The 57,671-nt window shown below is 34.0% G+C and carries 47 protein-coding genes and 1 rRNA gene (1 of these 48 running past the window's edge); 23 read left to right on the top strand and 25 right to left on the bottom strand.

The genetic code is table 11. The features are described 5' to 3' along the window. The 8 genes from murB to ACHRWY_RS24820 form a co-directional block, all read left to right on the top strand. On the top strand, positions 1-133 hold the end of the coding sequence (murB, locus tag ACHRWY_RS24855) for a UDP-N-acetylmuramate dehydrogenase (RefSeq protein WP_395358227.1). Its footprint begins 881 nt before the window's first position; only the last 133 of its 1,014 coding nucleotides appear in the window; its start codon lies off the left edge, out of view; it ends in the stop codon at positions 131-133. Positions 134-174: 41 nt separating this feature from the next. Next, a complete protein-coding gene (locus ACHRWY_RS24850; RefSeq protein WP_395358225.1) occupies positions 175-633 on the top strand; it encodes a GNAT family N-acetyltransferase in 459 nt (152 codons plus the stop codon). A gap of 11 nt (positions 634-644) precedes the next feature. Continuing rightward, positions 645-1,259: an FMN-binding negative transcriptional regulator gene (locus tag ACHRWY_RS24845; RefSeq protein WP_395358223.1), complete on the top strand. Its 615-nt coding sequence runs from the start codon at positions 645-647 to the stop codon at positions 1,257-1,259. An 82-nt stretch (positions 1,260-1,341) separates the two neighbouring features. Further along, positions 1,342-2,448 (top strand): glycosyltransferase, encoded by a 1,107-nt coding sequence (locus ACHRWY_RS24840; RefSeq protein ID WP_395358221.1) that lies wholly within the window; start codon positions 1,342-1,344, stop codon positions 2,446-2,448. Beyond that, positions 2,439-2,990, top strand: coding sequence for an RNA polymerase sigma factor (locus tag ACHRWY_RS24835; protein ID WP_395358219.1), 552 nt, complete (start codon positions 2,439-2,441; stop codon positions 2,988-2,990). The genes ACHRWY_RS24840 and ACHRWY_RS24835 overlap by 10 nt, the downstream gene beginning before the upstream one ends. A 156-nt stretch (positions 2,991-3,146) precedes the next feature. After that, positions 3,147-3,974, top strand: coding sequence for an energy transducer TonB (locus ACHRWY_RS24830; RefSeq protein WP_395358217.1), 828 nt, complete (start codon positions 3,147-3,149; stop codon positions 3,972-3,974). Positions 3,975-4,078: 104 nt separating this feature from the next. After that, the gene (locus ACHRWY_RS24825; protein WP_395358215.1) at positions 4,079-4,816 is read left to right on the top strand and encodes a DUF4184 family protein; all 738 of its coding nucleotides are present in this window, start codon (positions 4,079-4,081) and stop codon (positions 4,814-4,816) included. Positions 4,817-4,880: 64 nt separating this feature from the next. Further along, positions 4,881-5,261, top strand: a complete 381-nt coding sequence (locus ACHRWY_RS24820; protein WP_026727729.1) for a PH domain-containing protein — start codon at positions 4,881-4,883, stop codon at positions 5,259-5,261. Positions 5,262-5,322: 61 nt separating this feature from the next. On the opposite strand, the gene ACHRWY_RS24815 is transcribed toward ACHRWY_RS24820, so the two are convergent. Further along, positions 5,323-6,201, bottom strand: a complete 879-nt coding sequence (locus ACHRWY_RS24815) for a M48 family metalloprotease (RefSeq protein WP_395358213.1) — start codon at positions 6,199-6,201, stop codon at positions 5,323-5,325. Between the two features lie 330 nt (positions 6,202-6,531). On the opposite strand from ACHRWY_RS24815, the gene lipA reads away from it, so the two are divergent. From lipA to ACHRWY_RS24800, 3 genes are all read left to right on the top strand, one after another. Next, entirely contained in the window at positions 6,532-7,398 is an 867-nt protein-coding gene (gene lipA / locus ACHRWY_RS24810) for a lipoyl synthase (protein ID WP_395358211.1), read from the top strand. Positions 7,399-7,490: 92 nt separating this feature from the next. Further along, positions 7,491-8,489 carry a type I glyceraldehyde-3-phosphate dehydrogenase gene (gene gap, locus ACHRWY_RS24805; protein WP_395358209.1) on the top strand — a complete coding sequence of 333 codons (999 nt, stop codon included), beginning with the start codon at positions 7,491-7,493 and terminating at the stop codon, positions 8,487-8,489. 26 nt (positions 8,490-8,515) lie between these two features. Further along, complete coding sequence (locus ACHRWY_RS24800) at positions 8,516-10,687, top strand: ATP-binding protein (RefSeq protein WP_395358207.1); 2,172 nt, start codon at positions 8,516-8,518, stop codon at positions 10,685-10,687. A gap of 25 nt (positions 10,688-10,712) precedes the next feature. Here ACHRWY_RS24800 and lpxK read toward each other — a convergent pair whose 3' ends face one another. After that, complete coding sequence (gene lpxK / locus ACHRWY_RS24795; protein WP_395358205.1) at positions 10,713-11,735, bottom strand: tetraacyldisaccharide 4'-kinase; 1,023 nt, start codon at positions 11,733-11,735, stop codon at positions 10,713-10,715. Positions 11,736-12,100: 365 nt separating this feature from the next. Between lpxK and ACHRWY_RS24790 the strand changes: the two genes are divergently transcribed. The 3 genes from ACHRWY_RS24790 (at position 12,101) to ACHRWY_RS24780 (ending at position 15,015) form a co-directional block, all read left to right on the top strand. Beyond that, on the top strand, positions 12,101-13,195 hold the full coding sequence (locus ACHRWY_RS24790; protein WP_395358203.1) for a Nif3-like dinuclear metal center hexameric protein: 1,095 nt from the start codon (positions 12,101-12,103) through the stop codon (positions 13,193-13,195). A 3-nt stretch (positions 13,196-13,198) separates the two neighbouring features. Then, positions 13,199-13,978 carry a zinc ribbon domain-containing protein gene (locus ACHRWY_RS24785; RefSeq protein WP_055093298.1) on the top strand — a complete coding sequence of 260 codons (780 nt, stop codon included), beginning with the start codon at positions 13,199-13,201 and terminating at the stop codon, positions 13,976-13,978. A gap of 185 nt (positions 13,979-14,163) precedes the next feature. Next, positions 14,164-15,015: an alpha/beta fold hydrolase gene (locus ACHRWY_RS24780; RefSeq protein ID WP_395358201.1), complete on the top strand. Its 852-nt coding sequence runs from the start codon at positions 14,164-14,166 to the stop codon at positions 15,013-15,015. A gap of 74 nt (positions 15,016-15,089) precedes the next feature. On the opposite strand, the gene ACHRWY_RS24775 is transcribed toward ACHRWY_RS24780, so the two are convergent. After that, a complete protein-coding gene (locus tag ACHRWY_RS24775; RefSeq protein WP_395358198.1) occupies positions 15,090-15,770 on the bottom strand; it encodes an ArsR/SmtB family transcription factor in 681 nt (226 codons plus the stop codon). A gap of 74 nt (positions 15,771-15,844) precedes the next feature. Between ACHRWY_RS24775 and ACHRWY_RS24770 the strand changes: the two genes are divergently transcribed. The 3 genes from ACHRWY_RS24770 to rluF all read left to right on the top strand — a co-directional run bounded on the left by ACHRWY_RS24770 (position 15,845) and on the right by rluF (position 18,359). Further along, positions 15,845-16,990, top strand: coding sequence for a cytochrome P450 (locus ACHRWY_RS24770; protein WP_395358196.1), 1,146 nt, complete (start codon positions 15,845-15,847; stop codon positions 16,988-16,990). A gap of 10 nt (positions 16,991-17,000) precedes the next feature. After that, positions 17,001-17,345: an antibiotic biosynthesis monooxygenase family protein gene (locus ACHRWY_RS24765; RefSeq protein ID WP_395358194.1), complete on the top strand. Its 345-nt coding sequence runs from the start codon at positions 17,001-17,003 to the stop codon at positions 17,343-17,345. A 201-nt stretch (positions 17,346-17,546) separates the two neighbouring features. Beyond that, on the top strand, positions 17,547-18,359 hold the full coding sequence (rluF, locus tag ACHRWY_RS24760; protein WP_395358192.1) for a 23S rRNA pseudouridine(2604) synthase RluF: 813 nt from the start codon (positions 17,547-17,549) through the stop codon (positions 18,357-18,359). A 47-nt stretch (positions 18,360-18,406) separates the two neighbouring features. Here the strand turns inward: rluF and ACHRWY_RS24755 are convergent, their stop codons facing one another. From ACHRWY_RS24755 to ACHRWY_RS24705, 11 genes are all read right to left on the bottom strand, one after another. Beyond that, complete coding sequence (locus tag ACHRWY_RS24755) at positions 18,407-19,792, bottom strand: DUF4153 domain-containing protein (protein WP_395358190.1); 1,386 nt, start codon at positions 19,790-19,792, stop codon at positions 18,407-18,409. Between the two features lie 143 nt (positions 19,793-19,935). Continuing rightward, a complete protein-coding gene (locus ACHRWY_RS24750; RefSeq protein ID WP_395358188.1) occupies positions 19,936-20,226 on the bottom strand; it encodes a winged helix-turn-helix domain-containing protein in 291 nt (96 codons plus the stop codon). A gap of 8 nt (positions 20,227-20,234) precedes the next feature. Continuing rightward, entirely contained in the window at positions 20,235-20,849 is a 615-nt protein-coding gene (locus ACHRWY_RS24745; protein ID WP_395358186.1) for a hypothetical protein, read from the bottom strand. Positions 20,850-21,084: 235 nt separating this feature from the next. Next, positions 21,085-22,011, bottom strand: a complete 927-nt coding sequence (locus ACHRWY_RS24740; RefSeq protein WP_395358184.1) for a magnesium transporter CorA family protein — start codon at positions 22,009-22,011, stop codon at positions 21,085-21,087. A gap of 341 nt (positions 22,012-22,352) precedes the next feature. Then, a complete protein-coding gene (locus ACHRWY_RS24735) occupies positions 22,353-23,237 on the bottom strand; it encodes a bifunctional 5,10-methylenetetrahydrofolate dehydrogenase/5,10-methenyltetrahydrofolate cyclohydrolase (RefSeq protein WP_395358182.1) in 885 nt (294 codons plus the stop codon). Between the two features lie 128 nt (positions 23,238-23,365). Next, positions 23,366-24,718 carry a signal recognition particle protein gene (gene ffh / locus ACHRWY_RS24730; RefSeq protein WP_395358180.1) on the bottom strand — a complete coding sequence of 451 codons (1,353 nt, stop codon included), beginning with the start codon at positions 24,716-24,718 and terminating at the stop codon, positions 23,366-23,368. 343 nt (positions 24,719-25,061) lie between these two features. Further along, entirely contained in the window at positions 25,062-26,747 is a 1,686-nt protein-coding gene (locus ACHRWY_RS24725; protein ID WP_395358178.1) for an MBOAT family O-acyltransferase, read from the bottom strand. A 1-nt stretch (position 26,748) separates the two neighbouring features. Continuing rightward, complete coding sequence (locus ACHRWY_RS24720) at positions 26,749-28,170, bottom strand: GDSL-type esterase/lipase family protein (RefSeq protein WP_395358176.1); 1,422 nt, start codon at positions 28,168-28,170, stop codon at positions 26,749-26,751. Next, positions 28,163-29,647, bottom strand: coding sequence for an SGNH/GDSL hydrolase family protein (locus ACHRWY_RS24715; protein ID WP_395358174.1), 1,485 nt, complete (start codon positions 29,645-29,647; stop codon positions 28,163-28,165). The genes ACHRWY_RS24720 and ACHRWY_RS24715 overlap by 8 nt, the downstream gene beginning before the upstream one ends. A gap of 280 nt (positions 29,648-29,927) precedes the next feature. Next, positions 29,928-31,343 (bottom strand): HmuY family protein, encoded by a 1,416-nt coding sequence (locus ACHRWY_RS24710; RefSeq protein ID WP_395358172.1) that lies wholly within the window; start codon positions 31,341-31,343, stop codon positions 29,928-29,930. A 14-nt stretch (positions 31,344-31,357) separates the two neighbouring features. Beyond that, complete coding sequence (locus ACHRWY_RS24705) at positions 31,358-33,511, bottom strand: TonB-dependent receptor plug domain-containing protein (RefSeq protein ID WP_395358170.1); 2,154 nt, start codon at positions 33,509-33,511, stop codon at positions 31,358-31,360. Between the two features lie 104 nt (positions 33,512-33,615). Between ACHRWY_RS24705 and ACHRWY_RS24700 the strand changes: the two genes are divergently transcribed. Further along, the gene (locus tag ACHRWY_RS24700; RefSeq protein ID WP_395358168.1) at positions 33,616-34,518 is read left to right on the top strand and encodes a DUF6607 family protein; all 903 of its coding nucleotides are present in this window, start codon (positions 33,616-33,618) and stop codon (positions 34,516-34,518) included. 89 nt (positions 34,519-34,607) lie between these two features. On the opposite strand, the gene ACHRWY_RS24695 is transcribed toward ACHRWY_RS24700, so the two are convergent. From ACHRWY_RS24695 to argS, 4 genes are all read right to left on the bottom strand, one after another. Beyond that, on the bottom strand, positions 34,608-36,080 hold the full coding sequence (locus tag ACHRWY_RS24695) for a RagB/SusD family nutrient uptake outer membrane protein (protein ID WP_395358166.1): 1,473 nt from the start codon (positions 36,078-36,080) through the stop codon (positions 34,608-34,610). Between the two features lie 11 nt (positions 36,081-36,091). After that, complete coding sequence (locus tag ACHRWY_RS24690) at positions 36,092-39,265, bottom strand: SusC/RagA family TonB-linked outer membrane protein (protein WP_395358164.1); 3,174 nt, start codon at positions 39,263-39,265, stop codon at positions 36,092-36,094. A gap of 680 nt (positions 39,266-39,945) precedes the next feature. Next, a complete protein-coding gene (locus ACHRWY_RS24685) occupies positions 39,946-40,656 on the bottom strand; it encodes a hypothetical protein (protein WP_395358162.1) in 711 nt (236 codons plus the stop codon). A 364-nt stretch (positions 40,657-41,020) separates the two neighbouring features. Beyond that, on the bottom strand, positions 41,021-42,799 hold the full coding sequence (gene argS, locus ACHRWY_RS24680) for an arginine--tRNA ligase (RefSeq protein WP_395358160.1): 1,779 nt from the start codon (positions 42,797-42,799) through the stop codon (positions 41,021-41,023). A gap of 322 nt (positions 42,800-43,121) precedes the next feature. Here argS and ACHRWY_RS24675 point away from each other — a divergent pair, with 322 nt between their 5' ends. After that, positions 43,122-45,536 carry a TonB-dependent receptor domain-containing protein gene (locus ACHRWY_RS24675; protein WP_395358158.1) on the top strand — a complete coding sequence of 805 codons (2,415 nt, stop codon included), beginning with the start codon at positions 43,122-43,124 and terminating at the stop codon, positions 45,534-45,536. A 91-nt stretch (positions 45,537-45,627) separates the two neighbouring features. Here ACHRWY_RS24675 and ACHRWY_RS24670 read toward each other — a convergent pair whose 3' ends face one another. Next, positions 45,628-46,299, bottom strand: coding sequence for a copper homeostasis protein CutC (locus ACHRWY_RS24670; protein WP_395358156.1), 672 nt, complete (start codon positions 46,297-46,299; stop codon positions 45,628-45,630). Positions 46,300-46,543: 244 nt separating this feature from the next. Then, positions 46,544-47,551, bottom strand: coding sequence for a 3-oxoacyl-ACP synthase III family protein (locus ACHRWY_RS24665; RefSeq protein WP_395358154.1), 1,008 nt, complete (start codon positions 47,549-47,551; stop codon positions 46,544-46,546). A 264-nt stretch (positions 47,552-47,815) separates the two neighbouring features. Here ACHRWY_RS24665 and ACHRWY_RS24660 point away from each other — a divergent pair, with 264 nt between their 5' ends. Next, positions 47,816-50,227: a prolyl oligopeptidase family serine peptidase gene (locus ACHRWY_RS24660; protein WP_395358152.1), complete on the top strand. Its 2,412-nt coding sequence runs from the start codon at positions 47,816-47,818 to the stop codon at positions 50,225-50,227. Positions 50,228-50,298: 71 nt separating this feature from the next. Here the strand turns inward: ACHRWY_RS24660 and ACHRWY_RS24655 are convergent, their stop codons facing one another. From ACHRWY_RS24655 to ACHRWY_RS24645, 3 genes are all read right to left on the bottom strand, one after another. Then, positions 50,299-51,249: an ABC transporter ATP-binding protein gene (locus tag ACHRWY_RS24655; RefSeq protein ID WP_395358296.1), complete on the bottom strand. Its 951-nt coding sequence runs from the start codon at positions 51,247-51,249 to the stop codon at positions 50,299-50,301. A 105-nt stretch (positions 51,250-51,354) separates the two neighbouring features. Beyond that, positions 51,355-52,050 (bottom strand): OmpA family protein, encoded by a 696-nt coding sequence (locus tag ACHRWY_RS24650; RefSeq protein WP_395358150.1) that lies wholly within the window; start codon positions 52,048-52,050, stop codon positions 51,355-51,357. A gap of 18 nt (positions 52,051-52,068) precedes the next feature. Then, entirely contained in the window at positions 52,069-52,572 is a 504-nt protein-coding gene (locus ACHRWY_RS24645) for a hypothetical protein (protein ID WP_395358148.1), read from the bottom strand. Between the two features lie 203 nt (positions 52,573-52,775). Between ACHRWY_RS24645 and htpG the strand changes: the two genes are divergently transcribed. The 3 genes from htpG (at position 52,776) to ACHRWY_RS24630 (ending at position 56,451) form a co-directional block, all read left to right on the top strand. Next, positions 52,776-54,659, top strand: coding sequence for a molecular chaperone HtpG (gene htpG / locus ACHRWY_RS24640; RefSeq protein ID WP_395358146.1), 1,884 nt, complete (start codon positions 52,776-52,778; stop codon positions 54,657-54,659). A gap of 123 nt (positions 54,660-54,782) precedes the next feature. After that, on the top strand, positions 54,783-55,613 hold the full coding sequence (locus ACHRWY_RS24635; protein WP_395358144.1) for a hypothetical protein: 831 nt from the start codon (positions 54,783-54,785) through the stop codon (positions 55,611-55,613). A 121-nt stretch (positions 55,614-55,734) separates the two neighbouring features. After that, positions 55,735-56,451 carry a DUF4369 domain-containing protein gene (locus ACHRWY_RS24630; protein ID WP_395358142.1) on the top strand — a complete coding sequence of 239 codons (717 nt, stop codon included), beginning with the start codon at positions 55,735-55,737 and terminating at the stop codon, positions 56,449-56,451. A 133-nt stretch (positions 56,452-56,584) separates the two neighbouring features. Here ACHRWY_RS24630 and ACHRWY_RS24625 read toward each other — a convergent pair whose 3' ends face one another. After that, complete coding sequence (locus ACHRWY_RS24625; protein ID WP_395358140.1) at positions 56,585-57,040, bottom strand: hypothetical protein; 456 nt, start codon at positions 57,038-57,040, stop codon at positions 56,585-56,587. Between the two features lie 552 nt (positions 57,041-57,592). After that, positions 57,593-57,671 (bottom strand): 5S ribosomal RNA (gene rrf / locus ACHRWY_RS24620); the annotation flags it as partial.

The following is a 57,671-nucleotide window of genomic DNA, read 5'->3' as shown; positions in this document are numbered from 1 at the left end:
AAATCAGGCTTTAGTTTTAGTGAATTACGGAAATGCAACCGGACAGGAGATTTTAGCCGTTTCAAAAGCGGTTCAAAAAACTGTTTTTGAAACTTTCGGTATTCATATTGAAGCTGAAGTTAATGTGATTTAAAAAATATTTAGCCACAAAAAACAGCAATTATCTTCTCTTAAATGCAAGAAACTATTTCCATAAAAATTTCGAATCCTGATCATGAAAAAGCTGCATCAATCCTCGAAGAATTATCAAAAAATCTTTACATTCGTTTTGGGAGCGATGGCAAGAATTCTTTTCAGGACTGGCAAAACGAAAATGCTAAATATGTGTTTGTCATCGCCGAAATAAATACTGAAATTGTAGGTTGTGGCGCCATAAGACCTGTCAACGAGCATACTGGCGAAGTAAAACGAATGTATTCTAAATATCGTGGGAAAAAAATTGGGCAAACCCTTTTGGCTTTTTTAGAAGACAACGCAAGAACAATTGGCTATACAAATTTGGTTTTGGAAACACGGGTAAAAAACGAAAGTGCGATCCAATTTTACCAAAAACAAGAATATAATATCATTCCGAATTACGGGAAATACAGGGATCGACCGGAAGCAATTTGTCTGGGAAAATCTTTAAATTAAAACTCATAAAAATGTACACACCTGACTTATACAAGAACGAAGATCCGGAATCTATCAGAACTTTTTTGAAAGAAAACAGCTTTGGTATCCTGATCAATCAGACTCACGGAAAATTATGTGCTACACATATCCCTATTGAACTTGAAGTGAATGCCCATGGAAAAGAAATTCTGCAGGGACACCTTTCAAAATTAAATCCGCAAGCCGAAGGTTTTACCGAAAACGATCAGGTTCTGGCCGTTTTTACTGGTCCTCACAGCTATATTTCTTCTTCCTGGTACGATCACGAAAATGTACCAACATGGAATTACATAGCCGTACATGTTTATGGCCGAATAAAAATTGTTGATGAAGTCACTTCCATAGAACAACTTAAAAAACTGGTCGATAAATATGAAGTTAATTCAGAAAATCCGGTGCGTGTTGAAAATCTATCTGTAAAAACAATGCGCGAAGCCAGGGGAATTTTTGGTTTTGAGATTGAAATTGATGAAATTCAGGCGACCAAAAAACTCTCACAGAACAGGGATGACCACAATTATAAAAACATAATTTCGGAATTAGAAAAAACCGAAAACCCTCAGGCTATTGCTGTTGCAAAAGAAATGTCGAAATGCCGAAAGTAAATAGGCATTAGCCATTGAAATCTAGGAATTCATAAGTACATTTGCACTCGCAAGATTCAAAAATTAAAAGACATTAAAACAGATGCTTATAACTTTATTTTACTTCTTTATTGCTATTGTTTTTATCCAGGTTTTCTACTACTTAGGAATTTTTGGTAAGTTTGCTTTTGCCAAACCACAAGAGATTACATCAAAAAAACTTCCTGTCTCGGTGATTGTCTGCGCTAAAAACGAAGAAGAGAACGTAAAAAAATTCATTCCGTTATTGGCAGAGCAAGATTATCCGGATTTCGAGATTGTTCTAATTGATGATGCTTCAAGCGACGAAACTTTAGAAGCTTTTGAAGAATTTGAAAAACAATATGCCAACATACGTTTGGTTAAAGTACAGAACAATGAAGCTTTTTGGGGTAATAAAAAATATGCTTTAACATTAGGAATCAAAGCTTCAAAAAAAGACTATTTGCTGTTTACAGATGCAGATTGTTATCCCACTTCAAAAGAGTGGATTACTGCCATGACCTCACAATTCACCATGAATAAAACAATCGTTTTAGGGTATGGCGGTTACGAAAAAATAGAACGTTCTTTATTAAATAAAATTATTCGTTTCGAGACAGTCCTGACAGCTGTACAATATTTTTCATGGGCAAAATTAGGACTTCCATACATGGGTGTCGGACGAAATCTTGCTTATAAAAAAGAAGAATTTTTTAACGTAAACGGTTTTATTGACCATATTCAGGTTCGTTCAGGCGACGACGATTTGTTTATCAATCAGGCGGCAAACAAAAACAATACAACTATTTCGTATACTCCTGAAAGTTTCACTTATTCAAAACCAAAAGAAACGTACAGAGAATGGTTTACCCAAAAAAGAAGACATATTTCTACTGCACAATACTATAAGTCTTTCGACAAAATGCAGTTAGGTCTTTTTTTCGTTTCACAATTATTTTTCTTTATTTCAGTTACCATCTTATTAGCTTTCCAGTTTCAATGGATCTCGGTACTTGCTATTTTAGCAACACGCTATACTATCGTATGGACCGTTATTGGATTCTCGGCGGGTAAACTGAAAGAAAATGATCTTAAAGTTTGGTTTCCTGTAGTCGAAATCATGCTTATATTGACACAAATTAATATCTTTATAACTAATCTCTTTTCAAAACCTGTATATTGGAAATAAATTCTAAAATAGAAAAAGCAAAAAAGGGCGATCAGGTCGCCTTTACTTTTTTATTAGATTATTTCTGGAATGAAGTGTATGGCTTTATGTTAAAGCGTACTGAAAACGAAACTACTGCCGAAGATATTACCATCGAAACATTCTCAAAAGCTTTCGACAAAATTGCCAGTTACAATCCGGAATTTCAATTCAACACCTGGCTAATTGCAATTGCAAAAAACGTTTACATTGATTTATTACGCAAAAAGAAAACGAGTCTTTTTATAGAAATCACTGATACCGAAGATCAGCAGGCCTACAATATTGCTGACACTACTCCATCTGCAGAAGATGCATTAATTAAAGAGCAAAACCTTTCGCGCTTACTTCAATGCATCAAAGAATTAAAACCACATTACCAGGAAGTAATCCAGTTACGTTACTTTCAGGAAATGACATATCAGGAAATTGCCCTGAAAATAGACGAGCCATTAAGCAATGTTAAGGTAAAATTACTTCGTGCTAAAAAATTATTAGCAGAAATCATCGAACGTAACATATAATTTATTATCTTTAAGTAAAGAATAAGATATCTGTTTATTTATTCTTAAAAAAATAAATTATCCACACACTAAAACAACAACTCCTGCGTTGTTAGCTAAAACCAAAAACCCTGTCGCTTATGATTTAAAGTTACTTAACCTTAAAATCCAAAAATCATGTCTAAATCAAGTATCTACGAAGCAAGCTGGACCAATCTTGTTTTCGAAAACAAAAACAAAGAGTACGGTGCGTATCAATTACGCCAGGAGAATTCCAAAACAACTATTACCGCATTATTTGTAGGTTTGCTATTATTGGCGTCATTAGTAAGTGTATCTATACTAATTAATAAATTTAAGACACAGCCGGTTATAGGAACTGAACCTGTTCTTAGTTTGCCATTAACACCTGTAGATCTTACCCCTATTCCGGTACAACCAGAGCAGCCCGCACCGGTTATACCACAACAGCAAGCCGCAGCAACTCCGGCAACAGATTTGAGTCAATTATCGCATCCTGTTGTAGTAACCACTGAGCAGGCGGTAGACAACATTGCTACTAATGCACAAAACACTACTGTGATTGAAAGTGCTGTTCCGGGAAATGGGACTGGAGAAAATCCAATACCAGGAAATGGGACTAATACTACCGTAGTAACAGAAGTTACTGACCCGGGAATCACTGCTGTTCCAGTAAGTGCACTTGACAAATTACCGGAATTCCCAGGAGGAATGGCTAAATTCTATACGTATGTTGGAAACAATTTCAACAGACCGGAATTAGACGCTGAAAAAACATTAAGAGTATATGTTTCCTTTGTAATCGAAAAAGACGGTTCAATTACGGATGTTATGGTAAAAAACGATCCTGGTTACGGAATTGGAAAAGAAGCTATCAGAGTTTTAAAATCACTAAAAACAAAATGGATTCCGGGAGTATTAAACGGAAAAGCAGTTCGAACTGCCTATAACCTTCCAATAACAATAAAAACGGAAGCAGAATAATAAATAGAGAAAAGCAGAACTTAGGTTCTGCTTTTTTTATGAAATCATTTTAAACCAAAACTTTAAAATACTACTTTTAAGTTTATTCAATTAAAAAAACTTAAATGCCATTTACCTTTTCGCATCCTGCCATAATTCTGTCTTTTACATATTTACCCCGAAAATGGTTCTCGTTTACCGGTCTTATAATTGGCAGCTTAACTCCCGACTTCGAGTACTTTATTCGAATGAAAGTCCAAAGCAATTACAGTCATACTTTTTATGGAATATTTTGGTTTGATTTACCTTTAGCCATTGTAATTTCTTTTCTTTTTCACAACCTGGTTAAAAATGATTTATTTTTCAATTCACCAAACTTTATAAAATCCAGACTATCATCCTATATTTCATTTAGCTGGAATCATTATTTCAAAACACATTGGACCATTATACTTATTTCAATAATAACGGGAATAATTTCCCACCTTTTTTGGGATTGCTTCACTCATCAGCATGGCTATTTCACAGAACACATTTCTGTATTGAAAAACACTATTACTTTTTTTGGACATGAAATCCCGATTTGGAAAATATCCCAGCACATAAGTACTGTAACAGGTGCTATTATCATAATTTTATCATTTATGAAGCTACCGCAAAATTCAATTCAGCATCCAGCTATTAGTCAAAAATATTGGACTGCTGTTATCATTTTAACCTTGTCAATTTTAGTTTTAAGATTTTCAATTCATCTAAAGGAGCTAATTTTTGGAAATATTATTGTGACTGTAATTTCGGCTTTTTTAATTTCATTAGTCCTAAGTCCGGCTTTAATTAAATCGAAAGCAAGTTCGGAAATTTAACAAAATCAATTACTTTTACATCTCTTTAAAAGGAAATCAAATCAATCAAACTAAAAACTAAAAAATGGGAATATTTTCAGCCCTTATGGGGAATGCAGGAACTGTTAGTCAGGACGATTTACTAAAAAAATACGGCCAACTTTTAACAGACAACGAAGAAATCGAAATGGGGTTTAAATTAATCCGTGATACTTTTATCTTTACGAACAAAAGATTAATCTTAGTTGACGTACAAGGCATAACAGGAAGTAAAACAGAGTATAAATCAATTGCCTACAAAAGCATTACCCGTTTTAGCGTAGAAACGGCAGGAACTTTTGATCTTGATGCTGAATTAAAAATCTGGGTTTCAAGCGAACTAAACCCAAGTATTGTCAAACAATTCAATAAATCTGTAAACGTTTACGATGTGCAAAAAGTTTTAGCACATCATGTTTTAGGTTAATTATATAAATGCAAAAACGGCAGATTATTAAATCTGCCGTTTTTTATTTGAATAGAAATTACTATTTCTTTTTAGTAGTTGCTTTTTTGGTAGTGGCCGCTTTCTTAGTTGTCGCAGCTTTAGTTACCGGAGCAGTGTTTACAATCTTTTGTTGCACATAAGGCTTATACAAACCATCTTTCTCTGCTCTCTTTTTAGCATCTTCGGCTCTTTGTTTTGAATCCGGGTGCGAACTCATCATTTGATCAATAAAAGAAGATTCGGTTCCTTCACTCATTTTAGCCAGAATTCTAAAAGCAGATTCTTCAGCATTTACATTGTAACCGTTTTTCTTTAAGAAGTCATACGAGAACAAATCGGCTTCGGCTTCTTGTTTACGGCTAAATTTACTGTCGATGATAGCACTTCCAATTTTTCCCAATTGACTATCGGTAACACTGGCAATCGTAGCCGATTGTGATGCTGCACCTTCCAACAACGCTTCTTTCCTGTAAGCTGCTTTAATGGCATCCTGAGAATCATGGTTTGCAACGTGACCAATTTCATGACCAATAACAGCAAGTAATTCATTATCATCCATTATATCCATTAATCCGGAATAGACGCGTACACTTCCGTCAGCCGTTGCAAAAGCATTTACTTCTTTTAATTTATAAACTTTGTAGTTTAAAGTATATCCATCGCCAGCTGTATATTTCCCAAAAACCCTGTTCAAACGTAAAGTGTAAGGGTCTGTTGCCGCTGCCACTTCATGTTCAGCATCCATTTTATCAACTGCAGCTTTAGACAATGCCGCTGCATCAGCATTACTAAAGGTAAAACCACTAACTCCTTTTTGAACAGCTCCTAGTGCTTTTTCGCCAAAATTAATTTGCGCATTCATTCTAGTAAAACCGAAAGTGGCAAACAAAACTCCCAATACAATAAATTTCTTTTTCATGTTTTATATTATTACAATTTAATAACAAATGTACTACAATGCAAATACGTTTTATTTCATTTAAAGGTATTTTTTTAACATTTAAAGGTATAAATTTTAAATGGGTAAAAATCAACACACTATAACAAATTATTAACTACGCCTCAATTAATAAACAAAAATTAATCTTTTTAATTATACTACTGATTTAAAAACAACAATTTAACAGGAATACAATATCATCACTAAAAGGAATCGCTACAAAACTATGAGATATCAATGCCAAATTAAATGGCAAACAAATCATCAAATAAACTACATTCCGTATCTTTGTACTTTGAATTTTGATATATGGAAACAGTCATTGAAAACATACCAACCACAAAACCTAAATGGTTAAAGGTTAAACTTCCTATTGGACAAAAATATACTGAACTTCGCGGTTTAGTCGATAAATATAGCTTAAACACCATTTGCACCTCGGGAAGCTGCCCCAATATGGGAGAATGCTGGGGTGAAGGGACGGCAACTTTCATGATTTTAGGAAACGTTTGTACACGTTCCTGCGGATTTTGTGGTGTAAAAACCGGAAGACCGGAAACGGTAGATTGGGACGAGCCTGAAAAAGTAGCCCGTTCGATCAAAATCATGAACATCAAACATGCTGTAATTACAAGTGTGGACAGAGACGATTTGAAAGATGGCGGATCTATTATCTGGATCGAAACCGTTAAAGCAATTCGAAGAATGAACCCTAACACTACGCTTGAAACTTTAATTCCTGATTTTCAGGGAATCGAAAGAAACCTCGATCGTATCGTAGAAGCAAATCCTGAAGTAGTATCGCATAATGTCGAAACTGTTCGTCGCTTAACCCGTGAAGTCCGTATTCAGGCTAAATACGATCGTAGTTTAGAAGTTTTACGTTACCTTAAAGAAAAAGGAATTAACAGAACCAAATCCGGAATTATGTTAGGTCTTGGAGAAACTGAAGAAGAAGTTTTTCAAACCATGACTGATTTACGTAATGCAAACGTTGATGTTGTTACTATTGGTCAATACCTGCAGCCAAGTAAAAAACATTTACCTGTAAAAGAATTTATAACCCCTGATCAATTTGCGAAATATGAAAAATTTGGTCTTGAATTAGGTTTCCGTCACGTCGAGAGCGGACCATTAGTTCGTTCTTCATATAAAGCACAAAAACATATTTTATAAAAACGGTTATTCGTGTAATTGTTTCATCATTTCTGTTTAATAAACAATAAAATGATGAAACAACGAAACGATGAAACAAACAATCAAACAGCTTGAAAACTAGAATTGCTATAAATGGTTTTGGAAGAATTGGCAGAAATTTATTTCGTTTACTCCTAAACCATCCTGAAATTGAAGTCGTTGCCATCAATGACATCGCTGATAACAAAACTATGTCACATTTGATCAAATATGACAGTATTCACGGAGTTTTACCCTTTAAAGTAAGCTTCGATGAAAAAGGGATTATTGTTAATGATAATCATTATCTGTTTTTTCACGAAAAAAAAATTGCAAATTTAGACTGGAAAAGCCACAATATTGATTTTGTAATAGAATCAACTGGAAAATATAAAACGCACGAAGATTTACATGCTCATATTGAAGCCGGAGCAAAAAAAGTAATCCTTTCTGCCCCATCAGAAGTAGATACGATCAAAACAGTAGTTCTGGGAGTCAATGAAAATATCCTGGACGGAAACGAAGACATTGTTTCGAATGCAAGTTGCACTACAAATAATGCCGCTCCAATGATCAAAATCATTGATGAATTGTGCGGAATTGAGCAAGCTTACATTACCACCATACATTCTTACACAACTGACCAAAGTCTTCACGACCAGCCACATAAGGATTTACGCCGTGCAAGAGGCGCAAGTCAGTCAATTGTTCCAACAACTACAGGTGCAGCTAAGGCATTAACAAAAATTTTTCCTAAATTGCATGAAAAAATCGGTGGTTGCGGAATTCGTGTTCCTGTTCCCGATGGTTCATTGACAGATATTACGTTTAATGTAAAACGTGCTGTTACGATTGAAGAAATAAATAAAGCATTTCAAGAAGCCTCAAAAACAAATTTAAAAGGAATATTAGATTACACAGAAGATCCTATTGTTTCTGTTGATGTAATTGGCAACACCAATTCGTGTTTGTTTGACGCACAATTAACTTCCGTTATTGATAAAATGGTAAAAGTTGTGGGTTGGTATGACAATGAAATTGGCTATTCATCAAGATTAATCGATCTGATTCTGCTTGTGGGAAAAACGTAAGATTCATTGTAAAAGCATTGCCATACATGAAATACCACTTTATTATTGTTTTTTGTTTTCTTAATTCGTTTTTGTACTCTCAGACTAAAAAGAGTACGGATAGCATTTTCTATTACAACAAATTAGCAGACGCAAATCTTAATAATAAAAAATACAATCAGGCCCTGTTTTACACCCAAAAATCAATTGATTTTTGCCAAAGCAATAATAAACCTGAAAATTTAGCCAATCAGACTTTTAAGCTTGGAAAAATTCACTACAATCAAAAGAACTACGAAGAGGCGCTCAAAAATTTCCATAAAAGCGTTTCTTTATTTGATAAAGTGGCCCCAACCTGTACGAAAGTTTTAGCACTTCATTATATTGGCGTGACCAACACGGCAAGAGGCGATTACAAAACCGCTGATGTTTATTATAAAAAAGCCAAAAATCTTTTAGATGAGTTAAAGATTGTGGATCATGCCGAAGTTCTCAACTATCAAAAAGCAATGGCTTTTAAGGCAAACAAAAATCTACCACTGGCAGCAGAATTTTTTAGCCAAATAACCCAACAACCAGACAATCCTTCCCTCATAAAAACCAAAGCCGACTCGTATTACCAACTTGGCTTAATTGAAACACAGCTCAAAAGGAACGATTCAACCATGATTTATTTTGACAATGCCTTAGATTATAACGCTAAAAGCAATAATCTGATTCAAAAATCAAAAATCATTTTTGCGATAAGCCAATACTACAAAAAGAATAAAAATTTTGATCTTGCCTATTCTTATCTGGATGAACACTACCAATTAGAAAATTATATTCTAAAGTTAAGGAATGCGAAATTAGATCAGAATGAGTTCGCAAAATTCAAAAAAAATCAATCCTTAAACAATACGATTAAACGGGAGAATGAAGAAAAAATTCAGCTCAAAACTTATCGTTATTCCAAATTAGTCAGCATACTAGCCATTGCCCTTATTTCGATTTTATCCCTTTTGAGCCTGGCTTTGTATAAAAATAATATTATCCGAAATCAGAATAATTTACTTTTAAGAGAAAAAAACAAAGAGCTTATTCTGGCTAAAAACAAAGCTGAGAAAGCATCAAAAGCCAGATCTGAATTTTTATCTACCGTAAGCCATGAACTTCGGACCCCGTTAAATGCCATTAACGGAATTACGCATTTACTACTGGAGGACAATCCTAAAAAAACACAATTAAAATACTTAGAATCATTAAAATTTTCAGGAAACTACCTGACCACTTTTATCAATGAAATTCTTGAAATTAATAAAATAGACTCTACAAAAGTTGAAGTCGAAAACATTAGCTTCAATTTAAAAGAATTGCTATTCAATATTCAAAGCTCCCTGAAAGAGCTGGCTACTGCCAATAAAAATTATTTTAATCTTGAAATGGACGAAACCATTCCGGATAATTTAATTGGCGACCCTACGAAACTATCCCAAATCATCTTAAATTTAATCAATAACGCTTTAAAATTTACGCAAAACGGAAATGTAAACGTAATTGCAAAATTATACGCCGAAGAAGAAGATACTGCAACAGTTTATTTTGAAATTGTAGATACCGGAATTGGTATCCCGGAAGACAAATTGCAAACGGTTTTCGAAAGTTTCTCGCAAGGATCTATAGAGGTCAATCGAAAATATGGAGGAACCGGTTTAGGACTTACTATCGTTAAAAAGCTAATCGAGCTTTTAGGTGGCGAAATAAAACTAAAAAGTGAAGTAGGCAAAGGATCTACTTTTACCTTCAAATTAAATTTTAAGATTAACAAAGAACCTCTGGAAGTGGTAGAAGAGACAAAACCTTATAACGACAAGCAGTTAAAACACAAATCAATTTTATTGATTGAGGATAACAAAATCAACCAGATGATTACTCGTAAGATGCTTGAAAACAAAGCAATTACATGTGAGATCATCGATAATGGCGAAGATGCTGTAGAGCTTTTAAAAGTGAAAAGATTTGATATGATTTTAATGGATGTTCACTTACCCGGAATCAACGGAACAACTGCCACTAAATTGATTAGGGAATTTGACAAAACGACACCAATCATTGCTTTGACTGCCATTTCACTGGATGAAAACAGAGATATGCTTTTATCTTTTGGAATGAATGATGTTATTACAAAACCATTTGTTCCGGACGAATTCTATAGTATTATCGCTAAGTTTTTTGATTAGTTTTTTATATCCCCTAGTCCTGATACTAAGAAGCTGAATTTACTTTTATATACTCCAAAATCGTCGCGTCAAAATTTTGCTGATGCTTAATAAAAGTACTTTTTATCGGCAAATAATACAATGCCGTTACCCGCTCAGCATCTTTTAAACGTACATAGTCTTTCTCTGTTGTAATGATCTTCCTGTTCAGTGCTTTATTGTTTATGGTCTCTAAATCTGAATCAGAAAAATGGTGATGATCGGGAAAAGTCAGACACTCATCACTTTCATTTTTTAAATAATCGAAAAATGGCGTTGGCTTAGCAATTCCGGCTAAAAGTAATTTTGATTCTGATTTGATTTCATTTACCGCTATTTTTTCATTTTCACCATAAATAAAATCATCATAATCGATAAAAGTAAAATAGATTTGCTGCGAACAGCTGAGTTTTAATTTCAATCGGATTTGTTCTTGTTCCTTATCTGATAAATTTTTTGGACATTTTGTTACAATAACCATATTGGCCCTGTTGGCCCCGCCTCTGCTCTCGCGTAAATTTCCAGTTGGAAGCATAAAATCATCTGCGTACAAATCGCCATAAGAACTTAACAGAATATAAAATCCCGCTTTAACTTTTCGGTGTTGATAAGCATCATCCAGCAAAACAACTTCGGGTTTTTCATTTTGCGAAAGCAGCTGTATAATTCCATTTGTTCTGTCTGCATCGACTGCCACCTGAACATTGGGGAATTTTTGATAAAACTGGAAAGGTTCATCGCCTAAGATTTCGGCATTTGAACTTGTACCCGCCAAAACAAAACCTTCTGACTTTCGTTTATAGCCGCGGCTTAAAGTTGCGACCCTATAACGATCCGATAATAACCGAATTAAATATTCGATTTGAGGTGTTTTTCCCGTTCCGCCAACGCTTAAATTCCCAACTGCAATAACCGGAATATTAAATGAAGTGGATTTTAGAATTCCTTTATCAAAAAGAAAATTACGAATGCTGGTAATGAATCCATATAAAATGGCAAACGGAAAAAGTATTTTTCGAAGTAAGTTCATATATTATTTATCAGAATAAGGTTCCATTGCAGAAATTACAAATACAGTTACAACTTTAGCATCTACACGATAAATTAATCAATCCTTTTGATTAATGCCTCATGATTACCGAAACCCTCGTATGGGTTTCCGTAAGATCCGTTAAAATTTTAGCAATATCTGCTCGTCTATTTTTATTGTAGTCATCGCCTATGATTTAGAATTACAAATATACGAAATACATATCATTCGTTTAAATATTTTAAATGAGGCCCCTATTTCTTTAAATTAAATAAAGTATAATATTTTTCGTTAATTTGTTCCAACTTTAAAGTTTCAAATTACAATGTAAAAACCTGAAACTTGAAACCTGAAACAAAAGAATAATGAAAATCAAAGAAATACTATCGGTTCTCGAAGAAATGGCACCTTTGGCTTATGCTGAAGATTTTGACAATGTTGGCCTTTTAGTTGGCGATGCTGAAATTGAAAGCACGGGAGTTTTAGTTTGTCATGATGCCTTAGAAAATGTAATAGAAGAGGCTATTGCAAAAAACTGCAATTTAGTCGTTTGCTTTCACCCTATTTTATTTTCCGGAATCAAAAAAATTACCGGTAAAAATTATGTAGAACGTGTAATATTAAAAGCAATTAAAAACGACATTGCTATTTATGCGGTTCATACTGCGCTGGATAATCATTCTGCCGGCGTTAATAAAATATTTTGCGATGCTTTGGGATTAATAAATACTAAGGTTTTAATTCCGAAACAGAATTTCATTCAAAAATTAGTGACTTATACCACTCCTGATAATGCTGAAAAAGTTAGGAATGCGATGTTTCAGGCCGGAGCAGGAACTATTGGCAATTATGACAATTGCAGTTTTAATACCGAAGGTTTTTTTACTTTTCAGGGAAATGAAAACAGCAATCCCGTCATTGGAGAACGGGGAAAATTACATACCGGAACCGAAATCAAAATTGAGGTTGTTTTTGAAAAACACTTACAACCTAAAATTCTAAAGACACTTTTTGCCAGTCATATTTATGAAGAGGTGGCTTATGAAGTTTATGATTTGAAAAATTCCCATCAAAATATCGGTTTAGGAATGATTGGTGAATTGGAAACAGAAATGGAGGAAAAAGATTTTCTTCTTTTTGTAAAAGAGACCATGATTGCTGACGGAATTCGTCATTCGGCTTTTAGAGGAAGGAAAATAAAGAAAGTTGCCGTTTTGGGCGGGTCCGGAAGTTTTGCCATAAAAAATGCAATTCAGGCCGGAGCCGATGCTTTTTTGACAGCTGATTTAAAATACCATCAGTTTTACGAAGCCGAAAATCGACTTCTTTTGGCGGATATTGGTCATTTTGAGAGCGAACGGTATACAAAAAACTATATTGTTGATTATCTTCGAAAAAAAATCCTTAATTTTGCCATCATTTTATCAGAAGAAAATACAAATCCAGTTAAGTACTTATAGAATATGGCGAATACGAAAGAATTAAGTGTTGAGGACAAGTTAAGAGCAATATACGATTTACAGCTTATTGACTCTAGAATTGACGAAATCAGAAACGTGAGAGGCGAACTTCCTTTAGAAGTGGAAGATTTAGAAGATGAAGTTGCAGGTTTAAGCACGCGTTCAGAGAAACTGAAAAGTGAACTTGAGGTTATTGAAGATCTTATCAAATCGAAGAAAAATGCGATTGATGAGCACAAAGAGGTTATCAAAAAATACACAAAACAACAAGAATCAGTTCGTAATAACAGAGAATTTAATTCTTTGACTAAAGAGGTTGAATTTCAGGAATTAGAAATTCAATTGGCTGAAAAGCAAATCAAAGAAATGAAAGCTTCTATCGAACATAAAAAAGAAGTTATTTCTAATTTAAAAGAAAAACTTGACGCTAAAAGTTCGCATTTAAAACATAAAAAATCTGAATTAGACGCTATTATGGCTGAAACTCAAAAAGAAGAAATCTTCTTGTCTGAGAAATCAGCTGAGTTTTCAGGTCAGATTGAAGAAAGATTACTAGCTGCTTACACCAGAATCAGAACTAGTGTTCGTAACGGTTTAGCTGTTGTATCTATCGAAAGAGGAGCATCTGCAGGATCATTCTTCACTATCCCGCCACAAACTCAGGTAGAAATTGCTTCAAGAAAGAAAATCATCACTGATGAGCACTCTGGAAGAATTTTAGTTGACAGCGCACTGGCTGAAGAAGAAAAAGAAAAAATGGAACAATTGTTCTCAAAATTCTAAATAACGGTCCCGATTTAATCGGGACTTTTTTTTTGCATTTATTTTACCACAGATTAAAAATCAATCCGATACTTAGATAAAAATAATGCTTACAAATCTTTTATCCCGATAGCGATTGGGACTAACAACACATTTTTCAGTAAGTTTAAAATCTTATTTTTTATCTTTATAAAAAAATTTAAGTTTTGGGAATTAAAAAAGGAATCCGTTTTATTACATTAAAATCGGTTGGGTCGTATATCAATTTTCTGAGTTATATTCGCCCTCAAAAAGCTGTTGAACTTTCTTATGCCCTTTTTAGCCAACCCAGAATTGGGAGATTACAAAAAGAAAGCCTGCCCAAGATATTAAGGAATACAGAAACAGAAACTTTTCATCATAAGGAACATCATTTTCAAACCTACATCTGGAAAGGAAATGAAACCAAAATCCTCCTCGTTCACGGTTGGGAAAGCAATGCTTCCCGCTGGGAAAAAACACTGCCGCATCTTCAGGAATCAGGAAGCACTATTATTGCCATTGATGCGCCCGCTCACGGACAAAGCAGTGGTAAGGAATTCAATATTCCGCTTTATGCTGAATTTATAAATAAGGCTGTCGAAAAATACCAACCCAATATTATCATCGGTCACTCTATTGGTGGCGCAGCCTGCGTTTATCATCAATACCTGTTCCCGAATACCAGCATTAATAAAATGGTAATTCTTGGAGCGCCATCAGATTTAAAAACTTTGATTGATAATTATATTGCCATGCTGAGTTTGAATACTAAAATGTTTTCACTTTTAGAAAGTAAATTTATCAATCGTTTCAATTTTAAAATAGAAGATTTCTCCGGACAAAAATTCGCCTCAGAGTTCAATGTTTCAGCACTAATTGCACATGATACATCAGATACTATTGTTGCGTTTGAAGAAGGAAAAAAAATGGCCAGCAACTGGAAAAACAGTCAATTTATAGCAACCAAAGGTTTAGGTCACGGAATGCATGATGACGAATTGTATCAAAAGGTGATTGCGTTTTTGTTTTCTTCTTGAAAAAAGGTTCAAAGGTTTTTTTTCTGAGTTTCCTTAAAACGAAAAAATGCTTTTTTAGTTTTAATCTAAGAAGTCTAAATCACAATTTTAAAATTCTTCAATATTTCTTTTTCGCCTTTACCCGTTATTATTATTGCTCTTGAATCTTTGGTTCTTCTGATCCAGTCCTGCTCCAGCATTTTATTCAATAACAAAGTCCCTATTGAACCTGCAATATGATATCGTCTTTCACTCCAGTCCAGACAAGGCTTTAAGAATATTCGTTTTTGTTTTTGGGCTTCTTCTAAATTAATTCCCAAGTCAGAAAACCATTTTTCACCTTCGGGACTAATTTTAAAAGCATTATCAATTTCGATAATAATTTTCTGTTCTAATAAACTATCCGCTAAAGCTACTCCAATTTTCCCCGCCAAATGGTCGTAACAGGTTCTGCAATATTTTATGGGAGGATACTCTTTGATTTTCTTTTTTGAAGAAGTTTCTGTCTTCGGAATAAGATTTGCCATTGCTTCCACAACATACGCCACTTCTTTATTAGAAAATTTATAATATTTATGACGCCCTTGTTTTTCTACACAAAGCAAATTAGCTTCCAGAAGTTTAGCCAAATGCATACTCATATTTTGCGGTGATGTATGGACCGCAATTGAAAGTTCAGTAGCAGTAAAAGCTCTTCCGTCGAGTAAAGTCCACATAATTGCTGCGCGGGTAGCATCTCCAATCAATCCTGCCGCTTTTATAAACTGATCTTCCATTTAAGTATACATAGTTAAGTATAGAATGAAGTATTCCTTTGTAAAGTTAAATAACTTTGCTCAAAACAATCTATATGAACACTACTTTATTCCTGCAATCGAATGTTCCGGATCCCTATACCATATATAAATCCATGCTGGAAAAAAATCCGGTATTTTGGGATGAAAACAGTAAAACCTGGGCGGTTTACTCTTACGAATATTGCGTTGAAATCCTAAAAAACCCTCACGCCCTTATTCCGGCCATAAACCTGAATAACAAACAAAAACTGAATACATATGCTGTGACTATTTTGAATAATTTAGTGAGGTTGTCAAATGGAATCTCACATGAAATAAATCGGGAAATTGCCTGTTTTCTGTTTTCAAATATGACATCTGTAAACATTGACAGCATCATTAGTGAGTTAATCGAATATGATGTAATTGAAAATAAAATAGATTGGGTTGATTCTGTTTGTAAAAAACTGCCGGTTTTAGTTGTTTTAAAAAGCTTTGGCTTTAAGGAAACCGATTGTAATTTTATTTTAGAAAAAATGGAATCCCTGATCAAAATAATGCTTCCGAACAAAACGCAGGAACAAGTTAACACTATAAATAAAATCTCAGAAGACCTGTTTTCAATTGTCGAAAAACAACTCTTGCCATTAAAGTTCTACCATGATTTATTGCAGATAAAATCAGCAGTCCTCTCGGCCAACGAAATAAAAACAACAAGCATCAGTAATGTAATTGGATTATTAATTCAGAGTTATGACGCCGGAAGGGGAATTTTAAGCACTTCATTACTACAAATCCTTAATAACAAAAGCTTTTCAGATAAGGCTGAAATACAAAAATCAGTTATAGAAACCCTACGATTTGATCCGCCAATTCATAATACCCGAAGAATTGCTGAGGAGGATATTTATATGGGAGAAAGTTTAATCAGAAGAAATGATCCTATTTTAATTGTACTGGCATCCGCAAACCGTGATCCTCAAAAATTTGAAAATGCATTAGTTTTTGATATCGAAAGAAGGAATAATACTGAAAATTTAACTCTCGGAACCGGCGGTCATGCCTGCCTGGCAAAACATTTCTCTATTAGCCTGACTACGGAAGCTATATGGTTTTTATTGAATGCTTATAAAACCGTAGTACTTTTAGAAAATAATATCGAATACGAACCAATGATCAATGCGAGATTGCCCAAAAGAATCCCGATCTCATTAAAATAAAAAGAAAAATATGATAGCCGTAATTTTTGAAGTAATTCCAAACGAAGGAAAAAAAGAAGAATATCTGGATATCGCAGCAAGTTTGCGACCTGAATTGGATCTTATAGAAGGATTTATATCAATAGAACGTTTTCAGAGTTTTAGTAATCCTGAAAAAGTTTTGTCTTTGTCTTTCTGGAAAGATGAAGAAAGTATTCAGCAATGGAGAAATCTCGAAATGCATCGTCATGCTCAGGCAAAAAGGCGAAGTGAAGTTTTTAAAGATTATCATTTAAGAATTGCCGCCGTTGTTCGCGATTACGGAATGTTTGATCGGGAAGAAACACCAAAAGATAGTTCTTCTTATCATAAATGATTGAAGGTTCAAAGAGACAAAGGTTCAAAGGGGCAAAGTTTTTTTTAGATAAAGTAATCATGTTTGTACAAGATTCAGTAAAACCTGAAACCCAACAATCCAACAATCTAAATCTAAAGATCCAACAATCCAATAGTCCAACAATCTAAAGATCTAATAATCTAAAATCTAAGAAGTCTAAATTTTGCTTACTTTTGCAGTATGGAAGAGAATTTAAAACGTCTTAATAAATTTATTGGTGAAACCGGCTATTGTTCCCGTCGTGAAGCAGATAAACTTATCGAAGAAGGACGCGTAACAATAAATGGTGTTGTACCGGAAATGGGAACTAAAGTTTCGCCAAATGATGAAGTACGCATAGACGGAAAATTAATTGTAGAGAAACACGAAAAACTGGTTTATTTGGCTTTCAACAAGCCTGTTGGAATCGAATGCACAACGAATCTTGAAGTTCGAAATAATATTGTGGACTATATTAATTACCCAAAACGTATTTTTCCAATTGGAAGATTAGATAAAGCGAGCGAAGGTTTAATTTTCATGACCAACGACGGTGATATTGTAAACAAAATTTTACGTGCCCGAAATAACCACGAAAAAGAATATACTGTAACGGTTAACAAACCCATTACAGACCGTTTCATAGAACGCATGGGAAATGGTGTTCCTATCTTAGATACGGTTACGCGAAAATGTAAAGTAGAGCAAATTAGCCAATACACTTTTAAAATCATTTTAACGCAGGGTTTAAACCGTCAGATTCGTAGAATGACAGAATACCTGGGTTATGATGTAACAGCGCTTAAACGTATTCGAATTATCAATATATCGCTTGATATTCCGGTAGGCCGTTATCGGGATTTAACCGATGATGAAATTAAAGACTTAAATCACTTAATTGAGCCATCCAGTAAAACCGAAGAAGCAAGCTTGCCTAAAACGGAAGCTCCAAAAAGAAGAACAGAATTTATCTCAAAATACGATCCGCGCTTTAAGAAAAAAGGAGATTACTAAATATTAAAAATCCGATTCAGTCAATTGAATCGGATTTTTTAATACCCCTATTTGTTATTCAAAAACTCATAGTATAACGCTTTAGACAAAAAATTATTACTCTGGTACGTTTCAATCATTTCTTCACGAACAATTTCAGCATTTCCGCCATTGAGATTGTGCTTTAAAAAATACTCCCTTCGGGCATCATCATTAAAATTCAAATTGGTAAGAAAAACAGGTTCAACACATTTGTTCACAGCAATATTATAATTTGTAACCAGATTGCCCCAATTTACAAAACTGCACAACAAAACCGTCCCATAAAAATACCACACCATTTTGTTCAACAAATAAGCATTTGTTTTTTGTTTTGTAATTTTTATAAAAACAAAAACTAAACCTATAATTGCCAGGATCAAAAAAGCATAAACCCCTAATCGTTTATAGGTTAAACCGAAAACCGAAATGTATTCTGAATTTTTAAGCATGGCGCTTATGATTAATAGGCCATTTAAAACAATCCATATTTTAGCCAGTTTTTTAAGCCAGACTGCTTTTTTATCAAAATTGAATCCGCCCTTAAAATAAAACATGATAACACCTACCGCCATAACAATCGAAAAGATAACTGAGTTTACCCTTTCATGTGTGTCTGCACTTAAATTTGTTTTTTCGACTACCTCAAAAAACTGCTCATAATTGTATGTAGCGATAAATACTAAAAGCATAACATTAAGCAAAAACAAAGTAATTTCGCCACTCTTTCTTTCAAAGTCAAGGTCCAGAAACGAGAATGTATTTTGGGTTTTAATTTCGCTACTGTTCGTAAACTCATCATTTAGTTTTGGATTGAATTCGTAACACGCATCCGGAACCCAATAATTCCAAAAACTGAAAGAGATATAAAACCCAACCAGACTAATCAGTATTAACTCGACAATATCAATGTCCAAAGTATAATCTGTAAATAAGGAAGAAAAATGATTGCTTCCAAAAGAATAAACGATAAAAAACAGCCCTAAAAATACAATGGGAATAATGACAAACGCTACCAGCTTTTTCGCAAAATCATTATGGATTTTTCGTTCAGGAAGCCACTGACTAAAAATAAACACTCGTCCTAATGAAGTAAATATATTTAAAAACACAAGCGGAAATACCTGTATGACTTTAAGTTCCCCATCCTGCGTTTTAAATTGCAGAAAAAGAACCGACATTGCCAAAGCTAAAAAAGAGGCAAAATCGCCATACCACGCAAAAGCAAAACAAGACAACATTGAGGTTATTACCAAAATCAGGTGGGACCGGTCTACCATTCGGTCCTGAAAGAAGTAACTAATTAAAAGTGTTAGTATTACTGCAAAGATCGAGATGTTGATTCCAACTGATTCGTTGTAAAAAAGCAGGGTAAAGACCAAACTGCATGCTAAAATAATTTGATGTTTTTTCATAATTGTTGATTTTAAATTTTTATTGGTCAAATAGATATCTCTTTTTTTTAAATGGTGGTTTCACCTTTTTTAACGGCGATCCAATAACTTAATAACTAAAAGTACTTTGCATTTCAAAGTTATAAGGTAAAAAAATAGGGGTATTAAGATTTCATTAATTTTTCAAGATAAGAAAGATGTTCTTTGAATGCCGCACGCCCAAGAGGTGTTACCTGATACGATGTTTTTGGTTTTTTACCAACAAATTCCTTTTTTACTTCAATATATTGTGATTTTTCCAGTGCCGAAGAATGACTTGCCAAATTACCATCTGTAATATTCAAAAGCGTTTTCATCTCGGTAAAGTCTACCCATTCGTTGACCATCAGAATGGACATAATACCCAGTCTGACACGGCTTTCAAAATCTTTATTTAGTTTATCAATAATTCCCATTGGCTGGATTATTTATATTTTTTGAACATTATTAATCCGTACAGGATATGCAAAATACCAAATCCAATTATCCAAAAAATCAAACCATATCCAATATAAAAGAGCGCAATAAGTCCCAAAATCAATTCAGAAAAACCTAAATATTTTATATCTGTAAAAGTATATTTTTCTGCATTTATAACTGCTAAACCATAAAAGATCAAAGTGGCCGGTGCTACTAAACCATAATTTTGATGGAATATAAGCGCTAAACAGAATATGCCACCTGCAAAAAGAGGCACAGCTAAATGAAACAGCATTTTTTTTGTTGCTGATGTCCAAATCGGCAAATTGTATTTTTTGCTTTTTCTGATGGTAAAAGCAACACCAAAAATAAGCGCAAAAGCCATAATAATCAGGCCGGTAGCAAATAATTCTGATATAAGTTTAACCGGAATATAATTTGGCTTTCCATCAAAATAATCCATTCCGTTTACTTTAAACAACTGATAGACATACAGCCCGCCAATTAAAGCAGAAAGTCCGGCAAAAACTCCTGAGAGTCCGCTTAAGGATATAAATCTGGAAGAACGCTCCATCATGGAACGAATATGTGCTAAATCTTCTTGATGCTTCTGATTCATAAATAAAGTACTTTGTAGTGCAAAGTTATATTTTATTTTGAATTGACAAGCTAAAAATTAATTTTATTTTGCTTTCCTGACATTATTACCGGACTAAACGAGAGGTTTTGGTAACGCATAGTTGCGTGAGGGCTAGGAATAAGCTACCGAAGTAGCATGGATAGCCCGACCGTATTTACAAAAAAAAGCCCATTCAAATGAACAGGCTTGTATAAATATTGTTATTTATTTTTAATTAAAACCATCTTCTTCTTTTAAACAGGAATACTCCAAAAGCAGATAGTATTACCGAAACCAAAAGAAGAATCCAGATGCCGTATTTACTTTCTTCGAGGCCATTTGGAACGTTCATACCGTATAAACTGGCGATTAAGGTTGGAATCATTAAAATGATAGAAATGGATGTCATTTGCTTCATGATATTGTTCATATTGTTCGAAATTACCGAGGCATAAGCATCCATCATTCCGGTGAGGATATTGCTGTAAATATTGGCTGTGTCCTGCGCCTGACTTAATTCGATTTCGACATCTTCTAATAAATCCGGATCGTAATCTGCTTTATACGCTTTTAAGTTTTTAACGCGGTGAAACAAAACGTCGTTTGCTTTTAATGATGTGATAAAGAATACTAAACATTTTTCGATTTGAAGTAAGGCTTGTAATTCTTCATTTTTGATGGATTTCTCCAAATTATCTTCGGCAAGTTTTATTTTTTGATTGATTTGTTTTAGATATTTCAAATACCAGACGCTTGATGATAAAAGCAATCTTAAAACCCAGTCAGCATTATCTTTTACCTGAATGTTTTTGCGTTGTGAATACAGCATGAAATCGGATATAATTTCTGTTCTGTAAAAAGTGATGGTTACGCAAATATCTTCTTTAAAAATTACGCCAAGCGGAATGGTTTGAAAGGGAAGTTTTACATCGTCGCTTTTGATGGGAACGCGCATAATGATCAATGTCCAGCCGTCTTCGATTTCGATACGGGGTCTTTCGTCAATATCTTCAATATCGTTGTAAAATGCTTCGGGAATCTGAAGTTCTTCTAATAAGTATTTTTTTTCTGTTTCTGATGGATTTTCAATGCTGATCCAGCAGTTTGGAGTCCATTTTGAGATTTCAAGTAATCCGTTGTTGTTTGTGTAAAAGGCTTTCATTTCAAAAATACAGGGTGTTATCACAGCATTTTGAAATTTCAAAAGCTGCTTTTAATTTAATACTAACGAATAATAATCGTCCATTTGGAGAAGTGTTTTTAAGTGGTGCAAAAGTATCTTTTATTTTTTAGACCCAAAAGTTTAAACTATTAATTATATATTAAAATGGTACTTTGGGGAGTTTTTTTTAAACACATAGAAACATAGATGTTGTAACTATAAAAAGGCGTTTCACTTTTTTTAACAAACATAGTTAGAGTTTCTGTGTGTTAGATTTTTAGTTGTGAAATACAAAAAAGCCTGCTCAATTGAACAGGCTTTGTCTATTTTTTGAAAAGAAATTATTTTTTTGCGCTTCTCATTTTGCGTGCTAAAAGTGTGTTTTTTAATAACATTGCAATTGTCATTGGTCCTACTCCACCAGGAACCGGCGTTATGAATGATGCTTTTTTACTTACTTCGTCAAAATCAACATCGCCTTTTATCACATATCCTTTTGCATTTGATGCATCGTCTACACGAGTAATTCCAACGTCAATAATTACAACTCCGTCTTTTACCATATCGCCTTTTAAAAATTCAGGAACTCCTAAAGCTGTAATGATAATATCTGCATTTTTAGTATATTCTTCTAAGTTTTTAGTACGGCTGTGTGTTAGTGTAACGGTTGAGTCTCCGGGATTTCCTTTACGGCTCATTAAGATACTCATTGGTCGGCCTACGATATGGCTTCTTCCAATTACTACTGTATGTTTTCCAGATGTTTCTACTTTGTAACGCTCTAACAATTCCATAATTCCAAATGGTGTTGCCGGAATAAAACTTTCCATTTCAAGCGCCATTCTACCAAAGTTGGTTGGATGAAATCCGTCAACATCTTTATCGGGGTCAATTGCTAATAATATTTTTTGCTCGTCGATGTGTTTGGGTAACGGCAGCTGAACGATATATCCATCAAGATTATCATCTTCGTTTAATTCTTTTATTTTAGCTAATAAATCTGCTTCGGTAATATCTTCAGGCAAAGCTACTAAAGTGGAGTCAAAGCCAATTTGCTGGCAAGATTTCACTTTACTTCCTACGTAAGTTAAACTTGCCCCGTTTGTACCCACGATTACAGCTGCCAAATGAGGTACTTTTCCTCCGGCATCTTTTATCGATTGAACTTCGGCTGCAATTTCGTTTTTAATGTCTTCAGCTGTTTTTTTACCGTCTAGTAGTTGCATTGTTTTTGTTATTTTTTGTTTCAGGTTTAAAGTTTCAAGTTAAACGAAACTCATATTTATTATATTAAAAAAGTTTCAAATTTCTGTCTCAAAACCTGAAACCTGAAACTTGAAACTTTTATTTTTTTTTATCTCGGCATTCCGCCTGGCATTCCTTTCATGCCTCCCATCATTTTCATCAGGTTTTTTCCGCCCGGGCCCTGCATCATTTTCATCATCTTGCTCATTTGCTCGAATTGCTTCATTAACTGATTTACCTGCTCGACTTTGGTTCCGGAACCTTTAGCGATTCTGGCTTTCCTTTTTACGTCGATGATGGCCGGTTTGCTTCTTTCGATTGGTGTCATCGAGTGAATAATGGCTTCGATATGTTTAAAAGCATCATCTTCTATTTCTACATCTTTCATGGCTTTTGAAGCCCCAGGTATCATTCCAACCAGGTCTTTCATATTACCCATTTTCTTTACTTGCTGAATTTGAGTCAGGAAGTCATCAAAACCGAATTCGTTTTTAGCAATTTTCTTTTGCAGTTTTCTGGCTTCTTCCTCATCAAATTGTTCCTGCGCTCTTTCTACAAGAGACACCACGTCTCCCATACCTAAGATACGCTCAGCCATACGATCCGGATAGAAAACATCAATAGCTTCCATCTTCTCGCCTGTACCTACAAATTTGATTGGTTTATTTACAACAGATTTAATCGAAATTGCTGCTCCACCACGGGTATCACCATCTAATTTCGTTAGGATAACCCCATCAAAGTTTAAGATATCATTGAAGGCTTTTGCTGTATTTACAGCATCCTGCCCTGTCATTGCATCTACAACAAACAAAGTTTCCTGTGGCTGGATTGCTTTGTGAACACGTGCAATTTCATCCATCATTTCCTGATCTACTGCCAAACGACCTGCGGTATCGACAATAACAACATTGAAACCGTTTGCTTTGGCATGTTTGATTGCGTTTTGAGCAATTTCAACAGGGTTTTTATTTTCCGGCTCTGAGTAAACCTCAACACCTATCTGGTCTCCAACAACATGCAACTGATTGATCGCCGCAGGACGGTAGATATCACACGCTACAAGAAGTGGTTTTTTATTTTTCTTTGTCTTTAAAAAATTCGCAAGTTTTCCTGAGAAAGTCGTTTTACCAGAACCCTGAAGTCCTGACATTAAAATAATACTTGGATTACCAGAAAGATTGATTCCGGCAACATCTCCACCCATTAATTCAGTTAGTTCGTCTTTTACTAACTTCACCAATAATTGTCCTGGCTGAAGTGTGGTTAAAACGTCCTGACCTATTGCTTTTTCTTTTACTTTGGTTGTAAAATCTTTGGCAATTTTAAAGTTAACATCGGCATCTAATAAGGCACGACGAACTTCTTTTAAGGTATCGGCAACGTTTACTTCTGTAATTTTACCGTGCCCTTTTAATATATGGAAGGCTTTATCTAACTTATCACTTAAATTATCAAACATACTATTTTCTTTATTTGAAGTGCAAAGATAATCTAATTAGGTATTTCAGGCAATTTTTATTTAACTGTAATCTAGGTTTTGATTTAACCGCAAGGGGCGCTAAGTTTTACGCAAAGCTCGCTATGTTTTTTTGCCCGCAAAGTTATGAAGACGCAAAGTTTTATACTTGTTTTAACCGCAATGTACGCTAAGTTCGCTAGTTTTTTTTGCCACGAAGTCGCGAAGACGCAAAGAATATAAAAACTTTGCTACTTCGCGACTTCGTGAGATTATTCCTTTTGTGTTTATTTAAGCAAAAAAAAACTTTGCCACTTTGTACCCCTGAACCTTTGAACCTTTTTTTCTAAAACTGGAAATAAATAAAAGGCTGTGAACCTGCGACTGCTGTTGCGTAAACGATCCAATACACGAAGCCCAGAATTATTGCTTTTCCTATTAAAGGCGTTTTATCGAAAACGAATTTCATTTTTGAGGTGATTACTTCCGGTAAGAAATGCCAAACGTATCCAAAAAGCATCAATAAAAACACATTTTTATATCCTAGTACAATCGCCTGCCAATGATCCGGTTCGAATGTTAGCTGACCAATATTGTTGATAACCTGCAAAGCTGTTTCGAAATCTCGGGCACGGAAAAAGATCCAGCAGAAAACTACGAAATGGAATGTTATCACGATTGAGAAAAACGTCCATAAGAAATTGGAACCTTTGCCCTCTTTTTTGGAAGGAAAAAATTCCATGAAGATTTTATGCACAGCTAATGCTAATCCGTGTAGTGCTCCCCAAACAATAAATTGTGCTCCGGCCCCATGCCATAATCCGCCTAAAAGCATTGTGGTAAACAAGTTAAAGTTCGTTACCAAGGTTTGGTGCTTTTTCTTTGAAAGTAAAAATGTCAAAGAGAATAGTACGATGGCCCCAATAGCTATTGCTAACGGAATAAAACTCTCGTTTATATTTGAAATTCCCCAAAGCAATAATCCGAAGAAGAATAAACTTGGAAATAAAAATCCGGCAAATGTTCCTTCTCTGTTTCCTCCAATAGAAATATACAAGAAATCTTTTAACCAGGTTGATAACGAGATATGCCATCTTCTCCAGAAATCTGTAATCGATGTTGACTTGTATGGCGTTCTAAAGTTGGCAGGCAATTTAAATCCCAGCAACAAAGCGATTCCGATGGCCATATCTGAATAACCCGAAAAGTCGCAATAAATTTGAATGGCGTACCCATAAGATGCCATTAAATTTTCAAATGAGGTATAATTCATTGGAGTGTCAAAAACACGGTCAACAAAGTTTATGGAAATGTAATTGGAAATTACCGTTTTCTTAATTAACCCGCCAATGATCAAAAACAAAGCATTGTTTACGTCTTGCTTGGTAAGGTTTAATTTTTGATAAATCTGCGGAAGAAAATCTTTTGCCCTCACAATTGGCCCGGCCACTAATTGCGGGAAAAAGGAAACGAAAAATAAATATTCGATGTAATTTTTTGTAGGTTTAATTTCTTCACGATAAATCTCGATAATATAACTCATCGACTGGAACGTATAAAACGAAATTCCGACCGGAAGAAAAACATCATGAAGCTGATAATTACCATGAAACATATCGTTAAAGGTTACAATCATGAAGTTCATGTATTTAAAATACCCCAGTAATCCTAAATTCAGGATAACACTTATTACGAGGTAAATTTTCTTTCGGCTGTCTTTTGCTTCTCTGTAAATGATCTGGCTAAGGCCATAATCTACAACAGAGGACAACAAGAGCAACAAAAAGTAAATTCCGCTTGACTTATAATAAAAGAAAAGCGAGAACAGAATTACGTACGTTAATCTCAAATAAAATGTTTTGCGTAAAAAAGCATACACAAAATAAAAAACGAGAAACAATCCTAAAAATAAACCTGTATTAAACAAGAGTTTCTCTTCGGGATTATATATAAACCAACCTTTAGCCTGTTCTAAAGTAACGCTGCCAAAATTTTGAACAAACCAATTATTTATGCTATCTATTGTAATCAACTTAATTTCTTAATTTAAAATTATCGTATGCTTTTAAAAATGCCTCTGTAAACAAATTTCCTTGTTTTTCGTATCCGGTTTTAGAGTAGTGAACCCAATCCGGACCAATTAAACCGGATGCTTTTAGATTTCGGATTCCGTCCATTCCTCCAAATTCATCATATAAATCCCAAACTGCAAAACCATCTGTTTTTGCAATCTCAATAATACTTTTTGCATAATCATGAATATAAATATTTGGTCTTCTCGCTTTCAGTAAAGAAGGAGGCGGAGTGACAACCAATATGGCAACATTGCTATTTTGCTCTTTTACGTTTTTTATAAACTCACGCAATTCTTTTATATAAGCGGCAGCTTCCATGTGATCGTAACTTTCATTTGTCCCTAATGATAAAATCATCAAATCAGAATGCAACGCTTTTAATTGATCAAAAAACAAAGGATACTTATTATAATCGGAGAATTTCGCTCCGTTTACGCCAATACTGTTATAAATTACACCCGGCGCATCTTTCTCTAATACCAGGCCGTTAAGTTCATACTTAGTGGCATTTTTATTTGGAATCAGGAATATTTTATCCAGTGCTTTATCAGAATGATACGAATGAGAAAAAGAGTCTGATTCTAAATCTAAAGGAACAAATTCTGAACTTGTAATGTTTTTGGGCCTTGTTTCGTTCGTTAAGATTTTTAATGTCCTGCCGGCACGAATGTTATTTGATTTTAAGCGGTTTTCTCTTTTTATATCGGCAATTGAGATATGGTATTTATCGGCAATTGTCGAAATGGCTTCTCCCTTTTTAATCTTATGTGTTATTATTTTACGTTCTGTAGACTGAATAGTTTTGGTTTGGGATGCTGTCGACAAATTAAACATATTCTGATTTTGCGGCGTAATAATATAAATAGAATTAAACTTATAAGCCGCATCTTTTATTCTCAATTCGACTGCAAAACCATCATTGTCCCTCCAAAGCGCTATTCCGCTTAATCCCACCGGAAGACTTTTAAAGGGATGGATATTGCGATAACTTTCCCAGGTTCTGTTAGAATAAAATCTTTCGTTGTAGGAGCCGTTTGTTTTGGCCAGCTGATACGGAAAAACAAAACCACGCCCTCCATTTCCAAATTTCTGCTGTAAGTTTTTTCTAATTTCGTTGGTCATTAAATCACTCTGAATATGCGAATCTCCAAGGTGTGTAATGTTTATTTTTTGGTTATTGTTGCTTTCATTTTCCTTCAACTTCTTAAAAACATTATTTAAAACTTCTGCATTGTAGATCCTGTCCTCCGAAAAAGAATCAACTGCTGTTGTATCGACTTTGTGAACCATATTTTTAGTAATTGGTGTTGAATCTGTCTTTTCTGTTTCACCATTGGTTGAGAAAAAGAGACAACAAAAGAAAATAATAAGTCTATTCATTTACACTATCTTTATTTACAGATACGGAATCTGCATTTGTTTTCCTGACTGTTTTCCGTTTATCAACATCAGTTGCTCTGTTTTCGCGTAATACTTTGTACTGCTCGTATCCTTTATTTAACTGATCGTATAACAATTTTCCAATCGCTTTTGCACCACGCTGGTTAAAGTGCGTATAATCTTTATTGGCTTTTGCAGGAGATTCGTCTACCCATTTCACCATTGATCCGTCGCCTCCCATTAAGGTATATAAATTTACGAATCCGGATGCTGTTTCAAGCGCATATCTTTTTTGTGCTTTCATTAAAGGAACTACGGCAGAATCGGTTTTCATTTCTAAATCGTATTTCGTCGATTTATCAGCTGTTGAAATAATCAAAACCGAAACCCCCGGAAAAGATTCCCTAATTTTATTGACCGCTTTTGTCATTCCTTTTTGGTACCAGGAATAATTCTTGGTCCCGTAATTTAAAACGTTGGTTCCGTAATGCAAAATAACCAGATCGTATTTTAAAGTGTTATTAAAACCTTGCATTACGCTGGCATTGAACATCGAGATTGGCAATCCTGAATTTCCCCTTTGGGAGAAGTTATCGACATGAACTCCACTTCCGTTATCAAAATTAAAGCCATAAATCGGAATTGAATCTGCATGTATGAAATTTGCCTTGAATGATTTGATACTTCCCGATGTTACTTTCAGGGAATTGACCAGATTACCCGGAACAAGGCTTTTACGAAGTGTATCTTTACCGATAATAAAATTCACATTCCCTTTTTTGGTTGATCTTCCGTAAAACAGGGTTGGATTGTCTAAAGTTGTAGCATATTTATTTAGACCTGCTTCATATTGAACCCAGGTCGTATTGGCTTTATCATTGGCAAAAAACACATGCCCGTTTACACCAAAAGGACTAATTGGATTTTTGACATTTAAATATGATAGTGTTTTCCAGTTTTTGGAATAGGTCGATTTTACCGATCCTCTTGACGCTGCTGACTCTGAAGTGATGGAAACAAATCCAACTCCGTTGCCGCCAAAACGTTCCTGATAATTGGATCTGACATCCTGTACGATCAAATCACCATCTGTCATGGAATCGCCATAATAAGCAATCCTTACTTTGGCTTGCGGGTTCTTTTCGAGTTGATATAGTTTTTCATAAAAAGAAATCAGGTACTGATATCCTTTATAGTTATCGAAAGTTTCAGATGGAAATTCGATTCCTTCTGAAGCATCAAAAAAGATTTTCTCCCTGGCTTCCTTCTTTTCGTCTTCGCTGAGACCATCATCTTTTTGCGATAAGGAATCGTTTGCTACAGACTCTAAAAGCAAACTGTCGATCAGTACGTTTTTAGAATCAACTTTACTATCCGGGAAAATTTTATCAGGCAGGATTTGCTTAAATCCAATGAAAGCGACGAATGCCAATGCGACAATTGAGAAAGACTGAAAAAAATAAGATTTTGTATTCACTAGTAATTATAAATTTGAAGAAAGGGTCTGTTAAAATTTTTATTCAAAATTCCTATTAATTCCTTATAAAAAAGTAATGCGCAAAGATAGAATTAAACATTAATTTATGAATTGTTTTTAACATTAAAATAAAACAAAAAAAAGAGGTTAGAAAATCTAACCTCTTTATCAAAAAAAAAATAAAAAAACAAAGCTAATGATTAACTGAATTTTAATGTTTTTATATTAAAAACCAGAACAAAATGTTCCTTATAATCTTTAATTTTTTTGTCTTAATAATTTATTTCAAAATAGCATATTGGAATGTTGGGTGACCTCTTTCTAAATCAGCTTTAGCACCACCTGTAAATTTCAATTTATAAACATTTCCTGCAGGGTCTTTAATTACAAAGAAACGGTCTGTTCTCAATACAAATTGAGTCATTGGATTTCCATCAGGACCTGGGGCACTAGTACTTCTCCAGTTCGACCCAATATTTCTCTGATCTGCAGTAAATTTAGTATTATCAACATTTGCTAATGTAAAAGCATCATAAGTAAACGCAGAAGTTAAAACTTGGTAAGCCTTTGCATTACCGTTTAAGTTGTTAGTAACATAATCCGGGTAGAAATACGGTACCGTTGTTGCTCCATTAGGAATAACGTTTACGAAAGTTGTAAAGTTAAGATCCCATTGATTTTTTTGCGGTTCAACATTTACTACTTTTTTATCGATTAGGCTTAAAAATGTAAAATTATAGGCACTATTTTTCGAAATTACAATTTCTTCGTGAGTAGTTGAAGCAATATCAGCATATTGAACTTTGTAGTCGCTTCCGCTTCTTAAAACTCTAATTTTTTTCCATCCTCTTGCGTCTCCTCCAACAGCTCCTTCTTTTCCTAAAACTGGTGCAGCGGCAGCAGGTTTGTTACCTAAGTACAGTAAATATACTTTATTATCAGAATCTGTAGATGAAATCGCAGCAATAGCCGTCTTTGTAATATCCCCTGCTGAATCATCAACTTGATCAGAAAATCCTGTTCCCTGCGCAATAATCATAGTTTCATCGGCAACCTGAACTTCGTCAATATTAGTGCTTTTTAATTGTTTCGCTGCCATTTTCACAGAACCGTTTAATACTACTCTAAAATCAGCACCAGAATAAAATCCTAAATCCCAAGAATTTCTAACTGCAGTTGTCATTTTTCCACTGCTCAAATCAATATAAACCTGATTTGGTTCTAACGGACCTCCAACTTCTGGTGACAAAGCTGTTCCTAAAGATGCTGCTTCATTAAAGTTTAACTGAATTGTTTTATTACTTGATATCTGCCCACCAAAAGAAGTTCCTGAAATAGTAAAAACTACATTTTTAACTTCAGATGCAGCTGCATTTTTAATTTTATTAAAAGTAAACTCAACCGAAGTTGCATCTTTTGCAAAAGGCACAACCACTTTTTTTGCAGCAGCAGCAGGAGTTGTTGTATAATCAGTAGTATAAGCCACTGCAGTTTCAGTTACATCAAGAGTAATCGTTCCGGCAACAGGAGCTGGCTTAGAAAATTTTATTTGAACTGGTGTTGCATCACTTGTCAGATTGTACGAAGTTTCAGCAAACGCAACAGCAACATCTGATTGCGGAGTATTATCGTCACTATTACATGCTGTAAAAGCAAGAAAGACGAACGTAAGAAGTAAGATAAAGTTATTTTTCATAGTATTTAATATATTTAATTAAAATTTAAGTTATAAGTAAGTTTAAGAAAGTAAGAGCGTCCATATCCAAGCATCAAGGCTTGCGGACCAGCTGCATGAGTTCCCCCGCCAGAACCTCCATTACCCTGAGTAATCTGCACATTCTTAATATCGAATAAATTACGAGCTCCAACTGTAACTTCAAATTGATTTTTAAAGAATGATTTTCGAACAGATGCATCCATCCAGCTGTATGGATTAATTTTGTTTAGGTAAAATTCAGCATCGCCCTTTTCATTAGTTCCTGTGGCATATTGCTGCTGTTGTCCATTATATTTGTAATAAAGTGCAAACAAGGTATTCCATTTTGAAACATTGTACGATATGCTAGAGTTTAACTGTAAAGAATACAAGAATTTATCATCTGAGGTAATACCCAACTCTGCTAAATCAAGTTTTTGAGAAATTCCAACTAGAGCAGCTCCAATTTTTACATTCCAGTTTTTATATGCATATTGCTCTGTGGTCGAAATATTCCACATTTTATATTTGTTGATATTAATATACTTATATTTTGAAGGTGTAATTTGTGTCAATACCAAATCAATTCTGTCATCAACATCTAAAAAAGTTACTGCAACATTATTAGCAATCTGTGCACCCGACTTTAAATCGCAGACTCTTTTAAAACTTACTTCGTATGATGTACTGTTTTCTGGAACTAAATTAGGATTCCCCTGCACGTTATGATTAGAATCAACAAAATAAGTATAAAGCTCATCAAAATTTGGAGTACGATATGATTTACCTAATGAAGCTCTTACTTCTAATCCTTTTTTGAAAAGATACCTCAAACCTAACGAACTAGCATACTGATCTTTAAAAGTATTTTGAATTGAGTAACGAAGTCCCGGACGAATTGAAAGTTTATCTGATAAGCTAATTTCAGCAACTGTAAAGATGTCATAATTTTCTAATCTCTTTCTAACATCTACAGACTGCAGTACATTATCTAAAAAAGTTCCCGCTGCACCACTATAAAAACCATTTTCATTTGTGATTTCATATCCCAATTGAAAATCTACTTTCTTATTGTTGAAGAAATTACTTAATGTTCCAGTAGAATAAAATACTTCTTTAGATTGATATGTAAATCTGTTATTGTTAGATTCTTTCTTTGTTTCTAACTGATAATCAAATAATTCAGCATCACGTTCTTGTTTTTGGTGTGACACAGAAACATTATAATTTAATTTGGAAAAGAGCTTTCCGTTGGCATTCAAATGGTGGTAAAAACGATTTGTCAAATAACGTTTATCCCTTGCAAAAAAAGTTTCCGGAAAAGGATAATTGTCTTGAGGAACTAACACTGGACTATAAAAATCTACATTTTCACCGTAGTAATCAAATTTGTAAAAAATCTTGAAATTATCTTTCTGATATCCAAGCATTGCATTTCCAACCCATTGTTCTTTTGGCAGCCACGAATACCCCCTCAAACCATCATTAACAATATAATCTTTACCTTGTTTATCATCATAAAAACCTTTAAAATTATTATGATTACCACCAATATTAATATACCAGTTATCATTAAATTTATGTCCAACTTTAACTGACTGAATATGTCGTCCTTTATCAGTAAGTGAATATTCATTACCAACCGTTTCTTCCTGAATAGTTGCGCTGATATCCCATTTATTAGACCCGCCTTTCTTTGTAATAATATTTAAGATCCCAGTCACAGCATTTGCCCCATGAGTAACCCCCATTGAACCTTCAATAATTTCGATACGTTCTACATCGTCTAGATTTACCTGTGTTAAATCAACATTAGTTCCCATACCTGTATCACTTACTAATGGTATATTATCTACTAAAATTTTAAAATACTGTGAATCTAATCCGAACATTGAAACCGTAGAACGTCCATCGCTCCCACTATTCTGAACTGTAATATTTAAGTATTGATTTAAAACATCAGCTAAATTATTTGCAGCCAGTTGCTTTATATTCTCTTTAGTAATCACTCGAACATTAAATACCGATTTCTTAATAGATTGTGGCTCTAACTGTCCTGTAACAACAACTTCAGAAAGTTTTTCTCGAGATGCAATAGTATCCTTTACCTGTCCAACAGAAATTTGACAAAAAAGAACAACCACAAAAAGGGTAAATTTTATTTTCATTATTTTTATTAAGTCTTAATAACAACGCAAATATAGAAACTATTTTTATTTGTTCTAAATAAAATACATATATTTGCGAAAATATAAAAACAAAACAATAAGTTATGATTACAAAAAGCCTCTATTTTTCAGCTGTTATGGCTTTGACTTGTAGCCTTGGTTTCAGTCAGGACAAAAAGCAGCAAGACATCAAATCAATAAAATCAATGTGTGGTTGCTATGAAGTAAAGTTTAATTTCACCGAAACTTTTCAATATCCTAAAGATTCTCTTACTTATAAGCCATCGCCAACTAAACATGAATCTGCTTTAGAATGGGTAGAGCTTTTAGAAGACACTCCAAATAAAATTGTAATGCAGCACTTATTAATAGTAAGTGACGATATGATCATTAAACACTGGAGACAAGACTGGATGTATGAAAACACAGACTTGTATTCCTTTGACAAAGGAACTTCCTGGAAATATAAAAAACTGGACAAAAAAGCCGTTAAAGGACAATGGACTCAAAAAGTATATCAGGTAGATGATAGTCCACGTTATGAAGGTTCTTCAACCTGGGTACATGTTGACGGACAAGATTACTGGGCAAATGTTGCTGATGCCCCTTTACCGAGAAGAGAACAAACAATTCGTAATGACTATAATGTTTTAAAAAGAAGAAACATTCACGAAATTACAGCTACAGGATGGAATCATGAGCAGGACAATGACAAATTGGTTCGTACTGATGGCACAAAAGATGTTTTGTTAGCACAAGAAAAAGGACTTGACATTTATACTAAAGTTCCGGACATTAAATGTCTTGCCGCTCAAAAATGGTGGAAGGAAAATAATGCGCTTTGGAAAAATGTTCGAGACAAATGGCAAACGCTTTTTGACAGACATAAAGACTTAAACTTAGAAGCTAAAGTAGACAGAAAAGCACTTTACTCGCTATTGTTTGACTTAAAACCAACTGCTACAAAAGCAGAATCAGACGCCATTATTGACAAGTTTGTAAAATAAAAATATTTGAGTTAGTTATTATTTAAAAAAGCCTATAGTTCATTAAGAACTATAGGCTTTTTTCTTTGTAAAAAACAATTTACTGTTTTTTACAGCTCATTTTGAACAATCAACGGGTTCGCATTAATCTCTACTTTAGGAATAAGCCATTGCCATCTCTTATCAGTAGACGAAACATTCATAACACCATTGACAATTCCAGAATCATGATTTGCCCCAGTTCTATCCAAGGAAGCATTTGTTCTTTTTAAATCAAAAAATCTAAATCCCTCTCCCCACAATTCTATTCGCCTTTGTAATAATATTTCATCAACTAAAGATTGTCCTGTATTTGATGACAAAACATAATCAGAATTTCTAGCTTTCTCAAAGTCAAAAAGAACTGTAGCAGCGTCAGCTTGCCCTAACCTGGCTTTTGCTTCTGCTTCTATAAGATACATTTCGGCTACACGCATGTAGGGAACATCACATCTGCCATCTCCAGTACTTATTGATAAAAACTTTTGGCTAGTATAAGGAAATTTCACAAATACGGAAGAAAGTGCTAACTCAGTATGTTTACCTGTTTTATCAAATATAGTAGATCGTACATCTGTCGTTGGAATCATATCATAAAGTTTACTATTTATTGCTTTAGGGCAAGAACGTATAACTGTTGAATTAAAATTCCTCGACATATAAGCTCCAAAATTCCCAAAATATTGGGTTTGAACCTCATTAATATGGCTGCCCCACATCCATTCTTTATTGGTATAATCATTAAAACCTGATCGGTATTCTGTAATAGTCATCAAATTCATTCCTGCTCTGGCTTTATTAGCATAATCCGCAGCTAATGCCCAATTTCCCTGGGTCAAAGCAACACGTGCTTTTAATCCTTGCGCAACTTTTAGGTCTAAATGAGAATTATTTGGTTTTGTATATCCAATTAACAAGGTATTTGCTTCGTCTAAATCTTTATTAATTTGGGCATATACATCCTCTACTGTAGAACGCGGAAAATTATCATTTCCAACAGTTAAAACAATTGGAACTCCCAATTGTGAGTTAGTTTCTCCGTTTACATATCTCTTACCAAATAATTGTACCAATTGAAAATGACAAAAAGCACGGTACAACAAAGCCTGCCCTTTTACAATATTTTTATCTGCAATTGCACCAATAGCCACATCTGTCGCATTTATTATTGTATTAGCATTTCTTATTATCCTGTAATATGTTCTATAAGGATAACGAAGATCCTGAGCATTTTCATTATTTAATGCGCTCCAATTGTATACTGTCAAAAACCAACCATTCGTTATTGGAAAAACAATATCATCTCCTACAATATCGGTTTGTTGCATCAGTCCTCCTAAACCAGATTCACTTTGATTTTCATATCTGATATATAAAGACCTGTGAATCCCGTTCAAAGTAGTCATTAAATTCTCAGTTGTTTTTGTTGCAGCATCATAATCCACAAACTCTGTTGGCTTTTTATCCAAGAAATCATCAGAACAAGATGACAAGAAAACTACCGCTATTATAAAAAATACTTGTTTTATATAATTTGATATCATACTATTGAAATTTAAAAATTTAAGTTAAAACCTAATGTAATTATTCGGGAAGGAATATACCTGTTTTGAGTTGTTCCATTAAAAGTTTGAGTTGGATCCATTCCCTGACGTTTAGTAAATAGTAATAAGTTTTCACCGTTTATATAAACTGTCGCGTTGTCAATATCTAGTTTAGATATTAAATCCGAAGGCATTTTGTAAGATAAATTAATTTGTCTCAGGGCTAAATAATCTGATCCTACCAACCATCGATCTGAAGCAGCAGAAGATTGCGTATTTCTATTTACATCTAATCGGGGAACATCTGTAATATCGCCGGGCTTTTGCCACCTGTTTAAAATATCTGTGCTTAATGCAGCCCCATACTCATTACCTGTATGCATCAAAGCTGAATAATTGGTATCATACATCTTACCTCCTAATTGGTACGAGAACATAACGTCCAATTGAATTCCTTTATATTTAAATGTATTACCAAAACTTCCAAACAAATCAGGAATTGCGGAAGCGGCATAGTGATATAAAGCTTTATTCTGATCTGTTGTTACATTTACTCCATTTACAACTCTTCCTGTAGCATCATTTACTCCCATTTTATCAGGATCAGCAACATATAAAGCATATCCATCTGCCGGATCTACACCATACCAATCTTTTAACCAAAAATCATATATAGATCTGCCAACAGCAAGTTTTTTATTTCCTGTCTTAGTAATTATTTCTTTTTGCGGCAGTTTTGTAATTTCATTATGAATAGTAGACGCGTTTACATTTAAACTCCACGAAAAATCATTTGTTTTAAGAATTACACCATCAAGCGAAACCTCAAAACCTCTATTATACATAGACCCAATATTTTCAACTCTATTATCTAATCCTGATGACAGCGGATTTGGCACATCGAAAATAAGTCCATCTGTATTTCTATTATAATACTCGATACTTCCTTTTAGCCTGTTCTTAAAAAATGCAAATTCAACCGCAATATCTTTTGAAGTATTAACCTCCCATTGCAAATTTGGTGCAGCAGCAGCATAAGTAATTACTCCCCCTTCACTTCCATTATCATAACCTAAACTATAAGTAGGCTGGCTTACATAATAGTTCAATCCTTCAATTTTTGAGTCTGCGTCATTAGTATCACTAATTATGTGTGAATCATTTCCTACTTCACCTATTGAGGCTCTCAATTTCAAATCATTAATCCATGAATTGTTAGCAAGAAAATTTTCTCTCGACATTACCCATGCTCCCCCTAATGACCAGAAATTCCCCCAACGATTATCCTTAGCGAATTTTGAAGATCCATCTCTACGCAACGATGCAGAAAAAATATATTTGTCCATATAATCATATCCCACTCTTGAGAAATAAGATTCAGTTGCGTAATTTCTTGTATAAGATTTTAAATTTGTAGTCGTAGCGTAATTAACAAATTCTGTATTATCTGGTACAACCTGACCTGTTTTAGTACCTGTTGTCCAGTTTCTTTCATAATCGAAACTTTCATGACCCAGTAATGCAGAAAAATTATGATTTCCAATCTTCTTAGAATAATTAAGTAATTGGTTATAGGTAATACCAGTTAATATCTTATCGTTTTTACCTATTAAACCTGTCGGCGCACCATCACCTATCAAAGTGTTATAAGTAAAAGTTCTATTAAAATAAGACTTGTCAATAGAAATATTAGTCGTGAATTTGAAATCTTTTAAAAATTTCACTTCAAAGAAAGTTCTTGCAGAAATAGCCAATCCTTTTATATTATCTGTGTCATTTAGCGTTTCATATACAACGTTTCTGCCATTAGAGGCGCCAGAGCCACGAACAGTTGAATATACTTTATTGCCTTTAGCATCTAACAGATAATCTCCATTTTCAGTATGATCAAAAACCGGATAAATAGGCCCCATTGTTCTCATTGTTCTAAAAGGGTTCCTAAAGGAACTATTACTTTCTACACCGTCAATCCCTAAATTAGAATTAGTTAAGGCTCCTGAAATATTAATACCAGTTTTAAACCAGTCATTTAAACTGGTATTTAAATTCAATCGTCCGGTTGTTCTTTCAAAATTTGATTTCTGAATATATCCCTCCTCTTTCAAATGACCTAAAGAAGCGAAGTAATTTGATTTTTCTGATTTTCCTTGATAAGAAAAATCTATATTTTGACGAACTCCCGCTCTTTCCAATTGTTTTTCCCAGCTTAAGTCATCAGGGTATAATAATTGTGCATTTGAATTTAATTTCCCATCAGTTCCTACAATACTGCCATTCGGAACATTAAACGGATTTGTCACTAACACTACAGGAACTCTACCGGATGCATACAGGTTAGCGGCGTTAATTTCTTCTTGTGTACCCATTGGACGGCTGTTTCTAATAGCTTCCCATTCCAAAGGATAATAATCGTAAACATTTACCCTGTCATAATCTTTTATCGATCTTGAAGTCATACCGGTACTCACGTTTAGCGAGAATTTATCTTTAGCTGATTTTCCTGTCTTTGTATTAATTATAATAACGCCATTAGCCGCCTTGGAACCATAAAGCGATGTAGAAGAAGCATCTTTTAAAACTGTTAAACTCTCAATATCATTAGAATTTAAAGCACTAATATCTCCGGCAAATGGAACTCCGTCAACAATATATAATGGCGTATTTGATCCATTAATAGAACTAAATCCTCGTATTCTGATTTCTGGCGCCGATCCGGGCTGTCCTGCTGAGCTCTGAATTTGAACTCCGGAAGTGCTTCCTTCTAAAACTGACAAAGCATTTGTCAAAGGTCTGTTCTCAAGTTGTTCAGACTTAATTTGAGTAGCAGATCCTGTGTAAGTAGATTTATTTACCTTACCATAAGCCACAACAACCACCTCCTCTAAAGCTTTACCACCACCTATCATCTTTGCGTTGATTACTGAAGAATTACCGACAGTAATAGTCACATCCTCCATACCCATATAGGAAAATAAAAGAATATCTCCCGTTTTTGCCTGAATAGAATACTTACCATCAAAGTCGGTTTGTACGCCATTCTTTGTTCCTTTAAGTAAAACGTTAACACCTGGAATTGGTCCTGAATCATCAGAAACAATCCCGCTAATTCTTTTGTCTTGCGCATATGCTAATTGCAAAGCAAAAACAAAAAAAAGGATCGCTAAACTTTTTAATTTTTGTTTCATTATTTTGTTTTTTTGAGTTATTAGGGCGAACTTAAAAAATTAAAATAATTTTAACGAGAATTTTACACAGTTTAACTTTTATAAAAGTAGCTTTTTTACTAAAAAATAAAACAATTAAAATATATTTTATGTTAATTAGTAGAGTAAAAAAAGAGAAAAATAACTAAACATCAGTATTCCGATGAGAATTATCTTAAATAAATAATTTTTGTAAAAAAATTTAAAACCAGACTTTTTGATATGTATAAAAAAAACCGTCTAAAAATAAATCTAGACGGCTCATTATCCTTAAATTTTATTTACTAAAAATGTATACTAATCAAAATAGTTAAAACAAATAAAAGGAATTATTATAAATATGTTTACGGAAAAACAAGAAGTACTATTGTAAATCATTTATTCACTAAAAGTGATGTAAGTAAAAGGTGGATTCTATAATTTTACAAATTATAAGAAAAATTTGTTTATGAAAATGTAGTGGTTATTTTCAATAATAAAGCAAAACTACATAAACAATGTGAAATAACCTACAATTAAATAAAAATTAACATTATAAGTAATATTTATAATTAGTAAATTAGATAAAACAAAAGAGCCGATAGTTTTTTAAACTATCGGCTCTTTTTAGCATTATGATTTCTTAACTTTATAATACTTTGTATTTTATATGAAGTGCAATCTTAGCTTGGATCAACACATTCAGAATACGTGATAACGTGTTTTACGAATTCTGTCCATTTAATTTCCGGATATCCTGAAATTACTTTATCGCAGCTTCCCCATAATGGCTGAAATTCTTTTTTGTAATCTTTTTTCTTAAGCAAAAATGCCGGTGAATCTTTTTTAGCAACATAATATGATTTAATGTCACCACCAACAAATTTAACACCACCAACTCCTAAAGAAGCCGTTTCTTTAGCATAAGGATCGCAGTAAATTCTAAACTCTTTACTGAATCCAGGATTAAGAAGCTGCATTAATAATTTCTCGTTTCTTTTTTTGATTTTAACATCCGCAGTTTCGAAATAAGCATAACCCTGGTTTAAGAAATCCTGGTTTAATTTTGTGTCATTCCATTTTTTGAAATCTTCAAGAAAATTAAGTTTTTTTCCTAAGTTGTCAAGTCCGCTTGGAGGCAAGTACATAAATTTAATGTCTTCCGGTTTTAGTTTGTGTTTTTTTCCAGCCCCGTCTTGTAATTTAATGTACTCAATTAATCCTTTGTCTCTATCAATATCTTTGATAGTTCCGTTGATTTCAGTACCGTCTGCCAAAGTAATATAGGCTGTTTTACTGTGAGAAAATCCATAAGAAGGCGATACTAGCTCTTGTGCATTGATTGTGCAACATACAAAAAGAAGCATCATTAAAAGTAATGTTTTTTTAATCATTGGTTTTTGGGTTTAAATTTCTTGCCTACTCTTACGATTTTCGGCTTCCTCGATTGCTTTTTGTTTTAAAAAAAAGCCGCATAACTTTTTTTAAACAGTGGTATTACAGACAATTTTTATACGTTATTTTCTTAGTGTAAACATAGATATAAAAAGGATATTTACAAATGTTAATTCATTTTTTTTACACGAAAATTCATTCGCAAAATCTTTAACCTTTTCATCATCATAATTTCATTTACGATCCCGCAATCAAATGAATCAAAACCGTAAATTCAAAACCTCTTATTCTTTTTTAAATAAAAAAAAGAGCCGGTAATTATAAAATTAACGGCTCTTAAGATCTTAACACTATTGATGTAAACTACATTCTTTCCGGAACTTCAATTCCCAACAAAGTAAATGCTGATTTTATTACTTCGGCTACTTTTTGTGAAAGCTGCACTCTGAATATCTTTTTAGTTAAATCTGTTTCTCCTAATATATGTACCGATTGATAAAACGAATTGTATTCTTTTACTAAATCATACGTATAATTTGCAATCAACGCAGGACTGTGATTCTGGGCCGCATTTTGAATTACTTCCGGAAAAAGTTCAATTTGTTTTACCAGCTCTTTTTCTTTTTCGTGTAATTCTTCTGTATTCGTTATCGCTGAAAAATCAAAATCGGCTTTACGGATGATCGATTGAATTCTGGCATAGGTATATTGAATAAACGGACCTGTATTTCCTGCAAAATCAACAGACTCTTCCGGATTAAACAAAATACGTTTCTTAGGATCTACTTTTAAAATGTAATATTTCAAAGCTCCAAGGCCAATTGTTTTGTATAGTTTGGCTTTTTCTTCGGCAGAATAACTGTCTAATTTCCCCAGATCTTCCGAGATTTGTTTTGCCGTATCGGTCATGTCCTGCATCAGATCATCAGCATCTACAACAGTTCCTTCACGGCTTTTCATTTTTCCTGAAGGCAAATCAACCATTCCGTACGATAAGTGATATAAGCTTGAAGCCCAGTCAAAACCAAGTTTTTTCAGGATCAGGAACAAAACTTTAAAGTGATAATCCTGTTCGTTACCCACTGTGTAAACCATTCCGCCAACATCGGGCATATCTTTTACACGCTGGATTGCAGTACCAATATCCTGAGTCATATAAACTGCAGTACCATCTGAACGCAATACAATTTTACGATCCAGGCCTTCATCAGTCAAATCGATCCAAACGGAACCATCAGGATCTTTTTCAAAAACACCTTTATCCAGACCCACCTGAACAACATCTTTTCCTAATAAATAGGTATTACTTTCATAATAGTATTTATCAAAATTAACTCCAAGATTGGTGTAAGTGGTAGCAAAACCATCATAAACCCATTGGTTCATCATTTTCCAAAGTGAAATTACCGCTTCATCTCCGGATTCCCATTTTTTAAGCATTTCCTGCGCTTCAATAATAATGGGCGCTTGTTTTTTAGCTTCTTCCTCGGTTTTACCTGTAGCCGTTAATTGTGAAATTTCAGCTTTATATGCTTTATCAAATTCAACATAATATTTACCAACTAATTTATCTCCTTTTAAATTTGAACTTTGGGGAGTTTCGCCATTTCCAAATTTCTGCCAGGCCAGCATCGATTTGCAAATATGGATTCCACGGTCGTTGATGATTTGTGTTTTGTATACTTTTTTACCTGAAGCTTTGATGATTTCGGCAACAGAATATCCTAACAAATTGTTACGAACATGGCCTAAGTGTAAAGGTTTATTGGTATTTGGCGAAGAATATTCGACCATAATTGCTTTCTCATCCGGATTTGGTGTAACATATCCAAACTTGTTATTGTCTTTTATTTCATTAAAGAAACTCAAATAATAACTATCTGCAATTACAATATTCAAGAATCCCGAAACTACGTTAAAGCGTGCTACTTCTGTAACATTTTCTACTAAGTAATTTCCAATTTTATTTCCTAATTCGGCAGGATTGCTTTTGATTACTTTCAATAAAGGAAAAATAACCATTGTAATATCGCCTTCAAACTCTTTTCTGGTAGTTTGAAATTCGATTTTATCAACAGTAACATCAAATAATGCTTGTATTGCTTTTTGTATAGAAGGTGTAAGAATTTGTGATAATGACATGTAAACTTATTTTTAAAGTGAGCAAAGATACTGCTTATTCATCAATTACAGAAAATGAAAAACATATAAAATACAACAAAACGTTCTGAATTTCTCAAAAAGGATTTTGTTTTGATTGTTAAAATTATCAAAAAATCAAAACGCTAATCTATTAAAAAACAGCACTTCTTAAAAAAAACAAAATCTTTTTTAATTTTTCCTGTAACATATCGACGATAAAGGAGTCTTAAATAAGAGTTTTGAATTCGTTCAAAGAAAAAAAATCTAACAAAAACAAAAAAGCAATCATCATCAATCAAATCAAAATAATCAATAACACATTATGAAATTAAAATTCTTTCTGTTCGCATTACTGGGTGTAATGGCAACAGCACAAGCCCAGAACACGGGAACAGTTTCCGGGAAAATTACTGAGAAATCGAATAACGCACCAATCTCTTATGCAACAGTTTCAATCAAAGATAACGGAAAAGTAGTTTCAGGAGTTAATACAGACGATAACGGAAATTTTACTATCAAAAATCTGGCGTTAAAAAGTTATACTGTCGAAATTCAATACATTGGATTTAAAAAATATGTGGCTTCTGTTATTTTAAGTGACAATAAAAAAACAGCGACAGTCAATGTTGCTCTTGAAGAAGAAGCTACTCAGCTTAAAGGTGTAAATATTGTAAGTGACCGCTCAACAATAGAACAAAAAATTGACCGAAAAATTATTACAGTCGGAAAAGATTTAACTACTGCAGGAGCTTCGGCATCTGATATTATGAACAACATTCCATCTGTGAATGTGGATCAGGACGGAAAGCTTTCGCTTCGCGGAAACGACAATGTTCGTGTATTAATTGACGGAAGACCATCGAATATTGACCCTGCCCAATTATTAAAACAAATTCCATCAACGTCGATCAAAAAAATTGAGTTGATTACAAATCCAAGTGCCAAGTACAATCCGGAAGGAATGTCTGGAATCATCAATATCGTTTTACACAAAAACACCAATACTGGTTTCAACGGAAGCTACAGTGGCGGAATCACTTTTGGGGAAACGGCCAAATACAACCAATCTTTAAACCTGAATTACAAAACAGGGAAAGTAAACTTCTTTGGTAATGTGGGGCAGAACTTTGGAACTTACCAGAACGATGGGTTCATCAAAAGGTTCGACCCGAATGTTGTTCAGAAAATTGATGTTCTAAACGATAATGATTCTTATTTGTATAAAATTGGAATGGATTATTTAATTAATGATCATAACACCTTATCTTTTTACACCAATCAAAATAAATCAAATGGTAAAGGGTTTGTAAATACTGGTATTGATTACGACAATGTAGCAGGTTCTGAGGTAGCCAATATTTTTCAAAAATCTAAATATTCAGGACCAGATCAGGTTGGGACTTATAATCTGGCGTACAAACATATCTTTAAAAAAGAAGGTCATACTTTAGATTTTGAAGGGAATTACAGTGACAATAAAGAAACGCAATATTCTTCTTTTGATACTCAGACCATAAAGAACGACAATACTCAAAATAATGTTGTGTATGATGATTATATAAAAGGAACACGCAAACTAACCACTTTAAATGTTGATTACGTAAATCCATTAAACGATAAAACAACTCTTGAAGCCGGTGCCGAAGCCAGAATCACCAAAACGGATAATTATTATATTACAGGAAACCCGCTTGCAGCACTTCCGGTTTCTAATTATACTTACGATACCGATATTTATTCCGCTTATGTAACATTTGGTCAGAAATTTAAAAAATTCAGTTACCAGTTGGGAGGTCGTTTTGAAAGTTATAAAGTAGTCGCTAATTTAAATCAGGGGCTTGAAAAATTCAATGATGACTATGTTACCTTATATCCATCAGCTTACGTAACGTATAATCTGAATGAGAAAAACACCTTGCAATTTAGTTATAGCCGTCGTGTAGACCGCCCGAGTTTAGAGCAAACAAAGCCTATTCGTGAGTTCTCTACTCCATTAGTTACTTCATTAGGAAATCCGGAGTTACGACCTCAGTTTACTAATTCGGTAGAAATAAATTATACTAAAACCCTGGAAAAAGGGAGCTTTACTACAGGTGTGTTTTACAGAAGCATTAATGACCAGATTAGCAGAATTTTATACCCGGATGATACAGACCCAACCGGTAACAAACAAATTCTGACTTATACGAACTATGATCATAATACTTCTTATGGTTTTGAGGTTTCTTTCAATTATAAAATCACAAAATGGTGGGATATCCAGCCGTCTATTGATTTCTCAAGCATCAATCAACAGGGAGTTGTTTTTGCATACGACCCGGTAACACAAACCAGCAGTCCACTTGAAAGAAAAGTTACTGTTGCTGCTTTTAATGGCCGTATGAATTCGAATTTTAAAGTAAACAAGCGTTTAAGCTTTTTGGCCTTTGGTTTTTACAGAGGTGGAGTTGACGGACTTCAAAATAACAGTCATGAAATGTACAAAATGGACATAGGTTCACGTTATACATTGTTAGACAATAAAATGAACATCAGTTTACGTTTTAACGATGTGTTCAATACGATGAAATATTCTTTTGACTCGATGTATCCTTATGCACATGAAGGACAATTTAAATGGGAAAGCCAAACCGTTTATTTAGGTTTAACCTATAATTTTGGTGGTGCAAAAATTAAAAACCTGGAACGTAAACAAAGAGAAGATAACACTAGTAAAGGTGGTGGCGGAATGTTTTAATCCCACTTTTAAGAGTAGATTTTAATAGTTCTTGTAGAAAAGAAAAGCCTGGTGTTTGCCAACTCCAGGCTTTTCTTATTTTATTTAATACTTATAGAAAATTTCGCAACTCTTTTATTTCTTCAGGATTTGCTGTTTCGGTGTCATCCGTAATAGCAGACGAATGATAAAATGTAGGTTCTAATTTTTCCTGTAATAATTTAATATTAGAAGATCGTAAACCACCTCCGGGCATAATTTCGATTCTGCCTTTGGCGAGTTTCTGAATCATTTGCAGATCTTCAATTCCTTCTTCAACATTTTTCCCACGACCGGAAGTCAGAATGGTTTGAAAACCGCAATCGATAACATCTTCGAGAGATTCTTCTATTGAATGAACATCATCAAAAGCACGATGAAAAGTACACGAAAGCGGACTGGCTAAGTTGACCAGTTCCTGATTTTGTTTTTTATTGACAGTATTATCCGGGTTTAAAATTCCAAAAACAAAACCGTCAACACCCCATTTCTTAAAGTGTTTTATATCTTGCTTCATTTCTGCAATTTCTTCATCAGTATAAACAAAATCGCCTCCGCGGGGCCGTATAATTACATGCATTTTAATTGACAACTTTTCGCGAACCCTCACTGCTAAAACTGCATTTGGCGTTGTTCCGCCAAGCTGCATGTTTTCGCACAATTCTATTCTGTCGGCACCATTCTCCTGTGCAATTATGGCTGATTCGTAGGTAAAACACGCTATTTCTAATTGATTTTTTTTCATTTGTTTAAAAAGATATTTTGCATAATTGGTCATTCTTACCCAACTCGCTTGTCAATTCAATGAAAGGGGCAATACACCCGAAATAAGTTATATTCCATATTTCACAACAACATGTTCTGACCGGTTGTGATTTCTCCTTCGTCGAAATGATAAGATTGTGTAACAAAATAACACAACACGAAAGTATAAAAAAACCTGCTCCAAAAAAGAGCAGGTTTTAAAATATAATGCAAGATGAATTAATTTACCATTTAATAATTGCACTGGCCCAGGTGAAACCACTCCCAAAAGCGGCTAAAACAACTGTATCTCCAGATTTAATTTTTCCTTGTTCCCAGGCTTCTGTCAAAGCGATTGGAATAGAGGCTGCAGTTGTGTTTCCGTATTTCTGGATGTTATTGTGTACCTTATCATCACTCAGTTTGAACTTGTTTTGAATGAATTGTGAAATCCTCAAATTTGCCTGATGCGGAATCAGCATGTCAATATCCGAAACCTGTAAACCATTTGCTTCTAAACCTTCGTTAATTACTTCAGCAAAACGAACTACTGCATTTTTAAATACAAATTGTCCGTTCATATACGGATAGTAACTCTCATCATTCGGGTCATTATCTGCTAAAATATCGGTTACCCAGCGTGCTCCCATTCCTGGTGCCTGCAAAGCTAATTCTTCTGCATGCTGCCCTTCTGAATGTAAGTGTGTTGATAATATTCCTTTTGTCAAATCTTCTTCACGGCTTAGAACCGCTGCTCCTGCTCCATCGCCAAAAATTACCGAAACTCCGCGACCACGGGTTGTCATATCCAATCCGGTTGAATGTACCTCAGAACCAATTACCAAAATATTTTTATACATTCCGGTTTTAATATATTGATCAGCAACAGAAATAGCATAAACAAAACCGGAACATTGGTTTCTTACATCTAATGCTCCAACGGTTCTTAATCCTAAATCACGTTGAACCAAAACTCCAGGCCCAGGAAAATAATAATCCGGACTTAATGTAGCAAAAACTACAAAATCAATATCTTCTTTGGCTACGCCAGAACGTTCTATAGCAATTTTAGCTGCTTTTACTCCCATTGTAGTTGTGGTGTCTTCTCCACGAATAATATGTCTGCGCTCCTGAATTCCCGTACGCTCCTGAATCCATTCATCATTGGTATCAATAATCTTAGACAAATCGTCGTTGGTCACAACATTTGAAGGAACATAATATCCTAAGCCCGCTATTTTTGAATGATACATATTCTTTTATTGTTTGTTAAAAAATTGGATTGCAAATTTAAGTATACTTTAAAACATAAGCGTACAAATTACTATTTTTTTCGTTATTAGCAATTTAATATACTTTAAATATACAACCTTTTAAAACCATTTCTATTCTGAAAAATCATATTTTAAGCCAAAACAATGAAAAGTATGAAAAATAACGAATTAAAATGTAACAAAACTAAACTATCTTAGTCAAACATTTATCATACCATTTTTTAAACCCATAAAATTCAAATTATGAAATTAAAGGTTACACTACTATTATTCCTTAACATTGGCTTTTTTGCCTTTGCCCAGGAAAATTTAACCTATCAAAAACCTTCTAAATCCATATTAGATTTAGCTGATTACGAAAGAGCCCCAACAGTATCTATGGATACCAAAAAAGAGAATATGTTACTATTGTACAGAAGTACATACAAAACATTAGACGATCTCAACCAGGAAGAACTTCGTTTAGGCGGTCTGAGAATCAATCCGGTAACCAATATTTCAAGCACGGTAACCTATACGATCAACCTTAAATTAAGAAAAATTAACGGAAAGGACGAAATACAAGTATCCGGTTTACCAACAAACCCTAAAATCAGCAATATTTTATGGTCACCAAATGATAAGAAAATTTTGTTTTCGCATACTACAAATTCAGGTGTGGAACTTTGGGTTATTGATGTAGCCACTGCAAAAGCAACAAAACTTACCGAAGCTACTGTAAATGCAAATCTTGGAAATCCGTTTAGCTGGTTTTTAGACAACGAAACTATTTTGGTAAAAATGCTTCCAAAAAACAGAAAACCTTTATTGGATTCCAAAAAAGATTTACCAACAGGGCCAATTATTTCTAGTACTTCCGGAGCAAAATCCCAAAACAGAACATATCCTGACATGTTAAAAAATCAAAATGATGAAATCAATTTTGAAAACATCATTACCTCTGAATTGTATAAAGTGAACCTTAACGGAACGGCTACCTTATTTAAAGATGCAGCTATGTACGCCGGAGAAAGAATTTCGCCAGACGGAAACTTTATCATGCTAACCACTATTCAGAAACCATTTTCTTATGTCGTTCCTTTGAACAGATTTCCTTCTAAAACGATAGTTTATGACTCAAGAGGAAAAGAAATTAAAACCGTAAACGAAGTTCCTTTAAACGAAGTAATTCCTAAAGGTTTTATGGCAGTACGCAAAGGAAAAAGAGAAATGGCATGGAGAAATGACAAACCGGCAACATTGGCTTATGTTGTAGCTTTAGACGAAGGAGATCCGGCAAACAAAGTTGATTTTAGAGATGAAGTTTTTCTTTGGGATGCGCCTTTTACAAACGCTGCAACTACATTAGTAAAAGTTCCGCAACGTTATAATGATATTATTTGGGGAAATGACAATACTGCTTTCCTTACTGACGAATGGTACGACACCCGTAATACCAAAACCTATCTGATCAATCCTTCAAATCCTGGCCAGCAACCAAAAGTAATTACCGATAGAAACCAACAAGATGTTTATTCTGATCCGGGAATTTTTGAGACGAAAAAGAATGAATACAACAAATACGTTTTAGCAATCGAAAAAGACAATGCTTACCGTATTGGTGATGGATATACTAAAGAAGGACAATTCCCTTTTATTGATGAATTTAATTTAAAAACTTTAACAGCAAAACGCGTATATACTTCAACTTATAAAGACAAAAAAGAAGATCTTTTAGAAATTGAAGATTTTAAATCCGGTAAAGTTTTAGTTCAGATTCAGTCTAAAAGTGAATATCCAAATTATTATTTCAGAAACATTAAAAAACAAAATAGCCTTACACCTATTACCTCTTTCAAAAATCCGTTTGAAAGTATTAAAAATGTGAGCAAAGAAGTAATCAGGTACAAGCGTAAAGATGGTGTGGAACTTTCGGGAACTTTATATTTGCCAGCCGGTTACGACAAAGTAAAAAAAGAAAAATTGCCTTTATTGATCTGGGCTTATCCTGCTGAATATAAAGATAAAAACAGTGCCGGACAATCGACTCAGAACTCAAATGAATTTACATTTCCGTATTACGGATCGTTCGTCTATTGGGTAACTAAAGGATATGTTGTTTTAGACGATGCTGCTTTTCCAATTATTGGTGAAGGAACAACAGAACCTAACGATAATTTCATCCCTCAATTAGTAGACAATGCCGAAGCTGCAATTGATGCTGTTGATGCTTTAGGATATATTAACCGTAAAAAAGTAGCCATTGGAGGACATTCTTATGGCGCTTTCATGACAGCCAATTTATTGACACATTCTAATCTTTTTGCTTGCGGAATTGCCAGAAGCGGTGCCTACAACAGAACTTTAACGCCATTTGGTTTCCAGAGTGAACAACGTAATTACTGGGAAGCTCCGGAAGTTTATACCGCCATGTCTCCTTTTATGAATGCAGATAAAATGAAAACACCTCTTTTATTGGTTCACGGTGAAGCCGATAATAATCCAGGAACTTTTACTTTGCAGACCGAGCGTTATTATCAGGCCTTAAAAGGTTTGGGAGCAACTACCAGAATGGTAATTTTACCTAAGGAAGCACATAGTTATGTAGCAAAAGAAAACATCCTGCACTTACTTTGGGAACAAGATCAGTTTTTAGAAAAATATTTAAAAAACTAGATTTTATTTCTTTCAATAAATAACAAACCCGACAGTTTATAAAAAAGCTGTCGGGTTTTATTTTGTATCTATTATAGATAATTTAAACCTAAAAATATCTCCTGTTCTAACGGCAAATCAATTTCACTTTCGAAAAAGACAAGCTGCCTTTTATAAACTGTTTCAATTAAATAGTGGTTTCCCCTAAAATAAGTTCGCCTGATTTTTACCGGTAATTTTGATTCGGTAACCATTTTAAACTGATGCGGATACACTAAAGTTTTATGTGTTTCATCTTCATAAGGAAGCAATAGATGAGTAGGTAGTTCATTTACCTCTCCAAACAATGAAGCTACATATTTCGTTTCAGGATCTTCATAAATTTTAATTGGATTATCTTTTACAATAAGTTCTCCGTTTCGCATTACGATTGCTTCATCTGCAAAAGACAAAGCATCTGTGCTGTCATGTGTAGCAATAATACAGGTGATACCTTTTTGTTTTAAATAGCGAAATAAATTTCGGCGTAAAGCATTTTTACGGAAAGCATCAATTTGGCTAAAAGGCTCATCTAATAAAATTACTTCCGGTTCTAAAGCCAAAACTCTGACCAGAGCAACTCTTTGCTGTTGTCCACCACTTAAGAATTTAGCTTTTACGTTTGAAAATGATTCCATTTCTACCATCTCCAATAATTCCTGAACGCGAAGTTTTTTCATATTCGCAAAACCATTAGACAGAAACTTCCCCACGTTTTCTGCCACTGTTTCAAAAGGAGACAGATCAAAGTCCTGAGCCAGATATTTCATAAATGGCATTCCGGGAATCAAATTGTATTTAGGCCCATAAATGGGTTTGTCGTTGTAAAAAATCTTGCCTTCATCTAAATCATATAGACCATATATAAGTTTAAGAAGCGTACTTTTTCCGCAGCCGCTTTCTCCAATAATAGCAATATTCTCGCCTTTATTAATGGTAAAAGAAACGTTTTTTATAACAGGGCTTTCGGTATACGAAAAAGAAATATTTTGAATGTCGAGCATGGGTTGTATTTGAAAGTCCAAATTTACAATGTTTAATTTCTAAAGTCAAAAAAAAGCTGCTTCAATTATGAAACAGCTTTTAAGAAATTTTATTGCGTTTGAAACTTATTTACCAGCTTCGGCTTTAGCATCATTTACCATTTTGTCATTTGCAGTAATAGAAAACTCTACACGACGGTTTTGTGCTCTTCCTTCAGGAGTATCATTTGTTGCAATAGGATCAGCAATTCCTAAACCTGAAGTTTTGAAACGGCTTGATTTTAATCCTTTTGAAGCTAAATATGCTTGTACAGATGCAGCTCTTTGTCCTGAAAGTGTAAGGTTGTATTCTGGTTTTCCTGTATTATCAGTATAACCAAAAATTTGAATATCGGTATCTCCGTACTCATTAAACACAGGAACCAATTTATCCAAATTTGCTTTTGCCTGAGCAGTTAAAGTAGATTTATTAGTATCAAAACGAACTGAATTTTCATTTAAAGTTAAGTGAATACCCTCTCCAACTCTTTCTACAGAAGCACCTGGCAAAGCCTGATCAATTTCACGGGCTTGTTTGTCCATTTTGTTTCCAATAAGAGCACCAGTTCCTCCACCTACTGCAGCACCAATGGCAGCACCTAAAGCAGCATTTCCTCCATGTCCTAAATTATTTCCCAAAATACCACCAATAATACCACCGGCAACTACTCCGATTCCGGCTCCTTTTTGTGTGTTATTTGCGTTTTTTACTGAATCGCAACTTGTAAAGAAACTTACTAATACAAGTAAACTACTCAAACCTAAAACTGTTATCTTTTTCATATTATATATTTTTTAATTTTAATTAGCTCTTTGAAATTGGTAAACGACATCTTTAACTTGTCCACCAACATTAATATTATCAATTAACTGAAATGAATTCTCAGTTAAACCTGCAACTTTTAATAAATATCCGTCTCTTACTTTCTTTGCTTTTACACCAGCATCAAGAATTTTAAGCACAAACATACCCTGATTATTAATACTCCATACAATTGGAGAATTAAAAGCAGTACAGCTTGGTGCAGTTAGAGCCATCGTACCTTTATTATTATTAGAGATAAAACTCCATGTACTACCAATGAAGCATTTTGAATCCGCAAGATCAAAAGAATTTACTTTGATGTATTCGGAACCTGGATAAGATACATTGGTTAAAACCCAATTTCCTTTAATAGCTACCTGAGTAGGTCTGTCAAGTTTAGTTGATAGCGTAGTAGCTTCTGTTGAAGCTGTTGTAGACGAAGCTGATTTACACGCGAATAACATCGTGGCGATCATGCAAATGAAAATAATTTTCTTCATTTTGTACATTTATTTAAGTTAATACTTACTTATTTAACAATTATTATAATACAAAGATACAATTCATAGGAATATCTTTTGTTTTAGAATCTAATTATTTTCTTTCAAAATTAACATTTACGACATTTTGTCATTCAAAAATACATTGGTATTCTATTTGAAGAAATGAGAATCATCACTTTAAACTAAAAAATAATAAAAATATGACAACAGGTAAAATTAATGTTTCGGTAGAAAACATCTTTCCCTTAATCAAAAAGTTCTTGTACAGCGATCATGAAATCTTTTTACGTGAGCTAATTTCAAACGGAACTGACGCTACTTTAAAATTAAAACACCTTATTAGTATCGGTGAAGCCAAGGTAGAATACGGAAATCCGATTATCGAAATCAAAGTTGACAAAGAAGGGAAAAAAATCCACATTATCGACCAGGGACTTGGTATGACTGCTGATGAAGTAGAAAAATACATTAATCAGGTTGCTTTTTCAGGAGCTGAAGAATTCCTTGACAAATACAAAGATTCTGCTAAAGATTCCGGAATTATCGGCCACTTTGGTCTTGGATTCTACTCTGCTTTTATGGTTGCAGAAAAAGTAGAAATCATCACTAAATCATACAAAGATGAACCGGCTGCACACTGGACATGTGATGGAAGCCCCGAATTTACTTTAGAGCCGGCTGACAAAATTTCACGTGGCACAGAAATCATCTTACATATCGCAGAAGATTCACTTGAATTTTTAGAAGATTCAAAAATCAGCGGATTATTGAACAAGTACAACAAGTTTATGCCTATTCCGATTAAATTCGGAACAAGAACAGAAACACTTCCTAAACCGGAAGATGCTCCTGAGGATTATGTAAACGAAACTATCGAAGTTGATAACATTATCAATAACCCAAATCCGGCATGGACAAAACAACCCACTGAATTATCTGATGAAGATTATAAAAGCTTTTACAGAGAGTTGTATCCAATGCAGTTTGAAGATCCGTTATTCAACATTCATTTAAATGTAGATTATCCTTTCAACTTAACCGGAATTTTGTATTTCCCTAAGTTAGGATCTGATATGCAAATTCAAAAAGACAAAATTCAATTGTACCAAAACCAGGTTTACGTTACCGATAACGTAGAAGGAATTGTACCTGAATTTTTGACCATGTTAAAAGGGGTTATTGATTCTCCGGACATTCCTTTGAATGTTTCCCGTTCAGGTTTACAAGCTGATGGTGCAGTGAAGAAAATCTCAAACTACATTACGCGTAAAGTAGCCGATAAACTAAAAGCTTTATTCAACGAAAACCGTGCTGATTTTGAAGCTAAATGGAACGACATTAAAATCGTTTTAGAATACGGAATGCTTTCTGAAGATAAATTCTACGAAAAAGCCGGTGCTTTTGTTTTGTACCCAACGGTTGATGATACTTATTTTACCCTTGAAGAATTAAAAGAAAAGCTAAAAGAAAACCAAACGGATAAAGACGGAAAACTAGTTGTTCTGTATGCCGGAAATAAGGATGCACAACACTCTTATATCCAGACAGCAAAAGACAAAGGTTACGAAGTATTACTTTTAGATTCTCCGATTATTTCACATTTAATTCAAAAAATTGAAGGTGATAATAAAGAGGTAACTTTCGTTCGTGTAGATTCTGATCATATTGATAATTTAATCAAAAAAGACGAAAACACGATTTCTAAATTATCTGATGAGGAAAAAGAAACTTTAAAAACTTCATTAGAAGCCTATATTCCTAAAGCATACAGTGTACAATTGGAAGCTATGGATAGTCAGGCTGCTCCATTCATTATTACACAACCGGAATTTATGCGCAGAATGAAAGAAATGAGCCAGTCTGGTGGTGGTGGAATGTTCGGAATGGGAAATATGCCGGAGATGTACAATTTGGTCGTAAATACAAATTCTGACTTAGCAACAAATATCCTGAACACTGAAGACAAAACACATCAGGAACATTTGGTAAAACAAGCTTTAGACTTAGCTAAATTATCGCAAAACCTATTAAAAGGAGAAGCTTTAACCGCTTTTGTAAAAAGAAGTTTTGAGATGATCAAATAATTTTTTGAATCATAATTGCGTTATTAAATCCTGTAGGCTCTGCTTACAGGATTTTTTTATTGTAATTCGTTTTTTTTATTACATTTGAATGCCTTATTAATCTAACCAAAAACAAAAACCGCTATGAAAAAGACTTTCCTATTACTCTTAACAGTTTGTGCCACAGGCCTAACGTATGTTTCATGCTCAGGCAATGATGAGAACAGCAGCAATCAGGCTGACGTTTCATCTGTTGGAGCCTCAGTTGCCATTGATGCCACGAACGAAATGGATATTAAAACAGGTTTAATTGTCGCTGTAAAAAGTAGTGCTACAACAAAGTCAGCCGAAACTACACCTGGAATTTGTGCTACTATTACCGTAACTCAGGAAAATGCTGCATCTTATCCAAAAGTCTTTACCGTAGATTACGGAACTACCGGCTGCACAGATAATTTGCTAACAAGAAAAGGAAAATTAAAAATTACATTGTCAGGACCGGTCATTACAACCGGAAGTAAAATGACAATTGAACGAATCGATTATTCTATTAACGGAATAAAATTAGCAGGAACAATTGAATACACCAATACTACAACTGTTGCCACTGTACCACAATGGAGCAGAAAAGTTACTGCCGGAAAATTTACCGATTTAACAGGAAGAGTATATCTAAACTCCGGAACCTGGACAGTAAAGCAAACAGCAGGTGTTGATACTCCTTATGTGCTCGATGATAATGTTTATGAAATGACCGAAGGAAATCACACCATAACTGATGCAAACGGCGGAACCTTAACATTAACCGTTCAGGAATCGTTAATTAGAAAATACTCCTGTGAATTTATTTCTAAAGGAAAATTAAAAGTTCAGGGCGGCATTTTAAACGGAGTTGTTGATTATGGAAACAATGATTGTGACAGTAAATTCACGTACACAAATGAAAGCGGAATTACCTATAATCTGGTAATGTAACAGGCTAATTTTAAAAAAAATAACAAATCCCACTTTAGAGATAGATTGGGATTTATTTTTTTTACAAACTACATTACATTTAAACTATTTTCTTTATTTTGCACCAAAATCTAAAAACCCAATGAAAAAATCAATTATTGCTTTTGTTACACTTGCCCTATTAGCATCTTGTAGCAAAAAAGAATCAACTGACAGTTTACACATTACAGGAAACATAAAAGGATTAAAAAACGGAACTCTATATATTCAAAGAGTTGTTGACACTTCTCTTATTGCCATTGACAGTATAAAAATCGACGGAAATTCCTCTTTTGAAAGAGATCTAAAACTAGAATCCCCAGAGATGCTTTATTTATTCCTGGATCGTGGTGTAACCAATTCAATGGATAACAATATCATGTTTTTTGCAGAACCTGGAAAAATCAATATTGATACCAACTTAGATAATTTTATTTATGGTGCTAAAATTACAGGATCTAAAAATCAGGAATTATATGAAGAGTACAAAAAAATAAACTCCCGCTTTAACGACGAAAGTCTTGCTATGGTCGAAACAAAATTTAAGGCCATAAAAAGACAGGATCAAAAAGCCATTGACAGCATTAACACGAAACAGGAGTCTAATATTAAAAGAAAATACCTGTATGCTACAAACTTTGCTCTTAACAATAAAGATCATGAAATAGCACCTTATATTGCTTTAGCTGAGATCTACGACATCAATATTAAATTTCTGGATACGATACAAAAGTCTATGACTCCAAAAGTAGCCCAGTCACTATACGGAAAAAAGCTAACCAAATATGTTGCTGACATTAAAAAAGAGCAAAAGAAATAATCTTTAAAACTTCAAAAAAAAAGTGTCCTGAGAATTCTCAGGACACTTTTTTTGTGCCAATTCTAAACTTTAATCATAAATCACATTTTATCTTTGGGCTTAGAATTTAAAAAATTGGTATTTTATATCATTATTATCGGCCTAACAAAGCTCCCAGAATTCCAAATACAAAAATAAGTGCATACAATACTAAAACTGAAAGCATCATAATCCCAATAAATTTGTAATGAGATTTAAGATACCCAAAAGAAGTTGTTAATGCCTCAGTGTCACTATCTTTAAAAGCCCTTTTTGCATTTGTAGCAAACTTATTTAAGTAGTAAACAGGAAAGAAATAAAGTGCCGCAATAAAAATGTAAAAAGCACTCATTATTGCTCCAAAAGAACCTCCCAGTGCCCCCATTTGTGCCATTGCTCCCATTGACGAAAAAATTGATCCGGCAAAAACTGCAATCACAACCATTAATCCTATAAATACAAAACCTAAAATAGATAAAAAATAAGCCCATTTTGCGATTTCCTTTAAAAAGCCTTTAGCAGTTTGGTCGAGCTGCAACTCAAATTTTTCAAAAACTGATGTTTCTTCCATGGTCATTATGTTTTTTGGTTAAGCAACAAACATAAGAAAATTAACGCAATAACAATTTAAAAGATTCAAAAGTTTAAATTTCCCAGATTATATATAAAATTCAGTAGTAAAACTATATGAAACCGGGTTTTATTAATCACTGATTATGGCATTTCCCTCCGGGCCGGGCTGTACGCTAAATCTTTTGCGAGAGTGGTTTTGTTTAAGACGAAGGGGATTAGGATATCGCAAAAGGATACCGCTGCCATCCCTAACGCAGCCACAAATAAAGAGAAGTATCATTTTTAAAAGAAAATCTAAATATTAAAAATCCCAAAATATTACGCCTGCAAAAGCTTGCCAGGCGATTTATAGAATTTCGTAAACGTTGGCAGTGTTTTCAAGCATGGGAGTGCACAATGTATGGTCATAATTGTGATAAATAGTTTTTTTTTACCGCAAAGCCCGCAAAGTTCGCAAAGCTTTAAAGTTAAACCTTGCGCACCTTGCCGTTAAATCACAAAACCATAGAAAACAAAAAACCCCGTTTCGTTAGAAACAGGGTTTTTAAAAGAAAGGCGACGACATACTCTCCCACATAACTGCAGTACCATCTGCGCAGGCGGGCTTAACTACTCTGTTCGGGATGGGA

The organism is Flavobacterium sp. FlaQc-48 (assembly GCF_044007335.1).
In the GTDB taxonomy this organism is placed as follows: domain Bacteria; phylum Bacteroidota; class Bacteroidia; order Flavobacteriales; family Flavobacteriaceae; genus Flavobacterium.
The sequence above is the reverse complement of the archived record's forward strand: the minus strand, read 5'-3'. Positions and strand labels throughout refer to the sequence as shown.

Bases quoted from the DNA above. Each gene is read 5' to 3' on its own strand.
- htpG (WP_395358146.1), top strand. From the start codon at position 52,776: ATGACAACAGGTAAAATTAATGTTTCGGTAGAAAACATCTTTCCCTTA.
- ACHRWY_RS24710 (WP_395358172.1), bottom strand. From the start codon at position 31,343: ATGAAAAATAACTTTATCTTACTTCTTACGTTCGTCTTTCTTGCTTTT.
- ACHRWY_RS24830 (WP_395358217.1), top strand. From the start codon at position 3,147: ATGTCTAAATCAAGTATCTACGAAGCAAGCTGGACCAATCTTGTTTTC.
- ACHRWY_RS24770 (WP_395358196.1), top strand. From the start codon at position 15,845: ATGAACACTACTTTATTCCTGCAATCGAATGTTCCGGATCCCTATACC.
- ACHRWY_RS24850 (WP_395358225.1), top strand. From the start codon at position 175: ATGCAAGAAACTATTTCCATAAAAATTTCGAATCCTGATCATGAAAAA.
- ACHRWY_RS24785 (WP_055093298.1), top strand. From the start codon at position 13,199: ATGGCGAATACGAAAGAATTAAGTGTTGAGGACAAGTTAAGAGCAATA.
- ACHRWY_RS24745 (WP_395358186.1), bottom strand. From the start codon at position 20,849: ATGAATCAGAAGCATCAAGAAGATTTAGCACATATTCGTTCCATGATG.
- ffh (WP_395358180.1), bottom strand. From the start codon at position 24,718: ATGTTTGATAATTTAAGTGATAAGTTAGATAAAGCCTTCCATATATTA.
- ACHRWY_RS24670 (WP_395358156.1), bottom strand. From the start codon at position 46,299: ATGAAAAAAAATCAATTAGAAATAGCGTGTTTTACCTACGAATCAGCC.
- ACHRWY_RS24750 (WP_395358188.1), bottom strand. From the start codon at position 20,226: ATGGGAATTATTGATAAACTAAATAAAGATTTTGAAAGCCGTGTCAGA.
- ACHRWY_RS24735 (WP_395358182.1), bottom strand. From the start codon at position 23,237: ATGCAACTACTAGACGGTAAAAAAACAGCTGAAGACATTAAAAACGAA.
- ACHRWY_RS24800 (WP_395358207.1), top strand. From the start codon at position 8,516: ATGAAATACCACTTTATTATTGTTTTTTGTTTTCTTAATTCGTTTTTG.
- ACHRWY_RS24660 (WP_395358152.1), top strand. From the start codon at position 47,816: ATGAAATTAAAGGTTACACTACTATTATTCCTTAACATTGGCTTTTTT.
- ACHRWY_RS24790 (WP_395358203.1), top strand. From the start codon at position 12,101: ATGAAAATCAAAGAAATACTATCGGTTCTCGAAGAAATGGCACCTTTG.
- ACHRWY_RS24635 (WP_395358144.1), top strand. From the start codon at position 54,783: ATGAAAAAGACTTTCCTATTACTCTTAACAGTTTGTGCCACAGGCCTA.
- ACHRWY_RS24645 (WP_395358148.1), bottom strand. From the start codon at position 52,572: ATGAAGAAAATTATTTTCATTTGCATGATCGCCACGATGTTATTCGCG.
- ACHRWY_RS24630 (WP_395358142.1), top strand. From the start codon at position 55,735: ATGAAAAAATCAATTATTGCTTTTGTTACACTTGCCCTATTAGCATCT.
- lipA (WP_395358211.1), top strand. From the start codon at position 6,532: ATGGAAACAGTCATTGAAAACATACCAACCACAAAACCTAAATGGTTA.
- ACHRWY_RS24650 (WP_395358150.1), bottom strand. From the start codon at position 52,050: ATGAAAAAGATAACAGTTTTAGGTTTGAGTAGTTTACTTGTATTAGTA.
- ACHRWY_RS24625 (WP_395358140.1), bottom strand. From the start codon at position 57,040: ATGGAAGAAACATCAGTTTTTGAAAAATTTGAGTTGCAGCTCGACCAA.
- ACHRWY_RS24665 (WP_395358154.1), bottom strand. From the start codon at position 47,551: ATGTATCATTCAAAAATAGCGGGCTTAGGATATTATGTTCCTTCAAAT.
- ACHRWY_RS24740 (WP_395358184.1), bottom strand. From the start codon at position 22,011: ATGAAAGCCTTTTACACAAACAACAACGGATTACTTGAAATCTCAAAA.
- ACHRWY_RS24775 (WP_395358198.1), bottom strand. From the start codon at position 15,770: ATGGAAGATCAGTTTATAAAAGCGGCAGGATTGATTGGAGATGCTACC.
- ACHRWY_RS24755 (WP_395358190.1), bottom strand. From the start codon at position 19,792: ATGAAAAAACATCAAATTATTTTAGCATGCAGTTTGGTCTTTACCCTG.
- ACHRWY_RS24700 (WP_395358168.1), top strand. From the start codon at position 33,616: ATGATTACAAAAAGCCTCTATTTTTCAGCTGTTATGGCTTTGACTTGT.
- ACHRWY_RS24685 (WP_395358162.1), bottom strand. From the start codon at position 40,656: ATGATTAAAAAAACATTACTTTTAATGATGCTTCTTTTTGTATGTTGC.
- ACHRWY_RS24840 (WP_395358221.1), top strand. From the start codon at position 1,342: ATGCTTATAACTTTATTTTACTTCTTTATTGCTATTGTTTTTATCCAG.
- ACHRWY_RS24820 (WP_026727729.1), top strand. From the start codon at position 4,881: ATGGGAATATTTTCAGCCCTTATGGGGAATGCAGGAACTGTTAGTCAG.
- ACHRWY_RS24815 (WP_395358213.1), bottom strand. From the start codon at position 6,201: ATGAAAAAGAAATTTATTGTATTGGGAGTTTTGTTTGCCACTTTCGGT.
- argS (WP_395358160.1), bottom strand. From the start codon at position 42,799: ATGTCATTATCACAAATTCTTACACCTTCTATACAAAAAGCAATACAA.
- ACHRWY_RS24695 (WP_395358166.1), bottom strand. From the start codon at position 36,080: ATGATATCAAATTATATAAAACAAGTATTTTTTATAATAGCGGTAGTT.
- rluF (WP_395358192.1), top strand. From the start codon at position 17,547: ATGGAAGAGAATTTAAAACGTCTTAATAAATTTATTGGTGAAACCGGC.
- ACHRWY_RS24705 (WP_395358170.1), bottom strand. From the start codon at position 33,511: ATGAAAATAAAATTTACCCTTTTTGTGGTTGTTCTTTTTTGTCAAATT.
- ACHRWY_RS24655 (WP_395358296.1), bottom strand. From the start codon at position 51,249: ATGCTCGACATTCAAAATATTTCTTTTTCGTATACCGAAAGCCCTGTT.
- ACHRWY_RS24845 (WP_395358223.1), top strand. From the start codon at position 645: ATGTACACACCTGACTTATACAAGAACGAAGATCCGGAATCTATCAGA.
- ACHRWY_RS24765 (WP_395358194.1), top strand. From the start codon at position 17,001: ATGATAGCCGTAATTTTTGAAGTAATTCCAAACGAAGGAAAAAAAGAA.
- ACHRWY_RS24720 (WP_395358176.1), bottom strand. From the start codon at position 28,170: ATGAATAGACTTATTATTTTCTTTTGTTGTCTCTTTTTCTCAACCAAT.
- ACHRWY_RS24690 (WP_395358164.1), bottom strand. From the start codon at position 39,265: ATGAAACAAAAATTAAAAAGTTTAGCGATCCTTTTTTTTGTTTTTGCT.
- ACHRWY_RS24675 (WP_395358158.1), top strand. From the start codon at position 43,122: ATGAAATTAAAATTCTTTCTGTTCGCATTACTGGGTGTAATGGCAACA.
- ACHRWY_RS24825 (WP_395358215.1), top strand. From the start codon at position 4,079: ATGCCATTTACCTTTTCGCATCCTGCCATAATTCTGTCTTTTACATAT.
- lpxK (WP_395358205.1), bottom strand. From the start codon at position 11,735: ATGAACTTACTTCGAAAAATACTTTTTCCGTTTGCCATTTTATATGGA.